At 71.3% G+C, this 56,811-nt stretch carries 53 protein-coding genes and 1 tRNA gene (1 of these 54 only partly in view); 36 read left to right on the top strand and 18 right to left on the bottom strand.

Translation table 11 applies throughout. The features are described from left to right. On the top strand, positions 1–44 hold the end of the coding sequence (locus tag ACFQO7_RS20490; RefSeq protein ID WP_376807833.1) for a cyclase family protein. Its footprint begins 724 nt before the window's first position; 44 of the gene's 768 nt are visible here — the last part of the coding sequence; its start codon lies beyond the left edge, outside the window; its stop codon occupies positions 42–44. Positions 45–69: 25 nt separating this feature from the next. Then, the gene (locus tag ACFQO7_RS20485) at positions 70–531 is read left to right on the top strand and encodes a nuclear transport factor 2 family protein (RefSeq protein ID WP_376807832.1); all 462 of its coding nucleotides are present in this window, start codon (positions 70–72) and stop codon (positions 529–531) included. A gap of 181 nt (positions 532–712) precedes the next feature. Here ACFQO7_RS20485 and ACFQO7_RS20480 read toward each other — a convergent pair whose 3' ends face one another. Next, a complete protein-coding gene (locus tag ACFQO7_RS20480) occupies positions 713–1,864 on the bottom strand; it encodes a ScyD/ScyE family protein (RefSeq protein WP_376807831.1) in 1,152 nt (383 codons plus the stop codon). A 243-nt stretch (positions 1,865–2,107) separates the two neighbouring features. Beyond that, positions 2,108–2,770 (bottom strand): membrane protein YczE, encoded by a 663-nt coding sequence (yczE, locus tag ACFQO7_RS20475; RefSeq protein WP_376807880.1) that lies wholly within the window; start codon positions 2,768–2,770, stop codon positions 2,108–2,110. 172 nt (positions 2,771–2,942) lie between these two features. On the opposite strand from yczE, the gene yczR reads away from it, so the two are divergent. Beyond that, positions 2,943–4,394: a MocR-like transcription factor YczR gene (yczR, locus tag ACFQO7_RS20470; RefSeq protein WP_376807830.1), complete on the top strand. Its 1,452-nt coding sequence runs from the start codon at positions 2,943–2,945 to the stop codon at positions 4,392–4,394. 82 nt (positions 4,395–4,476) lie between these two features. On the opposite strand, the gene ACFQO7_RS20465 is transcribed toward yczR, so the two are convergent. Together ACFQO7_RS20465 and ACFQO7_RS20460 are read right to left on the bottom strand one after the other, a co-directional pair. After that, positions 4,477–6,300, bottom strand: a complete 1,824-nt coding sequence (locus ACFQO7_RS20465; RefSeq protein ID WP_376807829.1) for an AMP-dependent synthetase/ligase — start codon at positions 6,298–6,300, stop codon at positions 4,477–4,479. Between the two features lie 128 nt (positions 6,301–6,428). Then, entirely contained in the window at positions 6,429–7,061 is a 633-nt protein-coding gene (locus ACFQO7_RS20460) for a TIGR03085 family metal-binding protein (RefSeq protein WP_360529458.1), read from the bottom strand. 190 nt (positions 7,062–7,251) lie between these two features. Here ACFQO7_RS20460 and ACFQO7_RS20455 point away from each other — a divergent pair, with 190 nt between their 5' ends. Both ACFQO7_RS20455 and ACFQO7_RS20450 read left to right on the top strand, forming a co-directional pair. After that, entirely contained in the window at positions 7,252–9,069 is a 1,818-nt protein-coding gene (locus tag ACFQO7_RS20455; RefSeq protein WP_376807879.1) for an ABC transporter ATP-binding protein, read from the top strand. Between the two features lie 22 nt (positions 9,070–9,091). Continuing rightward, complete coding sequence (locus ACFQO7_RS20450; protein WP_376807828.1) at positions 9,092–10,894, top strand: ABC transporter ATP-binding protein; 1,803 nt, start codon at positions 9,092–9,094, stop codon at positions 10,892–10,894. Between the two features lie 98 nt (positions 10,895–10,992). On the opposite strand, the gene rpsD is transcribed toward ACFQO7_RS20450, so the two are convergent. Beyond that, a complete protein-coding gene (gene rpsD, locus ACFQO7_RS20445) occupies positions 10,993–11,601 on the bottom strand; it encodes a 30S ribosomal protein S4 (RefSeq protein ID WP_376807827.1) in 609 nt (202 codons plus the stop codon). 79 nt (positions 11,602–11,680) lie between these two features. Between rpsD and ACFQO7_RS20440 the strand changes: the two genes are divergently transcribed. Further along, entirely contained in the window at positions 11,681–12,142 is a 462-nt protein-coding gene (locus ACFQO7_RS20440; RefSeq protein ID WP_376807826.1) for a hypothetical protein, read from the top strand. Between the two features lie 47 nt (positions 12,143–12,189). Here ACFQO7_RS20440 and ACFQO7_RS20435 read toward each other — a convergent pair whose 3' ends face one another. The 4 genes from ACFQO7_RS20435 to ACFQO7_RS20420 all read right to left on the bottom strand — a co-directional run bounded on the left by ACFQO7_RS20435 (position 12,190) and on the right by ACFQO7_RS20420 (position 16,017). Beyond that, positions 12,190–12,807, bottom strand: coding sequence for a TetR/AcrR family transcriptional regulator (locus tag ACFQO7_RS20435; RefSeq protein ID WP_376807825.1), 618 nt, complete (start codon positions 12,805–12,807; stop codon positions 12,190–12,192). A gap of 108 nt (positions 12,808–12,915) precedes the next feature. Beyond that, positions 12,916–13,644 carry an ABC transporter permease gene (locus ACFQO7_RS20430; RefSeq protein WP_376807824.1) on the bottom strand — a complete coding sequence of 243 codons (729 nt, stop codon included), beginning with the start codon at positions 13,642–13,644 and terminating at the stop codon, positions 12,916–12,918. Further along, the gene (locus ACFQO7_RS20425) at positions 13,641–14,399 is read right to left on the bottom strand and encodes an ABC transporter ATP-binding protein (protein WP_376807823.1); all 759 of its coding nucleotides are present in this window, start codon (positions 14,397–14,399) and stop codon (positions 13,641–13,643) included. Before ACFQO7_RS20425 ends, ACFQO7_RS20430 begins: the two co-directional genes overlap by 4 nt. A 124-nt stretch (positions 14,400–14,523) precedes the next feature. After that, entirely contained in the window at positions 14,524–16,017 is a 1,494-nt protein-coding gene (locus ACFQO7_RS20420; RefSeq protein ID WP_376807822.1) for a hypothetical protein, read from the bottom strand. Between the two features lie 280 nt (positions 16,018–16,297). Here ACFQO7_RS20420 and hisI point away from each other — a divergent pair, with 280 nt between their 5' ends. The 10 genes from hisI to ACFQO7_RS20370 all read left to right on the top strand — a co-directional run bounded on the left by hisI (position 16,298) and on the right by ACFQO7_RS20370 (position 25,437). Then, positions 16,298–16,678 carry a phosphoribosyl-AMP cyclohydrolase gene (hisI, locus tag ACFQO7_RS20415; RefSeq protein WP_376807821.1) on the top strand — a complete coding sequence of 127 codons (381 nt, stop codon included), beginning with the start codon at positions 16,298–16,300 and terminating at the stop codon, positions 16,676–16,678. Next, positions 16,675–18,225: an anthranilate synthase component I gene (locus tag ACFQO7_RS20410; protein ID WP_376807820.1), complete on the top strand. Its 1,551-nt coding sequence runs from the start codon at positions 16,675–16,677 to the stop codon at positions 18,223–18,225. Before hisI ends, ACFQO7_RS20410 begins: the two co-directional genes overlap by 4 nt. A 50-nt stretch (positions 18,226–18,275) precedes the next feature. Beyond that, the gene (locus ACFQO7_RS20405) at positions 18,276–18,563 is read left to right on the top strand and encodes a hypothetical protein (protein WP_376807819.1); all 288 of its coding nucleotides are present in this window, start codon (positions 18,276–18,278) and stop codon (positions 18,561–18,563) included. Next, the gene (locus ACFQO7_RS20400) at positions 18,547–19,344 is read left to right on the top strand and encodes a spermidine synthase (RefSeq protein ID WP_376807818.1); all 798 of its coding nucleotides are present in this window, start codon (positions 18,547–18,549) and stop codon (positions 19,342–19,344) included. The genes ACFQO7_RS20405 and ACFQO7_RS20400 overlap by 17 nt, the downstream gene beginning before the upstream one ends. Positions 19,345–19,509: 165 nt before the next feature. Beyond that, on the top strand, positions 19,510–20,367 hold the full coding sequence (trpC, locus tag ACFQO7_RS20395; RefSeq protein ID WP_360529629.1) for an indole-3-glycerol phosphate synthase TrpC: 858 nt from the start codon (positions 19,510–19,512) through the stop codon (positions 20,365–20,367). Positions 20,368–20,422: 55 nt separating this feature from the next. Continuing rightward, positions 20,423–21,640: a tryptophan synthase subunit beta gene (gene trpB, locus ACFQO7_RS20390; protein WP_376807817.1), complete on the top strand. Its 1,218-nt coding sequence runs from the start codon at positions 20,423–20,425 to the stop codon at positions 21,638–21,640. Between the two features lie 52 nt (positions 21,641–21,692). Then, entirely contained in the window at positions 21,693–22,472 is a 780-nt protein-coding gene (gene trpA, locus ACFQO7_RS20385) for a tryptophan synthase subunit alpha (protein ID WP_376807816.1), read from the top strand. Positions 22,473–22,697: 225 nt separating this feature from the next. After that, entirely contained in the window at positions 22,698–23,027 is a 330-nt protein-coding gene (locus ACFQO7_RS20380) for a hypothetical protein (protein WP_376807815.1), read from the top strand. 79 nt (positions 23,028–23,106) lie between these two features. After that, positions 23,107–24,237 (top strand): prolipoprotein diacylglyceryl transferase, encoded by a 1,131-nt coding sequence (gene lgt, locus ACFQO7_RS20375; RefSeq protein ID WP_376807814.1) that lies wholly within the window; start codon positions 23,107–23,109, stop codon positions 24,235–24,237. 3 nt (positions 24,238–24,240) lie between these two features. Then, on the top strand, positions 24,241–25,437 hold the full coding sequence (locus ACFQO7_RS20370; protein WP_376807813.1) for an FAD-dependent oxidoreductase: 1,197 nt from the start codon (positions 24,241–24,243) through the stop codon (positions 25,435–25,437). A gap of 223 nt (positions 25,438–25,660) precedes the next feature. On the opposite strand, the gene ACFQO7_RS20365 is transcribed toward ACFQO7_RS20370, so the two are convergent. Continuing rightward, a complete protein-coding gene (locus ACFQO7_RS20365) occupies positions 25,661–26,512 on the bottom strand; it encodes a mechanosensitive ion channel family protein (protein WP_376807812.1) in 852 nt (283 codons plus the stop codon). A gap of 702 nt (positions 26,513–27,214) precedes the next feature. Between ACFQO7_RS20365 and gltB the strand changes: the two genes are divergently transcribed. Further along, positions 27,215–31,828, top strand: coding sequence for a glutamate synthase large subunit (gene gltB, locus ACFQO7_RS20360; RefSeq protein WP_376807811.1), 4,614 nt, complete (start codon positions 27,215–27,217; stop codon positions 31,826–31,828). Continuing rightward, positions 31,821–33,290, top strand: a complete 1,470-nt coding sequence (locus tag ACFQO7_RS20355; protein WP_376807810.1) for a glutamate synthase subunit beta — start codon at positions 31,821–31,823, stop codon at positions 33,288–33,290. Before gltB ends, ACFQO7_RS20355 begins: the two co-directional genes overlap by 8 nt. 77 nt (positions 33,291–33,367) lie before the next feature. Here ACFQO7_RS20355 and ACFQO7_RS20350 read toward each other — a convergent pair whose 3' ends face one another. From ACFQO7_RS20350 to ACFQO7_RS20325, 6 genes are all read right to left on the bottom strand, one after another. After that, positions 33,368–33,910 carry a DUF6239 family natural product biosynthesis protein gene (locus ACFQO7_RS20350; protein WP_360529399.1) on the bottom strand — a complete coding sequence of 181 codons (543 nt, stop codon included), beginning with the start codon at positions 33,908–33,910 and terminating at the stop codon, positions 33,368–33,370. A gap of 394 nt (positions 33,911–34,304) precedes the next feature. After that, positions 34,305–34,448: a hypothetical protein gene (locus ACFQO7_RS20345; protein ID WP_361045836.1), complete on the bottom strand. Its 144-nt coding sequence runs from the start codon at positions 34,446–34,448 to the stop codon at positions 34,305–34,307. A 12-nt stretch (positions 34,449–34,460) separates the two neighbouring features. Then, a complete protein-coding gene (locus ACFQO7_RS20340) occupies positions 34,461–34,799 on the bottom strand; it encodes a helix-turn-helix domain-containing protein (RefSeq protein ID WP_360529393.1) in 339 nt (112 codons plus the stop codon). Next, positions 34,792–35,097, bottom strand: a complete 306-nt coding sequence (locus ACFQO7_RS20335) for a hypothetical protein (protein WP_376807809.1) — start codon at positions 35,095–35,097, stop codon at positions 34,792–34,794. The genes ACFQO7_RS20340 and ACFQO7_RS20335 overlap by 8 nt, the downstream gene beginning before the upstream one ends. After that, complete coding sequence (locus ACFQO7_RS20330; RefSeq protein WP_376807808.1) at positions 35,097–35,558, bottom strand: hypothetical protein; 462 nt, start codon at positions 35,556–35,558, stop codon at positions 35,097–35,099. Before ACFQO7_RS20330 ends, ACFQO7_RS20335 begins: the two co-directional genes overlap by 1 nt. Continuing rightward, the gene (locus ACFQO7_RS20325) at positions 35,555–36,184 is read right to left on the bottom strand and encodes a sigma-70 family RNA polymerase sigma factor (RefSeq protein WP_373314367.1); all 630 of its coding nucleotides are present in this window, start codon (positions 36,182–36,184) and stop codon (positions 35,555–35,557) included. The genes ACFQO7_RS20330 and ACFQO7_RS20325 overlap by 4 nt, the downstream gene beginning before the upstream one ends. 466 nt (positions 36,185–36,650) lie before the next feature. Between ACFQO7_RS20325 and ACFQO7_RS20320 the strand changes: the two genes are divergently transcribed. The 6 genes from ACFQO7_RS20320 (at position 36,651) to ACFQO7_RS20295 (ending at position 42,253) form a co-directional block, all read left to right on the top strand. Beyond that, positions 36,651–37,073 carry a helix-turn-helix domain-containing protein gene (locus ACFQO7_RS20320; RefSeq protein ID WP_376807807.1) on the top strand — a complete coding sequence of 141 codons (423 nt, stop codon included), beginning with the start codon at positions 36,651–36,653 and terminating at the stop codon, positions 37,071–37,073. 143 nt (positions 37,074–37,216) lie between these two features. Further along, positions 37,217–38,107 carry an LLM class flavin-dependent oxidoreductase gene (locus ACFQO7_RS20315; RefSeq protein WP_360529381.1) on the top strand — a complete coding sequence of 297 codons (891 nt, stop codon included), beginning with the start codon at positions 37,217–37,219 and terminating at the stop codon, positions 38,105–38,107. A gap of 130 nt (positions 38,108–38,237) precedes the next feature. Continuing rightward, complete coding sequence (gene pyk, locus ACFQO7_RS20310; RefSeq protein WP_361039632.1) at positions 38,238–39,695, top strand: pyruvate kinase; 1,458 nt, start codon at positions 38,238–38,240, stop codon at positions 39,693–39,695. A gap of 49 nt (positions 39,696–39,744) precedes the next feature. After that, complete coding sequence (locus ACFQO7_RS20305; RefSeq protein WP_360529375.1) at positions 39,745–40,623, top strand: acyl-CoA thioesterase; 879 nt, start codon at positions 39,745–39,747, stop codon at positions 40,621–40,623. 173 nt (positions 40,624–40,796) lie between these two features. Then, positions 40,797–41,234 (top strand): RrF2 family transcriptional regulator, encoded by a 438-nt coding sequence (locus tag ACFQO7_RS20300; protein WP_360529372.1) that lies wholly within the window; start codon positions 40,797–40,799, stop codon positions 41,232–41,234. A 116-nt stretch (positions 41,235–41,350) separates the two neighbouring features. Continuing rightward, complete coding sequence (locus ACFQO7_RS20295) at positions 41,351–42,253, top strand: sulfite exporter TauE/SafE family protein (protein WP_376807806.1); 903 nt, start codon at positions 41,351–41,353, stop codon at positions 42,251–42,253. A 131-nt stretch (positions 42,254–42,384) separates the two neighbouring features. Here the strand turns inward: ACFQO7_RS20295 and ACFQO7_RS20290 are convergent, their stop codons facing one another. Beyond that, positions 42,385–43,128: a transcriptional regulator gene (locus ACFQO7_RS20290; RefSeq protein ID WP_376807805.1), complete on the bottom strand. Its 744-nt coding sequence runs from the start codon at positions 43,126–43,128 to the stop codon at positions 42,385–42,387. A gap of 30 nt (positions 43,129–43,158) precedes the next feature. Continuing rightward, positions 43,159–43,245: transfer RNA gene (locus ACFQO7_RS20285), tRNA-Leu, on the bottom strand. 74 nt (positions 43,246–43,319) lie between these two features. On the opposite strand from ACFQO7_RS20285, the gene ACFQO7_RS20280 reads away from it, so the two are divergent. From ACFQO7_RS20280 to ACFQO7_RS20225, 12 genes are all read left to right on the top strand, one after another. Then, a complete protein-coding gene (locus ACFQO7_RS20280; RefSeq protein ID WP_155374664.1) occupies positions 43,320–43,931 on the top strand; it encodes an ANTAR domain-containing response regulator in 612 nt (203 codons plus the stop codon). Positions 43,932–43,996: 65 nt separating this feature from the next. Next, positions 43,997–45,166: a hypothetical protein gene (locus ACFQO7_RS20275; RefSeq protein WP_376807804.1), complete on the top strand. Its 1,170-nt coding sequence runs from the start codon at positions 43,997–43,999 to the stop codon at positions 45,164–45,166. 200 nt (positions 45,167–45,366) lie between these two features. Next, positions 45,367–46,530, top strand: coding sequence for a branched-chain amino acid ABC transporter substrate-binding protein (locus ACFQO7_RS20270; RefSeq protein WP_376807803.1), 1,164 nt, complete (start codon positions 45,367–45,369; stop codon positions 46,528–46,530). A 101-nt stretch (positions 46,531–46,631) separates the two neighbouring features. Further along, complete coding sequence (locus ACFQO7_RS20265; protein ID WP_376807802.1) at positions 46,632–47,582, top strand: branched-chain amino acid ABC transporter permease; 951 nt, start codon at positions 46,632–46,634, stop codon at positions 47,580–47,582. After that, entirely contained in the window at positions 47,579–48,781 is a 1,203-nt protein-coding gene (locus ACFQO7_RS20260; protein WP_376807801.1) for a branched-chain amino acid ABC transporter permease, read from the top strand. The genes ACFQO7_RS20265 and ACFQO7_RS20260 overlap by 4 nt, the downstream gene beginning before the upstream one ends. Beyond that, the gene (locus tag ACFQO7_RS20255; protein WP_376807800.1) at positions 48,774–49,553 is read left to right on the top strand and encodes an ABC transporter ATP-binding protein; all 780 of its coding nucleotides are present in this window, start codon (positions 48,774–48,776) and stop codon (positions 49,551–49,553) included. The genes ACFQO7_RS20260 and ACFQO7_RS20255 overlap by 8 nt, the downstream gene beginning before the upstream one ends. Continuing rightward, a complete protein-coding gene (locus tag ACFQO7_RS20250) occupies positions 49,543–50,253 on the top strand; it encodes an ABC transporter ATP-binding protein (protein ID WP_360529348.1) in 711 nt (236 codons plus the stop codon). Before ACFQO7_RS20255 ends, ACFQO7_RS20250 begins: the two co-directional genes overlap by 11 nt. A 235-nt stretch (positions 50,254–50,488) precedes the next feature. Further along, positions 50,489–51,376 carry an ABC transporter substrate-binding protein gene (locus ACFQO7_RS20245; RefSeq protein WP_376807799.1) on the top strand — a complete coding sequence of 296 codons (888 nt, stop codon included), beginning with the start codon at positions 50,489–50,491 and terminating at the stop codon, positions 51,374–51,376. A gap of 3 nt (positions 51,377–51,379) precedes the next feature. Then, positions 51,380–52,357, top strand: coding sequence for an amino acid ABC transporter permease (locus tag ACFQO7_RS20240; RefSeq protein WP_376807798.1), 978 nt, complete (start codon positions 51,380–51,382; stop codon positions 52,355–52,357). Positions 52,358–52,394: 37 nt separating this feature from the next. Further along, the gene (locus ACFQO7_RS20235) at positions 52,395–53,207 is read left to right on the top strand and encodes an amino acid ABC transporter ATP-binding protein (RefSeq protein ID WP_376807797.1); all 813 of its coding nucleotides are present in this window, start codon (positions 52,395–52,397) and stop codon (positions 53,205–53,207) included. A 154-nt stretch (positions 53,208–53,361) separates the two neighbouring features. Next, complete coding sequence (gene polA, locus ACFQO7_RS20230; protein WP_376807796.1) at positions 53,362–56,028, top strand: DNA polymerase I; 2,667 nt, start codon at positions 53,362–53,364, stop codon at positions 56,026–56,028. 97 nt (positions 56,029–56,125) lie between these two features. Beyond that, positions 56,126–56,632 (top strand): gluconokinase, encoded by a 507-nt coding sequence (locus ACFQO7_RS20225; RefSeq protein ID WP_376807795.1) that lies wholly within the window; start codon positions 56,126–56,128, stop codon positions 56,630–56,632. Positions 56,633–56,811 lie beyond the last annotated feature (179 nt).

Genomic DNA, 56,811 nt, shown 5'->3' with positions numbered 1-56,811 from the left:
AGGGTGCCGGCGCCGGCTGGACCCGCGCCGTAGCCATCCTCTGACCACTCTCACCCGAAGGAGCACACCATGGCCATGACCGCCCTCCCCGAGATCACCGACACCTCGGCGCTGTACCTCTCCGTCCAGCAGTTCTACGCCCGCCACATGCACCTGCTCGACTCCGGCCGGGCCCGCGAATGGGCCGACACCTTCGCCCCCGACGGCACCTTCACGGCCCCCGGCCTCGACGCCCCCGTCCGCGGCCGCGAAGCCCTGGCCACCGCCGTCGAACAGACCCACGCCCGCCTGGCCGCCTCCGGCGAGACCCACCGCCACTGGCACGGCATGGTCTGGGCGACCCCCGCCGCCGACGGCACCGCCCACGTGAAGTGCTACGGCATGGTCATCGCCGTCACCGCCGACGGCACGCCCCGGCTGCACCGCCACTGCCTGTGCGAGGACGTCCTGGTCCCGGCCCCCGCCGAGCCCGAGGGCTGGCTGGTCCAGTCCCGCCACGTCACTCCGGACGCCGCCCCGGCCGGCCACTGACGCGCGACGCCCGGGCCCGCGCACCCGGCGTCCGCCCCGGCTTGCCCGCCCCGGGGTGCATAGACGCTGGCCTATCACGTCGACTTCGATCGCGTCCCGCACGATGTGATAGGCCAACGTCCATGTGAGAACGGGACCGGGGCCACGCCGTGTGCGGCGTGGCCCCGGTCAGATGCGCCGGTCAGGCGGGGAGGCGGAGTTTCATGACAGCGCCGGTGGTGGCGCAGACCGAGCAGGTGGTGATGAAGGCGTTGCGGCCGCGGATGGCGATGCCGCCGGGGTGGTCCACCTTGTCGAGGACCATTTCGGGGGCCTTGCCCTCGCCGGGGATGCGCATCAGCGCGCCGACGCCGCGGCTCGGGCCGAACATCGACGTGTGCGTGAACTCCAGGGCGTACAGGGCGCCGTCGGGGCCGAAGGCGATGTCCACGACCGTGGTGAGGCCCTCGGCGTACACGGTGGGCTGCTGGCCGGGGACGACCTTGAAGATGCGGGCCGAGCCCTGGGTGAAGGGGCGGCCGGTCAGCTCGGCGACGTAGTAGGCGCCCTTGCGGTAGACCACGGCCATCGGCACCGACTGCATCGGCAGCATGGTGCCCGGGGGCATGTTGAAGTTGGGCGGCGCGGGCATCTGCCGCTCGGGGAACACCGCCAGGGTGCTCACCTGGCCCGCCGGCGTGACGAACAGCAGCGAGTTGGCGCCGGCGTCGACGACCGCGGCCCCGCCGGGCCCGAACGCCACCGACTGCGCGTTGGAGTCCAGTTCGCCGCCGTCGGGGTTGTTCGCGGCCTCGTAGCCGGCGATGTCGGCGATGCGCTGCGTGGTCAGGCGCTGGGTGTACCAGTCGCCGGACCAGTCCCGGCGCACCGACAGCAGCCGGCCCATCTCGCGGCCCGGGTCGGGCAGCCCGTCCCGGTTCGCGGGGGCCTCGCTCAGGCCCACGGTGAGCAGGGCCCGGTCGTGGCGGTTGAACGCGATGTCGTCGGGCCCGATGGCCTCGGTGCCGTCCGGCCCGGCCAGCGAGGGCAGGCCGGTCAGCACGCGGGTCAGCGTGCCGTTGCGGTCGAGGCGGGCCAGCGCGCCGGTGGCGCCCAGGCAGCCGATGCCCTGCGGCCGCGGCAGGCAGGTCGGGTTGGCGGCGCCGTCGGCGCCCCGGCCGGCCTCGGTGATGTAGAGGGTGCCGTCGCGGTCGAAGGCGAGGCCCCGCGGGTTGCTCAGCCCCGTGTAGAGGACGGTCACGTCCGGCGCGGCGGCGACGGCGGGGCCGGCCTGGGCGATGGTGGACAGGATGACGGCTGACGCGATGGCCAGCCGTTTCATGGATACGAACACGAAGTTGCCTCCGGCAGGCAGGGTCAGGTGTCCGTACCAATAAAACGTACTTTGCCGCATTTACGCTGTGTGACGCGCCCGTCACGCCATGCCAACTCGGTCCGGCCCCGTCGCTCGCCTCACCGCGCGCCCGCCCAAGATCGCCCGACTTGCCTGGCAGCTGTGCGAAAGCGTGTCCGAAATACGCACAGGTGCCAGGCAATTCCGATGATCAAGGCCGGGCGGGGCGGGGGCGGGACGCGGTCAGCAGGCGGCCGGTTCGGCAGCCGGGGCGGCGTTCGTCGGGGCGGATGCGGTGGCGGCGGGGAGCGCGGGGCGCGGGCGCACGGTGAGCATCGGCAGGAAGAACTGGGCCAGCGGGCCGATGGCCAGGGCGTACAGGACAGTGCCGAGTCCCGCCTTGCCGCCGAGCGCGAAGCCTACGGCGACCACGCCGATCTCCAGTACGGTGCGCCAGCCGCGCAGCGACCAGGTGCGGGCGGCCAGGCCGGTCATCAGCCCGTCGCGCGGTCCTGGGCCCAGATTGGCTCCGATGTAGAGGCCACTGGCGAAGCCGCAGAGCACGATGCCGCCGATCATGAAGGCCCAGCGGGCGAGCACGTGCGACGGCTCGGGCAGCACCTGGTTGGCCACGTCCACGACCAGGCCGATGACGACGATGTTGGCGATGGTGCCGATGCCGGGCCGCTGGCGCAGCGGGATCCAGCACAGCAGCACGGCCGCGCCGACGATGATCAGCACCGTGCCGACGCTGAGCCCGGTGCGCAGGGCGACGCCCTGGTGCAGGACGTCCCAGGGCTGGTTGCCGAGGTGCGCGCGCAGCATCAGGCTGATGCTCACGCCGTACCCGATCAGGCCGATGAGCAGCTGGAACAGTCGGCGGGGGAGGCGCTCGCGCAGAGGCATGGGGGCGGGGCGGCGGGTGGCGAGGGCGGCGGTCGAGACCCGGCGCTGGGTCGCTCGGAGTGGCATGTGCAGTGGCTTGCGTGCGCCTGTCATGTCTGCCAGTCTGGAGGCCAATCGATAAGCCAGAAAGGGCCAATCCGGGGGGACTGGCCTTACCGGCGGGGGAGTGGCGATGACCGTCTCTGTACGCGGAGTGCAGCTGGCCCGGCTGCTCGGGCGCTGGCACGCGCTGCCCGCCCGGCGGCGCAGCCCCGACTACGCGGCGCTGGCCTCATCCGTGCGCGGCCTGCTCGCCGACGGCCGGCTTGCGCTGGGTGTGCGCCTGCCCGCCGAGCGCGAACTCGCCGAAGCCCTGGAGATCTCCCGCACCACCGTCAGCGCGGCATACCGCGAGCTGCGCGATTCGGGCCACCTGACGAGCCGGCGCGGCGCGGGCAGCTGGACCACCCTGCCCAGCGGGCACCGGGTCGCGAGCAGCGGCCTGTGGATGGCCGACGACGAGCTGGACCTGATCGACCTGAGCTGCGCCGCGCTGGGCGCGCCGGAGCCGCTGCTGGCGGCAGCCCGCGAGGCGGTCGAGGACCTGCCGCGCTACCTGGGCGGGGCCGGTTACCATCCGAGCGGCATCACCGAGCTGCGCGAGGCCGTGGCCGACCAGTACACCGAGCGCGGCCTGCCGACCAGCCCCGAGCAGATCATGATCACGAACGGGGTGCTGCACGCGCTCGACCTGATCCTGCGGCTGCAGGTGCCGGTGGGCGCGTCCGTGCTGGTCGAGTCGCCGACCTACCCCAACGCGCTGGCCGCGTTCGCCGGCCGCCGGGCGCGGATCAGCACGCACGGTATGGACGAGGGCGGCTGGGACGCCGAGCTGCTGCTCGGCGCGCTGCGCCAGACCCGGCCCAGCCTGGCGTACCTGATCCCGGAGTTCCACAACCCGACCGGCCACGTCATGCCGGCCGCGCTGCGCGAGCAGCTCGTGGCCACCGCCCAGCGCACCGGCACCGACCTGGTCATCGACGAGTCCTTCGTGGACCTGCCGCTGGACGGCCAGCCGATGCCGCCCGCGGTGGCCTCGTTCGACCGGCACGGCCGGGTGCTCACCATCGGCGGCATGAGCAAGCCGTTCTGGGGCGGCCTGCGCGTCGGCTGGATCCGGGCCTCCGCGCCGATCGTGCAGCGGCTGGCCGCGGTCCGAGTCGGCGTGGACACCGCCGGGCCGGTGCTCGACCAGCTCGTGGCGGTGCGCCTGCTGACCCGCGCGGGCGAGGTCATCCCGCAGCGCCGGGCGCAGCTGGCCGCGCAGCGGGACGCGCTGGTCGCCGCGGTGCGGGAGCACCTGCCCAGCTGGCGGGTGACCGTGCCGTCGGGTGGGGTCACCCTGTGGGCCGAGCTGGACGGGCCGGTCTCCAGCGCGCTGGCGCGCGCGGTGGAGCCCCTGGGCGTACGCCTCGCGCCCGGTCCTCGGTTCGGCGTGGACGGCACCCTGGAACGCTTCGTCCGGCTGCCCTTCACCCAACCCGTCCCCGAACTGGTCGACGGCGTACGCCGCATCGCCGCGGCCCGCTACGACCTCGACCGCACCAGCCGTCCGCAGTGGAGCGAACCCGCGCTCATCGCCTGAGCAGCCACCGCGCAAAAACGTAGGGGCGGCTTGTGGCCGCCCCTACGTACCTCACTGCGTGGGAAAGCATGTCCTCGCCGGGTCAGATTTCGACGAGGGACCCCTCGTACATCTTCTCGATATCCGACGCGAAATTGGTCTCCACCGTGCGTCGCTTCAGCTTCATCGAGGGGGTGATCTCCCCGTGCTCGATGGTCAGATCGCGCGGCAGAATGGTGAACTTCTTGATGGTCTCCCAGCGGTTGAGCTTCGCGTTCAGCTCGTCGATGTGGCCCGCGACCATGGCCTTCGCCTCGTCCGAGCCCACGATCTCCGCGTAGGACTTTCCTTCGAGCGGTGTTCCGACGGCCCAGCCGGTGATCGCCTCGGGGTCGAGGGTCAGCAGCATCGAGCAGTAGTTGCGCGAGTTGCCGATCACGAGCACCTGCGAGGTGTACGGGCACAGCGCCTTGAACAGGCCCTCGATGTGGCTCGGCGCGATGTACTTGCCGCCCGACGTCTTGACCAGGTCCTTCTTCCGGTCCGTGATCTTCAGGAAGCCGTCGCCGTCCAGTTCGCCGATGTCGCCGGTGCGGAAGAAGCCGTCCTCGGTGAACACGGCCGCGGTCTCCGCGGGCAGGTTGTAGTAGCCCCGCATGATCGGCGCACCGCGCAGCAGGATCTCCCCGTCCTCGTCGATCCGGCACTCCAGATCGCCGAGCGGCTGGCCGACCGTGCCGATCTTCAGCGCGCCGGGCCGGTTGACGAACGCCCCCGCACAGTTCTCGGTGAGGCCGTAGCCCTCGCTGATGGGCAGGCCCGCCGCCGCGAAGAACTCGGCGATCGGCACCGACAGCGCCGCCGAGCCGGAGACCATGTAGCGGATGTTGCCGCCCAGGCGTGCGTGCAGCTTGCTGAAGACCAGCTTGTGCGCGATGCCGTACTTGCGCATCAGGCCGCTGGGGACCGGCTTGCCGGCCTGCTCGAGCGCGACGCGCTCGCGGCCCACCTTGACCGCCCAGGCGAAGATCTTCGCCTTGAGGCCGCCGTTCGCGGTGGCCCCCGTGACGACCTTGTTGTACACCTTCTCGAAGATGCGCGGCGCGCCGCACATCAGCGTCGGCTGGACCAGGCCCAGGTTGTCGACGATCTTGTCAACCCGGCCGTCCACGTACGTCGGCACGCCGACGTGGATGATGCCGCAGATCAGCGTCTTGCCGAACGAGTGCGACAGCGGCAGCCACAGGAACTGCACGTCGGTGGGCAGCAGCACGCCGACGTCGGACTGCGCCACACCCTCCCAGGTCCAGCCGCGGTGCAGCAGCTCGACGCCCTTGGGGCGGCCGGTGGTGCCCGACGTGTAGATGAGGGTGGCCAGGTCGTCCGGGCCGATGCCGGCGACCAGGTCATCGACCAGCGACGGGTTGGCGGCCAGCGCCTCGGCGCCGCGGCGCTCCAGGTCGGCGAGGGTCAGCTGGGGGAAGGCGGCGGCCGGGTCGGCCGCGCCGTCGATCAGCACGATGTGGGTGAGCGAGGGCACCGCGTCCCGGCTCATCTTGGCCGCCTGGGCCGGGTTCTCCGCGATCAGCACCTTGGACCCGGAGTCGGCGACGATGAAGCAGGCCTCCTCCGGCTCGGTGGTCGGGTAGACCGTCGTCGTCGCGGCGCTGGAGCACATCACGCCCAGGTCGGCGACGATCCAGTCGAGCCGGGTGTTGGCGAGGATCGCGACGCGGTCCTCCTTGCCGACGCCGAGCGTGGTCAGACCCGCGGCGATCGCCTTGGCGCGCTCCGCGATCTGGGCCCAGGTGTACCAGACCGGCGCGTTGTCCGCGTCCGGGCCGCCGAAGGCGCGGGCGTCGGGGGACGCCGCCACTCGCTGCAGGAACATGTCCGGAATAGACCGGTAGGGCACGTCAATGGTCATGAGTCGGGGCCGCCTCTGGTAGGCAGTAGTGACGGGGGACACGTTAACTTGGTGTTACCGAAGGGTAATGCTGCGCAGGGGCTTGGGGAACCCCTCGGGAAGATCTTTCTGCGGGTCACGGGGCCGCGTCAGATGCCCAGTCGCGCCCCGCGCAGCCGGCTCGTCAACTCGGGCGGGCCGTCCAGGCTGGCCCGCGCGTGGCCCTGCCGGCCGGTCAGGAACATCAGCAGCTCGCTCGGGGTGCCGGTGAGGTTGAGCGGCTGGGTGCCGGCCCGCCCGGTGGTCACCGTGCCGTGGCCGGGCGAGATCACCCGCACCTGCACCGGGTAGCGGCGCAGCAGCAGCGGCGCGCGCCGCCGCACCTGCCCCCACAGCGCCTCGGACAGTCCCGGCTCCAGCTTGCGCGGCGCCCAGCCGGCGGCCGCCCGCCGCACGTCCTCGTGGTGCACGAACATCTCGGTCAGGTTGATCAGCTCGTCGAGCGGCCCGAACCCGGCGGGGCTCCACCGGGGCGGGCGCCGCAGCTCGGCCAGCAGGGTGTCGAAGTCGCGCGCGGCGATCCGCTGCTGCACCGCCGCGGTGCGGCCGGCCAACCGCTTGATCAGGATGCCCGGGGCCGCGTCGAAACGACGTTCCCGCAGCAGCAGGTGCGCGAGCAGATCGCGCACGGTCCAGTCCCCGCAGAGGGTGGGGGCGTCTGGTCCGACCTCCGCCATCAGGTCGGCCAGAGCTAGCCTTTCAGCGAAGGCGTACCGGGTCATGTCGGCGATCCTACGTACCCTGGAGGCGGTGTGACGCCCGGCACAGGCCATACCCGTTCGCCTGCGCGAGCGGCTTCGGTAAGGATAGGAAGCCAAGCTAATTACTTACCGACCTGACGACGGGGACAAACGAGTGGCAGGGCAGACCGCCGGCGACGAGCCGGCCAAACCGGGGATCACGGGCCGCGACGTGCTCGCCCGCGGTGCACGGGTGATGTGGCGCGGGATCCGGGACGAGCCTCGCCTGTTCGTCATCGCCGTCGTGGGCAGCTGCCTGTTCGGCGCGCTGGTCATCGGGCAGGCCAAAGTGATCGGCTGGCTGGTCGAGGACCTCGTGGTGCCCGCCACCACCGGCGGCGAGGTCGCCGCCGACGTGCTGGTGCTCGGCCCGTCGGTGCTGATCGCGATGGGGCTGGGCAGGGTGGTGGCCATCTTCGGCCGCCGGCTCGGCGCGGGCTTCATGCAGTTCGCCCTGCAGGCCAGGTATCGCCACGCGGTGACCGGCCGCTACCTGCGGCTGCCGGTCTCCTGGCACCAGCGCCACGCCACCGGCACGCTGCTGTCCAACGCCAACTCCGACGTCGAGGCCGCCTGGTTCCCGGTAGCCCCGCTGCCGTTCGCGGTCGGCACCGTGTTCATGCTGGTCACCGCAGTGATTGTGCTGTTCGCCGTGGACTGGGCGCTGGCCCTGGTCGGGCTGGTCGTCTTCCCGGTGCTGTTCGTGATGAACGTGGTCTTCTCCCGCCGGATGGCTCCGCGCCAGGCCCACGCGCAGCACATGCGGGCCGAGGTCGCCGCGATCGCGCACGAGAGCTTCGACGGCGCGCTCGTGGTCAAGACGATGGGCCGCGAAGACCTGGAGACCCGCCGCTTCGCCCAGCGGGCCGGCGAGCTGCGCGACGCGCTGATCAGCGTCGGCCGGCTGCGCGGGCTGTTCGATCCGCTGATGGAGTCGCTGCCGTTCCTCGGCACGCTGCTGGCGCTGCTGGTCGGCGCGTGGCGGCTGGACCAGGGCGCGATCGAGCTGGAGCAGCTGGTGCAGGTGACCTTCCTGTTCACCGTGCTGGCGTTCCCGGTGCGGGCCATCGGCTGGGTGCTCGGCGACCTGCCTCGCTCGGTCGCGGGCTGGGACCGGGTCGAGCACGTGCTGGAGTCGACCGGGCAGATGCCGTACGGCACGCAGCGCCTGCCCGGGACCGGCGCGGCCGAACTGAGCTTCCGCAACGTGGACTTCGCGTACGAGCCGGCGCAGCCGGTGCTGCACGACGTGACCTTCACCCTGCCCGCCGGGCGCACCGTGGCGCTGGTCGGACCGACCGGTTCCGGCAAGTCGACCATCGCGACCCTGGCCGCTCGCCTGCTCGACCCCGACCAGGGGCAGATCGCCCTCGACGGGGCCGACGTGCGCGGACTCACCGCGGCGTCGCTGGCCGGGACCGTCGCGCTGGTGCCGCAGATCGCGTTCGTCTTCGACGACACGGTGCGCGGCAACGTCGCGCTGGACCGGCCCGGCGTCGACGACGACCGGGTGGCGCAGGCGCTGGCCACGGCGCAGGCCGACACGTTCGTCGCGCGGTTGCCCGAGCACCTGGACACTCAGCTCGGTGAGCGCGGCACGTCGTTGTCGGGCGGGCAGCGCCAGCGGCTCACGCTGGCCCGGGCGCTGGCCGGGCAGCCGCGGCTGCTCGTGCTCGACGACGCGACCAGCGCCGTCGACCCGCGAGTGGAGGCGCGCATCCTCGCCTCGCTGCGCGAGTCCGCGCACACCGCCACGATCCTGGTCGTCGCGTACCGCCGGGCGACCATCGCGCTCGCCGACGAGGTCGTCTACATCGAGTCCGGCCGCGTGGTCGCGACCGGCACGCACGAACAGCTGCTGGCCACGGTGAGCGGATACGCAGACCTGGTCACCGCGTACGAGAAGGCCGAGGAGGAGCGCGAGCGCGAGCGCGTCTACGACGACGCCGACGTGTCCGCGACCGCTGAGCAAGAGGGGGTCGCCGCGTGAGCGAGCGGAGCGAGGAGAAGGCGTGAGCGCGTCAGCTGTCACCGAGAACGGCCGGTCCGAGTCGGCCTGGGCGACCTTCCGGCGGGGGGTGTCGCTGTCGCCCGAGCTCAAGGCGGGGCTGGCCGGCACGCTCGGGCTGGCGCTGGTGGCGATGATCGGCCGGGCGGCGGTGCCGGTCGCGGTGCAGCAGGGCATCGACCGCGGGCTGGGCGTCGAGACCGGCCACCTCGACATGGGTGTGATCGCGGCCGTCGTCGCCGTCACCGCGCTGATCCTGGTGATCACCACGGCCTGCGGCTACTTCATGATGCGGCGGTTGTTCACGGTCAGCGAGACCGCGCTGGCCAACATCCGGGTGCGCACGTTCCGGCACATCCACGACCTGTCCATGCTGCACCAGCAGTCCGAGCGCCGCGGGACCATGGTGTCCCGGGTGACCAGCGACGTCGACTCGATCACGCAGTTCATCCAGTGGGGCGGCGTGATCCTCATGGTCAACGGCGGCCAGCTGGTGGTCACCACGATCGTGATGGCGTTCTATTCGTGGCAGCTCACGCTGGTGGTGCTGGCCGCGTTCCTGCCCGCGGTGATCGTCATCCGGGCGTTCCAGAAGCGGCTGTCCGGCGCGTACGCCGAGAACCGCAAGCGGATCGGCGTGATGCTCGGGGCGATTTCCGAGTCCGTGGTGGGCGCGTCGGTGATCCGGGCGTACGGCGTCTCGGCGCGCAGCGGCGCGAAGCTGTCCGAGACCATCGACGACTACCAGCACGCGCAGCGCCGAGCCCTGCGCATCAGCGTCACCAGCTTCTCCACCGGCGAGATCGCGGCCGCGCTGGCGCTGGCGTCGGTGGTGCTGGTCGGCGTCCGGCTCGGCGTCGCGGGCCAGATCACCCTCGGCGAGATGACCGCGTTCCTGTTCCTGGTGACGCTGTTCATCCAGCCGGTGCAGATCGCCACCGAGGTGCTCAACGAGGCGCAGAACGCGGTCGCGGGCTGGCGGCGGCTGCTGGACGTCATGGACCTCAAGCCGGACGTCGCCGACCCCGCCGAGCAGGGCGTGGACCTGCCGGACGGCCCGCTGGACGTCAGCTTCGAGCGGGTCAGCTTCAGCTACCCGATCGACGGCGAGCCCGGCCCGCGGGTGCTGCACGAGGTGCACCTCGACATCGTCGCGAAGACCCGGGTCGCCGTGGTCGGCGAGACCGGCAGCGGCAAGACCACGTTCGCGAAGCTGCTCACCCGCCTGATGGACCCGAGCGAAGGCCGGGTGCTGCTGTCCGGCACCCCGCTGACCGACGTGCGGTTCGGCTCGCTGCGCAGCCGCGTGGTGATGGTCCCCCAGGACGGCTTCCTGTTCGACGCGACGGTCGCCGAGAACGTGCGCTTCGCCCGCCCCGACCTCACCCAGGCTCAGCTGGAGCAGGCCTTCACCGACCTGGGCCTGCTCGACTGGGTCCAGGGCCTGGCCCACGGCCTGGACACCCCCGTCGGCGAACGAGGCGAGGCCCTCAGCGTCGGCGAACGCCAGCTCGTCGCCCTGGCCCGCGCCTACGTGGCCGACCCCGACCTCCTGGTCCTCGACGAGGCCACCAGCGCCGTCGACCCCGCCACCGAGGTCCGCCTCCAACGCACCCTCGACGCGGTCACCCGAGGCCGCACCACGGTCGCCATCGCCCACCGCCTCTCCACCGCCCAAGCCGCCGACGAGGTCATCGTCGTCGACAAGGGCGTAGTGATCCAACGAGGCCACCACGACACCCTCGTCACCGCCGAGGACTCCGTCTACGCCAAGCTCTACGCCTCCTGGCTCGAACAGACCCGCTGACCCCAGACCGCGACGATCTTGCGCGAACTGTTGGGGACCTGCCCGTCACGGGCGTGTCATACCCACGGTTCAAGCAAGATCGTCGCGGTTTCGGCGGGTCAGCGGGAGTAGAACTCGACGACGAGTTGCTCGTCGCAGATGACGGGGATCTCGGTGCGTTGCGGCTCGCGGGTGAGGGTGGCGCGCAGGTCGGTCAGGCTCACCTCGAGGTAGGGGGCCGTGGGGCCGTCGAGGTGGGCGCCGGCGGCGGCGATCTGGAACGGGGGCTTGGCGCGGCTGCGCTCGCGGACGGTGATGGTCTGCCAGGGCTTCACGCGGTACGAGGGGCGGTCCACCTTCTGGCCGTCCACGGCGATGTGGCCGTGGCCGACTGCCTGGCGGGCCTGGTAGATGGTGCGGGCGAAGCCGGCGCGCAGCACCAGGGCGTCGAGGCGGCACTCCAGGGCGATCAGCAGGGTCTCGCCGGTCTTGCCGGAGCTGCGGGCGGCCTTGTCGAACTGGTTGCGCAGCTGGGTCTCGCTGATGAAGTACTGGTGGCGCAGGCGCTGCTTCTCCAGCAGCCGGACCTGGTAGTCGGAGGGCTTCTTGCGAACCCGCCCGTGCACGCCCGGCGGGAACGGCCGGCGCTCGAAGTACTTCACGCACTTACGGGTCAGCGGGATGCCGAGTGCCCGGGACAGCTTCGCCTTGGGCCGCGCTTGGTTCACGAGGGTGCCTCCAACGTCCGAACGTCATAGGTTAGGCTCGCCTAACGAAGGTAAGCCTAACCGATGTTGGAGGACCGCCGTGCCGCACCCCGCCGAGATCGCCCGCACCCTGACCGCCGGCCGCCTGCCCGGCGTGGCCCAGGTGCCGTTCCACGCCAGCCCGTACCGGGTGCGCCACGCCACCGACCACGAAGGACGCCCGATGCTGCTGTGCCGCGAGGGCGGCCGGCTCGACAGCGCGCTGCGCCCGCGCGACGGGGAGGGCGACGACACCGCCGTCGTGCTCGCGGTGGGGGAGTCCCGCGGGGCGCGAGTCTGGGTGTCGGGCTGGGCCACCGCGCTGGAGGGCATCGAGGCCCGCGCCGCGGCCCTGGAGTTCGCCGCGGTGAACCCGGTCAGCGACCTGCTCGACGTGGACCGGGGCTTCCGGCTGTACCGGATGGACGTCGCCGAGGTGCGGCTGGAGTGCCCGGCCGGGCACCTGACCGAGATCGACGTCGAGGACTACGCGGCGGCCGAGCCCGCGGCCTCGGTGGCCTGACCGGCCCTGGCGCACCCCGGGCCGGTGGCCCCGGCCTGGGTGCCGCGTCACGGCAGGATCGCTTCGCCCTGGCCGAGGTCGCCGGTGATGTAGCGCTGCAGGTTCGGCGCGACGGCGGCGACCACCTGGTCGGCCGACAGCGAGGCCAGCGGTTCGAGCTTCATGATGTATCGCATCAGGGCCAGCCCGCTGATCTGGCTGGCGACCAGCGAGGCGCGCAGCGGGGCGTCCGCCGTGTCGAGCTTCAACTCGGTCTGCACCCGGCGCAGGATCTGCGTGGTCAGGAACTCGCGCAGCAGGCGCATGGTCCACTCGTTGCTCATCGCGGAGCGGACCAGCGACGCCCCGATCGCCCCGACCGGCGAGTCCCAGATCGTCACGAAGACGCGCGCCAGGCGTACCCCCGCCTCGTCCTTGCCCCCCGCCACGACCTGCTCGATCAGCTCCCGCGGGTCCATCGGGAACTGCATCGTGGCGACGAAGAGCTGTTCCTTGGTGCCGAAGTAGTGGTGCACCAGGGCCGGGTCGACCTCGGCCGCGGCGGCGATGGCGCGCATCGTCGCGGCGTCGAAGCCCTTCTCCGCGAAAAGCTCGCGCGCCGCGGCCAGGATGGCCTCGCGGGTGTCGGGGTTGCCCGGCCGGCGCCCGGTGCGGCTGCGCTTCATCTCGCCCTTCCTCGGTACGCGGCGCGTCCCCGGCCTGCCGAAGGCGGCCTGCCGGGGACGTCCGTGCTCGTCGGTGACGATTCTTCCGGACGGGCCGGGCGGGTGGTGTCAGGGGGTGCGGCGGCGCAGCGTGCCCGCCGCGGCGACCAGCGCCACCACCACCGCACCGGCGACGATGGCGAAGTCACGCCACATGGTGCCGGTCGGCTCGGCGTGCGCGCCGACCTCCTGCAACGCCTCGACCGCGTACGTCAGCGGCAGCACGTCGCTGATCGCCTGCAGCCAGCCCGCCATCAGCTCGCGCGGCACGAACAGCCCGCACAGCAGCAGCTGCGGCACCGCGAGCACCGGCATGAACTGCACCGCCTGGAACTCCGTCTTGGCGAACGCGCTGGCCAGCAGGCCGAGCGCCATGCCCAGCACCGCGTTGGCCACCGCGATCATCACGACGTACCCGGCCGCGCCCTGGGTGTCCAGGTCGAGCAGCAGGTACGCGAGCCCGGTCGCGAAGCCCGCCTGCACCGCCGCGGCCACCCCGAAGGCGAGGCCGTAGCCGAAGAGCAGGTCGGTCTTGCGCAGCGGGGTGGTCAGCAGCCGCTCCAGCGTGCCGGTGGTGCGCTCGCGCAGCATGGCGATGCTGGTGATCAGGAACATGATGATGAACGGGAAGATGCCCAGCATGATCAGTGCGATGTGGTCGAAGACGCCCGCCTGGCTGTCGTACATGAAGTAGAGCAGCGTCAGCAGCAGGGTCGGCACGGCCACCAGCATCGCCACGGTACGGCGGTCGTGGCGCAGCTGGCGCAGGATACGCCCGGTGGTGTGCAGCAGGATCATGACGGGACCTCGCTCGCTTCGCCGGTGGCGCGCGGGGCGGGCACGCCGCCCTGACGCCGGATCAGGGTGAGGAAGGCCTGGTCCAGGTCGTCCGTGCCGGCGGACGCCTTGACCGCGGCGGGAGTGTCGTCGGCGATCAGCAGGCCCTCGCGGATGAGCAGCAGCCGGTCGCAGCGGTTGGCCTCGTCCATCACGTGGCTGGACACCACCAGGGTCGAGCCGCGCTCGGCGAGCTCGCGGAACTGCGCCCACAGCTCGTCGCGCAGGACCGGGTCCTGCCCGACGGTCGGCTCGTCGAGGATCAGCACCTTCGGCTTGCTGACGATCGCGCAGGCCAGCGAGGCCCGGCTGCGCTGCCCGCCGGACAGGTTCCCGACCAGCTGCGACGACGCCTCGGCCAGGCCCACGTCCCGCACCGCGGCATCGGCCTCGGCCTGGCCGAGCCCGTAGAGCGCGGCGAAGTAGCGGGCGTTCTCGCGCACCGTCAGGTCGGCGTACACGCTGGGGGCCTGCGTCAGGTAGCCGATCTCCTTGCGCAGCTTCGCGTCGCCCGCCGGGCGGCCCAGCACGGTGACCGTGCCCGAGCGGACCACCTGGACGCCCACGATCGCGCGCATCAGCGTGGTCTTGCCGCTGCCGGACGGCCCGAGCAGGCCGGTCACGCTGCCTTCCGGGATCGTGCAGCTCAGGCCGTGCAGCACGGGCCTGGCTCCCCGGTGTACGACGAGGTCGGCGACCTCGATCGCGGATGTCATGGGGTCCTCCGTAGGAATTCAACGCTTGTTGAACTCAACGGTAGGTGAATTCTGCGCGCCTGGCAATGCGCCGATGTGGACCGCGATCCCGGAGGGCCGCCGAGACGGCCCTCCGGGTTCCGGCTCAGAGTGCGAGCACGCGGTCGAGGAAGTTCTTGTAACCGCGCATGGCGATCCGCATCGCCTCGGTGTCCGGGGCCGCGCCGTGGCGCGGGTCCAGGTCGCCCTGCTCCGCCAGCAGCTGCGCGGCCAGCGCCGACACCGCCTCGCTGACCAGCGCCTGCGCGTCGTTCAGCGCCGACTCGGGCTCGTCCACGAACCGGGTCTGCACCTCGCGCCACGCGTCGCGGAAGCGCTGCGCCTGCTCCGCCTCCCACACCGCGATCGGCGTCTCCGTCACGTCCCCCGGCCGCAACGCGGTCGCGGTCGGCGCCACCTGGGCCACGTCCGACTCCTCGTCGTCGTTCTCGTCGTCGTCGTCCTCGGCCGCGGCGTCGATCCCCCCGACCGGCGCCACCTCCGCCTCGTCGGCGACCTCGTCGGCGACCTCGGCGGACGCCTCCTCGACGGCCGGCTCCGCGACCTCCTCGGCCGGAACTTCGACCGGCTCCATCACGGCGTCGACGATGTCGTCGTCCTCGTCGGCTTCGGTCGCCTCGGCCACCAGGTCGGCTTCGGCTTCGGTCGCATCGTCCGCTTCGGCCTCCGCGTCCACCTCTGCGACGTCCTCAGCCTGCGCGACGTCGTCGGCCTCCGCGTCCACCTCCGCGTCCGCGTCGGCGTCCGCGTCCACCTGCGCGTCGGCTTCCGCTTCCGGCTCCTCGTCGTCGTCCGCGGCGTCCCCGGTCTCGGCCGTCTCGTCGGCTTGCGCGTCGGCCGCCTCGACCGCGTCCTCGTCGTCCTCGTCGTCAGCCTCGGCGGACTCGGCCAGGTCGGTCTCGGCGGACTTGCCGCCGTCGGCCTGCCCGTCGATCGCGGCCTCGTCCACGCCCTCCAGGGACTCGTCGGCGTCGGCCCGCGCGTCAGCCGTCGCGTCGGCGGCGGCCTCCTCGGCGGTGTCCTCGGCTTCGGCGTCGACGTCGGTCGCCGTTTCGGCGGCCTCCGCGTCGTCCGCGTCGTCCGCGTGGGCTTCGAGCCCATCGTGGCTCTCGTCGTCGGCCTGCGCCTCGGGCTCGTCGCCCTCGGCCTGGGCCTCGGGCTGGTCGTCGCCGTCCGTCTCCGCCTCGGCGTCGGTGGGCTCCGCTGCCGCGGTGTCCGCCTCGGCTTCGGGAGACTCGTCGGCGTCGGCCGTCCCGTCAGGGGTGTCGTCCGCGTCGGCTGCCGCCTGCGGAGCGTCGTCCTCGTCGGACTGCTCCTCGTCCACGTCGGCTTCCGCCTGCGGGGTCTCGTCGTCGGCTTCGGCTGCCGGCTCCTCGGGGCCGTCGGCCGTCTCGTCGGCCCTCGGGGCGAGGGTGGGCAGCTCGCTGGTCTGGGCCAGCAGCGCGGCCTGCTGGTGCGGGCTCAGCTGCAGGGTGGGCTCGAGCTCGTCGGCGGCCTCGGCCGCGGGCGCCGGCTGCTGCGCCGGTGGGATGAAGGTGGGGATGTGCGCCGGGAGCGGCGCGAAGTGGGGGTTGGTCATGCGATTCCTCGGCTCTCGCGGTGGGGGAGAGCGCCCGCGGGCGCTGCGCGCAGATGCCCGACAAGGTACCGCCGGGCTGCCCGTTCTCGCTTCCTCCCAGCGTCCAAAACTGTGACCGGGGCCACCATGATCACTCGACGTGCCTGGCAGTCGTGGGTGAGCCGGACCAAGATACGCACGAATGCCTGGCAAGTCGGACGATCATGGTGGAAGCGGACGGCGGTGAGACGTCGGCCGCACCGGCGCGGCGGCGCGGCAGGCGGTGAGGGAGAATTCGCTTGTGTCAGGGACCGAGCAGCTGGATCCGCGGATCGCCAACCGTCTGAAGCGTGATCGCGACGGGCTCGTCGCGGCCGTCGTGCGCCAGTACGACACCGGTGAGGTGCTGATGCTGGCCTGGATGGACGACGAGGCGCTGCGCCGCACGCTGTCCACCGGCCGGGCCACCTACTGGTCGCGCAGCCGCGGGGAGTACTGGGTGAAGGGCGCGACCTCCGGCCACCACCAGTTCGTGAAGTCCGTGGCGCTGGACTGCGACGGTGACGCGCTGCTGGTCAGCGTGGATCAGGTCGGCCCGGCGTGCCACACCGGCACCCGCACCTGCTTCACCGACGAGCTCCCGGTCGAGGCCGGAGCCGAGCGGAGCGAGGTGACGGCGTGAGCGCCGCGAGCAGTGGGACGGTCAGCCCCGACCTGGCCGGGTTCCGGGCGCGGGCGGCCCGTCGCCGGGTGGTGCCGGTGACGCGCCGGCTGCTGGCCGACGCGGAGACGCCGGTCGGCGTGTACCGCAAGGTGGCCGGGGGACCGGGGACCTTCCTGCTGGAGTCCGCCGAGCAGGGCGCGGGCGCGGCGGGCACGGCCTGGTCGCGCTACTCGTTCATCGGGGTGCGCAGCCTGGCGACGCTGACCGAGCGCGGCGGGCAGGCGCACTGGCTGGGCAGCCCCCCGGACGGCGTGCCGGTCAAGGGCGACCCGGTGAGCGTGCTCCGGGCCACCGTCGCCGCGCTGACCGGCCCCGACGCCGACGACGAGGGGCTGCCGCCGCTGACCGGGGGACTGGTCGGCTTCCTGTCGTACGACCTGGTGCGCCGGTTCGAGCGGCTGCCGCGACTGGCCGACGACGATCTGCACGTGCCGGAGCTGGGCCTGTTCCTGGCCACCGACCTGGTGGTGCTGGACCACTTCCTGGGCCAGGCGATCGTGGTCGCCAACGCGGTGCTGCCCGAGCACGCCGACGACGAGCAGATCGCGGCGGCCTACCACCACGCGATCGGCCGGCTCGACGCGATGACGACGGCGCTGTCCCGGCCCACGCCGCCGATGATCTCCACGGTGACCGCGGTGCGGCCCGCCGAGCTGGTGTCGCGCACCCCGTCCGGCGAGTTCGGCAAGGCGGTGGAGGTCGCCAAGGAGGCGATCCGGGCCGGCGACTGCTTCCAGATCGTGGTCTCGCAGCGCTTCGAGACACGCACCGAAGCCGACCCGCTCGACGTCTACCGGGTGCTGCGGGCCACCAACCCCAGCCCGTACATGTACCTGCTGCGCTTCGACGACTTCGACATCGTCGGGTCGTCCCCCGAGGCCCACGTGAAGATCGCCAAAGGCGACGACGGCGTACGCCGCGCGCTGCTGCACCCGATCGCGGGCACCCGGCCGCGGGGCGAGACCCCGGAGGCCGACGCGGCGCTGGCCGCGGAGCTGATCGCGGACCCGAAGGAGCGCTCCGAGCACGTCATGCTCGTCGACCTGGGCCGCAACGACCTGGGCCGGGTGTCGCGCGCGGGCACCGTCGAGGTGCCGGAGTTCGCCACCGTCGAGCGCTACAGCCACGTCATGCACATCGTCTCGACCGTGGTCGGCGAGCTGCGCGAGGGCGTCTCGCCGCTGGACGCGCTGGCCGCCACGTTCCCGGCGGGCACGCTGTCCGGCGCGCCGAAGGTGCGTGCCATGGAGATCATCGAGGAGCTGGAGCCGACCCGGCGCGGCCTGTACGGCGGCACGGTCGGCTACTTCGGCTTCGGCGGCGACCTGGACATGGCGATCGCGATCCGCACCGCGCTGCTGCGCGACGGCGTCGCGTACGTGCAGGCCGGGGCCGGGGTGGTGGCCGACTCCGATCCGGCCGCCGAGGAGCTGGAGACGCAGAACAAGGCGATGGCCGTGCTGGCCGCGATCGCCACCGCGCAGACCCTGCGGGCCGCCCGATGACCGCCGACCCGCACGCCGCGGCTCCCGTGAGTGACCGCGGGGCGGAACCGGTGGCGGCGGACGAGGGGCGGCGCGCCCGCTCCCGGCGTACCCGATGGATCGTGGTCGTGGTGCTCGCGGCCCTGGTGACGTTGTGGTTCGTGCCCGGCGGCGCGGTGTCGTGGGTGCGTCCCGCGCTGCTCGCGCTCGCCGCGGGCGTGGTCGCGGTCTGGTACTGGCGGCGCTCCGGCAGCCACGCCCGGCGCACGGCACCGGCCGCGCCGCGCGCCGAGGACACCCGCGACCTGTGGGACGCACTCGACCGGGGCGAGGACCTCACCGATGATCCGCGGGTCTGACCGGGCGCTGATCGTCCGGGTGGACACCGGCACCGCCGAGCTGATCCCCGACCCGGACCTGCCCGACGCCTGGCTGCTGAAACTCAACGGCACCGCGCAGTCGCACGTCGACCTCAACGACCCGACGCTGATCGCGTTCGACTACATCCGCCGCTTCGCCGACGTCATCGACGCGGTCGCCCCGCCCGGCGCGCTCGACGTGCTGCACCTCGGCGGCGGCGCGCTCACCCTGCCCCGCTGCCTCTCGGCGATGCGCCCCGGCAGCGGCCAGCGCGTAGTCGAACTGGACCGCGCCCTCGCCGACCTGATCACCACCCGCCTGCCACTGGACGACCCCGACATCGAGCTGGTCATCGCCGACGCCCGCGCCGCCCTGGAACAGGCCGACCCCGCCTCGGCCGACGTGATCGTCGCCGACATCTTCACCGGCAACAAGGTCCCCCCGCACGTCAGCACCGTCGAGTTCGCCCAGGCCGCACGCCGTGTCCTACGCCCCGGCGGCTGGTACCTCGCCAACATCATGGACGTGGCCCCCCTGACCACCGCCCGCCGGCAGGCCGCCACCCTACGCGAGGTCTTCACCCAGGTGGCCGTCGTCGCCGACGCCGCCCTGCTCCGGGGCAGAGGCACCGGCAACCTCCTCATGGTCGCCGGCGAGGACCCCGACGGCATCCGCAAACTCACCCGGCGCATAGCCGCCGACCCCACCCGGGCCCGCGTCGAACACGGCCCCCGCCTCGCCGACTTCATCCGCACCGCCCAGCCCAGACGCGACGGGTAACCCCCGCGATCGGCTGAGAGGCCGATCGCCGCGTCCGCCGGAGGCGGACGCCAGAAGCAGAGCATTATGCACTAGCCCAATTGGTGAGGCACGCCATACCCCGTTCACCTTGCGCGGTGGGGCAGTGCCTAGAGTCTGGCCATGGCATCCGACGAGCTGAGCAGCATGGAGCCTGGCGAGCCGGCCCCGAGCGCATCGATGCGAGACAGCGGCGGCAGCGTGCTCGACGAGATCATCGCGGGGGTCCGTGAGGACGTCGAGGCGCGCCAGAACCAGGTCTCCATGGACGAGATCAAGAAGCGCGCGGCGGCTGCCGCGCCACCCCTGGACGCGTACGCGGCGCTGCGCCGTTCCGGCGTCGGTGTGATCGCCGAGGTCAAGCGCTCGTCGCCCTCCAAGGGCGCGCTGGCGGAGATCCCGGACCCGGCGGAGCTGGCCGCGGAGTACGAGGCGGGCGGCGCCCGCGCGGTGAGCGTGCTGACCGAGGGCCGCTGGTTCGGCGGTTCGCTGGACGACCTGGCCGCGGTGCGGGCGCGCCTGCAGATTCCGGTGCTGCGCAAGGACTTCATCTGCTCGGCGTACCAGGTGCACGAGGCGCGGGCGTACGGCGCGGACCTGGTGCTGCTGATCGTGGCGGCGCTGGAGCAGAAGGTGCTGACGGGCCTGCTGGACCGCATCGAGTCGCTGGGCATGACCCCGCTGGTCGAGGTGCACACCGAGGAGGAGGCGGACCGGGCCCTGGAGGCCGGTGCCCGCGTCATCGGCGTGAACGCCCGCAACCTGCGCACACTTGAGGTGGACCGGACGGTGTTCGAGCGGATCGCACCCGGCCTGCCCAACAGCGTCCTCAAGATCGCCGAGTCGGGGGTGCGGGGTCCGCTGGACCTGATCAAGTACGCCTCGGCGGGCGCGGACGCGGTGCTCGTCGGGGAGGGCCTGGTGACCCAGAAGAGCCCGCGCGACGCGGTCGCCGAACTCGTCAACGCCGGCAACCACCCCGCAACGCCGCGGCCGACCCGCTGACGCTTCGCTGGACCGCCCCGAGCCTTCGGGGCGGCGTACGCCGAAGGAGGGGCACATGCTGCCCGACGACAGGGGCCACTTCGGCCCGTACGGCGGCCGGTTCGTCCCGGAGGCGCTGATCGCGGCGCTGGACGAGCTGGACGCGCACTACCGCAAGGCGATGGCGGACCCCGAGTTCACCGGCGAATTCGAGCGGATGCTGCGCGAGTACGCGGGCACCCCGTCCCTGCTGTACGACGCCACGCACCTGTCGGCCCACGTCGGCGACGTGCGCATCCTGCTCAAGCGCGAGGACCTCAACCACACGGGCGCGCACAAGGTGCGCAACGTGCTCGGCCAGGCCCTGCTGACCAAGCGCATGGGCAAGGGCCGGGTCATCGCCGAGACCGGCGCGGGTCAGCACGGCGTCGCCAGCGCGACCGCCGCGGCGTACCTCGACCTCGAGTGCGTGGTCTACATGGGCGAGGTCGACACCAAGCGGCAGGCCCTGAACGTGGCCCGGATGAAGATGCTCGGGGCGACGGTCATCCCGGTGACGACCGGCTCGCGCACCCTGAAGGACGCCATCAACGAGGCGCTGCGCGACTGGGTCACCAACGTCGACGACACCCACTACCTGCTGGGCACCGCGGCGGGCCCGCACCCGTTCCCGGCGATGGTGCGCGACTTCGTGCGTGGCATCGGTGTCGAGGCGCGGGCGCAGTGCCTGGCACAGACCGGCGCGCTGCCGGACGCGGTCGCGGCCTGCGTGGGCGGCGGCTCCAACGCGATCGGCATGTTCCACGCGTTCGTCCCCGACGAGGCGGTGCGGCTGTACGGCTTCGAGGCCGGCGGCGACGGTATCGAGACCGGCCGGCACGCGGCGAGCATCACCGGCGGCAGCCACGGCGTGCTGCACGGCTCCCGGTCGTACCTGCTGCAGGACGACGACGGCCAGACCATCGAGTCGCACTCGATCTCGGCGGGGCTGGACTACCCGTCGGTCGGCCCCGAGCACGCCTGGCTGCACGACCAGGGCCGGGCCCGCTACCAGCCGGTCACCGACGCCGAGGCGATGGACGCGTTCGCGCTGCTGTGCCGCACCGAGGGCATCATCCCGGCGATCGAGAGCGCGCACGCGCTGGCCGGCATGCTGCGCGAGATCCCGGCCCTGCGTCAGGAGCTGGGCCACGAGCCGACGGTGATCGTGAACCTGTCCGGCCGCGGCGACAAGGACATGCACACCGCGGGCGAGTACTTCGGCCTGTTCGACAGCGGGGAAGTGATCGGGTGAGCGCGAGGAGTGAGCGTAGCGAGCCCCGCAGTCGCGAACGAAAGGTGACACAGTGAGCGTCAGCGTCGCTTTCGAGAAGGCGCGGGCCGAGGGGCGGGCGGCCCTGGTCGGCTACCTGCCCGCCGGGTTCCCGTCGGTGGCCGAGGGCATCGCCGCGGTCAAGGCCATGATCGAGTCCGGGGTCGACCTGGTGGAGATCGGCCTGCCGTACTCCGATCCGGTTATGGACGGCCCGGTCATCCAGCGGGCCACCGAGCAGGCGCTGGCCGGGGGTGTGCGCACCCGCGACGTGCTGCACACCGTCGAGGCCGTCTCCGGCGCGGGCGTGCCCGTGCTGATCATGAGCTACTGGAACCCGATCGAGAAGTACGGCGTCGACGCGTTCGCCCGGGACCTGGCCGCCGCCGGCGGCTCCGGCCTGATCACCCCGGACCTGATCCCCGACGAGGCGCAGGAGTGGCTGGCCGCCTCCGAGGCGCACAAGCTCGACCGGATCTTCCTGGTCTCCCCGTCGTCGACGGATGAGCGCATCGCGATGACCGTGGCGCACTGCCGCGGCTTCGTGTACGCCACCGCGGTCATGGGTGTCACCGGGGCCCGCGACAGCACCTCCAGCGCCGCCCCGACCCTGGTCGCCCGGGTCAAGGCCGCCGCGGGCAACCTGCCCGTCGGCGTCGGCCTCGGCGTGCGCAGCGGCGCCCAAGCCGCCGAGGTCGGCGCGTACGCCGACGGCGTCATCGTCGGCAGCGCCCTCGTCTCGGCCCTCGCCGACGGCGGCCTCCCCGCCCTCCGCACCCTCACCCAAGACCTCCGCTCCGGCCTCACCCCCTAGGCTTTACCGGGTCGATCATGAACTTATGGCAGGGTTCGACGGTGTGTCGCCGCCATAACTTCATGATCGACCGAGTGGGTGGCGGGCGCGGCGCTGGCATGGGTGTGTTTCGATCGGCCGTGACTGAACGCGGCGACGGGCCCAGCGGCTTCCGGTAGCTGCCAGGAATGACCTGGCGGCTACCGGAAGGAGCCGCTTTGTCCCGTTCTGTCCGGACATTTCTCCATGAATCACCAGCGGACGACGCCCGCCACACTGCCTGCGCTGCGGGTGGCCGAGCTTTGCGATCTGCGATACAGCCATGCCTGCCTGCGCGACGCCCGCCGGGAGGGGCGCCGTCCACGGCCGCAGCGTCTGCGCCACCGGGTGGAGGTCCACCGTTTTGCCCGCTGGCGTCCCGGTGACGCCGACGCGGGCCGCTTCGCCCGCGAGGAGGAGCGCAAGGCCCGCCAGCGCCTGCGCCGCGCCCTCCGCATGGCCGTGCGCGACCCGCACCACCCCGACCTCGACATCCCCCCGTTCCACCACCGCAACGGCGCCCAGTGGCTCGTCTGACCGGAATCCGTCAGATCGATCATGAAGTTAGGCCGGCGACACGCCGTCGAACCCGCCCATAAGTTCATGATCAGCCGAAATGAGGGGACGGGCGGGGGTGTGGAGTTGGGGGGTGGGGGCGGTAGGGTTCTGGCTCGTGAACCTCGCCTCCATCCCGTCCCCGTCCACGGCGGTCTGGCAACTCGGACCCGTGCCGCTGCGGGCGTACGCGCTGTGCATCATCGCGGGCATCGTGCTCGCCTGCATCGTCACCGACCGGCGGATGCGCAGCCGGGGTGCCCCGCCGTGGGCCGTGCTCGACATCGCCGTGTGGGCGGTGCCGTTCGGCATCGTCGGCGCGCGCATCTACCACGTGCTCAGCTCGCCCGACGCGTACTTCGGCGCGGGCGGCGACCTGGTCAAGGCGCTCTACATCTGGGAGGGCGGCCTCGGCATCTGGGGCGGCGTCGCGGGTGGCGCGGTCGGCGCCTGGCTGGCCTGCCGCCAGCTCGGCATGTCGTTCAGCTTCGTGGCCGACACCATCGCGGTCGGGCTGCCGCTGGCGCAGGCCGTGGGCCGGCTCGGCAACTGGTTCAACAACGAGCTGTACGGCGGCAAGACCGACCTGCCGTGGGGCCTGCAGGTGCACGTCATGTCCGACACCCAGCCCGGCCAGGCCATGCTCGGCCCGGACGGCGAGCCCGAGCTGCGGGAGGGCCTCTACCACCCGACGTTCCTCTACGAGCTGCTGTGGAACCTCGGCGTCGCCGGTGTCGTGTACGCCCTCGACAAGCGCTTCAAGTTCGGCCGCGGCCGCGCCTTCGCGTTGTACGTGATGCTGTACACCCTGGGCCGCGGCTGGATCGAGGCGATGCGCACCGACACCGCCACGATGATCGGCGGCATGCGCCTCAACGTCTGGACTTCAATCATCGTCTTCCTCGGCGCGGCGGCGTTCTTCTTCCTCCGCAAGGGCCCGCAGGAGTTCCTGATCCCGAACGTCGACGCCGACGGCGAGCCCGTCAAGGGCTTCACCATCGTCACCGAGGCGCAGTACCAGGCCTTCCTGGCCGACGGCACCCGCCCCGACGCCGCCGCCCCGGGCGACGGCGGCGAGGACGGCGACAGCACGCCGAAGGCCGTGTCGGACGAGTTCGACGACCCCTCCGACAGCGCTGCTGACCAGGGCTCGGACTTGTCCGCGCAGAAGACCTCCTCGACGAAGGACTGAGCGATGCGCAGCGCGGTGGTGGTCGGTGCGGGCGTCGGCGGCCTCGCCACGGCGGGGGCGCTCGCGCGCACCGGCTGGCGGGTCACCCTGCTGGAGCGGGCGGACCGGCTGCGGGCCGACCCCGCCGCGCTGCTGCTGTGGCCCAACGCCGTCGCCGCGCTGCGCTCCCTCGGGCTCGGCGGCGGCCTGGCCGCCATCGCGACGCCCGTCCCGTCCGGCGGGCTGCGCCGGGCCGACGGGCAGTACCTCGCCCAGCCGACGCCCGGCACCGCGCAGGCCGTGGTCGTGCACGCCGAGGACCTGCACGACACGTTCATCGCGGGGCTCGGCGACCAGATCGAGATCCGCACCGGCATCACCGTGCGCAGCATGCACGCCCGTCCCGGGGACCGGCCGGCGGTCGGCGACGGCCGGCACACCTGGGAGGCCGACGTCATCGTCGCCGCAGACGGGGCCGACAGCACGCTGCGGGCTCGGCTCGCGCCGCAGTCGATCGCGGTCAGCTCCGGCTATGCCGCCTGGCGCGCGGTCATCCCCTGGTATCGCGCCCCGAAGCTGCCTGACGACCTGGTGCTGGCCGGGGAGACGCTGGGCGGCGGCTACCGCTTCCTGGCCGCCTCGCTCGGTGACCGGGGCAGTTCCGGCGCGTCCAGCCGGGGCGGCATCTACTGGACCGCCACCGTCGCCGGCGCGGCCCGCCCGGAGTCGAAGGCCACCCAGCTGACGCTGCTCAAGCGCTGGTTCGCCGGCTGGCACGCCCCGATCGCGGACCTGCTGGCCGCGACCGAGCCCGACGACCTGGTGCAGCAGGACGGCCGCCAGCTGCGCCCGCTACCCAACGAACTGGCCTTCCCGATCGGCACCGGCGGCTTCGCGCTCGTCGGCGACGCCGCCCACGCCATGCCGCACCACCTCGCCCAGGGGGCCGGGCTGGCCCTGGAGGACGCGGCCACGCTGCGCTCCCTGTTGCACCCGGCGATCCCCGGGCCGGGCTGCAACGCCGCGCTCGCCGCGTACTCGGCCGCCCGCCGCTCCCGCGCCGCCCAGGTGGTCCGCCAGACCCAGCGTGTCGGCGCGGTGCTCGCCCCGCGCGGCAACCTGGTCACCCGCGCCCGCGACCGCGCCTTCGGCGCGCTGGCCCCCCGTGTCCTGGACCGCGCCGCCACGGTCGCCGCCGACTGGCAGCCCCCGGCCGCCTGACCCTCCGCAGCCTGCCCTCGGGCCCGCCGCGCGGTGCCGCGCCGCGCGGTGCCGCGCCGCGTTGATCATGAACCTATGGCACGGCTCACCGGCGTGTCGTGCCCACAACTTCATGATCACCCGACGGCGCGACAGCAGGCCGGAATCGATCATGAGGTTAGGTCGAAGACACGCCGTCGAACCGTGCCATAAGTTCATGATCAACGCGTGGAAGTCTGAACGCTCAGAGTTCGGGGCCTTGCATGTCCTTGCGGAGGGCGGTGGCCTTCTCGGTGAGTTTGTCGGCCGCTTCCTTGGCCGACGGCTTGACGTCGGAGGGCTTCTCGCCGGGGTACTTGGGCTGGACCATGGTGTCGCCGCGGTCTTTGGACAGGGCGGCGGTCTCGGCGGCGCGCTGTTCGGCGGCGCGGGTCTTGAGGTGTTCGGAGACTCGGGTGCCCTCTTCCTCGACCTTGTTCAGGGCGCGTTCCCAGCGCTCCCGCATGGGGGCGATGAGGCCGCCGCCGACGCCGACGATGAGGATGCCGGCGATGGTGGCGAGGATGGCGACCAGCACCGGCATGGTGATGGTGGTGGCGACGCCGATCTGGTTGAGCGCGGCGATCACGCCGAACGCGATGATCGCGACCTGGGCGATGCGCCCGACGGCGCGGCCGTACGAGAAGTGCGACAGCGCGTTGGTGATCACGTCGAAGACGGCGTTGGCGATGGCGACCGCGACCACCAGGATCACGCAGGCCACGATGAGCCGCGGCAGCCAGCTGATCACGGTGTCGATGAGGTTGCTGATCGGGTTGGGCCCGAACACGCTGAACGCCAGCTGGAACGTGAACAGCAGCAGCGCGTAGTAGACGAGTTTGCCCACCAGGCCGCTGGGTGTGTACCTGCCGGTCCACCGGTCCATGCCCGTGCGCTGCGCGAGGTGGTTGAACCTGGCTCGGGCCAGGCCCTTGTCGACCAGGCTGCCGATCGCCTTGGCGATGATCCAGCCGACGACCAGGATGGCGGCGCAGGCGAGCACCTTGAGGGCGATGTACGCCAGCGCGCTGAGCAGGACCTGCACAGTGGGATTCACGGTCGTCCACCTTCCGCCATAGCGGAGCCGGTGACGCCCGTCGGCGCGCCCGTCGACCGGCGAGGGCCGTGCCCCGCGTGAGCGGCCCGCGGCAGCGGACCTTCAGCCGCAGACTAAGGCCGGTAACACTGAATATGGGCCGAATGTCGAAACTGCCGTCGGCGGCTGACGTCGGCGGGCCGCCGCCGCGCACCCGAGGTCCCCGGATCACGGCCCCGGCAGCGATCGTCGATGGAGTCGTGGCCGGCCGTCGACGCGTCGTGGGGCGGGCAGCGCGCGGCGGGGGCATTCCCGAGGCGGGCCGTTAACCTCCGCGACGCGCCCGACACGCGGGGGAAATGTGCCCGCCACGGGCTTGAACGCGCGACGGGCAGCGGCCTGGCGCACTCGCGTATGCCTGCTAACTGGGAAGTAGCTTCCCAGTATCTGGACGTGTGATCAATCTGTGTCTGGTGGACACCCAGGGCGTTTAACGTAGACTCAACACTCACAGACTCGTCCCCATGCTCGTGCGACAGCGCGAGAGAGTCCGTGTACCGCTGAACCTGCGGGTTCATTCAAGGGCCGACGTCGTCCCGCTCGGATAGGCACCGCTAAACGAACCCGGCATAGCCCCCGCGCCATCGCTGTCGCGGCATCCAGGCATCCCACCCCGTTCGTGGCCGATACCGATGTTCATTCCCCGTGACGACAGGAGGCCCGGTGGCATCGCCGTACCCGCACCCCCTGCAGCCTGGCATGACGGCCGCTCCGGCCGCGACGCAGCCTGGTATGACCACCGCGCCCGCCGCCGTCGGTCTCTACGACCCGGCCTTCGAGCACGACTCCTGCGGCGTGGCCTTCGTGGCCGACGTGCACGGCCGCCGCAGCCATGACGTGGTGGCCCGCGGCCTGTCCGCGCTGTGCCGCCTGGACCACCGCGGCGCGCGCGGCGCCGAGACCACCACGGGCGACGGCGCGGGCATCCTCATCCAGGTCCCCGACGCCTTCCTGCGCGAGGTGGTCGACTTCCCGCTGCCGCCCGCCGGCCAGTACGTGACGGGCCTGGTCTTCCTGCCCGTCAACGGCGCCGACGAGGCCCGCGCGCTGACCGTGCTGGAGAAGTACGCCCTGGTGGAGGGCGCGCAGATCCTCGGCTGGCGCGACGTGCCGGTGGACGCCGAGGGGCTGGGCGCGACCGCCGACGCCGCACGCCCGCGCATCCGGCAGGTGTTCCTGTCCGCGCACAGCATCTCCGGCCCCCGCTACGGCGAGCCGCTGAGCGGCCTGGAGCTGGAGCGCGTGGCCTACTGCGTGCGCAAGCAGACCGAGCGGGAGAGCCGCGAGCGCGACGTGCCGCTGTACTTCCCGTCGCTGTCCGGCCGCACGATCACCTACAAGGGCATGCTCACGCCCGACCAGCTGGCGTCGTTCTTCCCGGACCTGTCGGACGAGCGCGTGGACAGCGCGATCGCGCTGGTGCACTCGCGGTTCTCCACGAACACGTTCCCGAGCTGGCCGCTGGCCCACCCGTACCGGTTCATCGCGCACAACGGCGAGATCAACACGATCCGGGGCAACAAGAACTGGATGCAGGCCCGTGAGGCGCTGCTGGCCAGCCCGCTGCTGCCGGGCAACCTGCGCCGGCTGTTCCCGATCTGCACGCCGGAGGCGTCGGACTCGGCGAACTTCGACGAGGTTCTGGAGCTGCTGCACCTGACCGGGCGCAGCCTGCCGCACGCGGTGCTGATGATGATCCCGGAGGCGTGGGAGAACGACCCGGTGATGGACCCCGCGAAGCGGGCGTTCTACCAGTTCCACGCCAGCCTGATGGAGCCGTGGGACGGCCCCGCCAGCGTCGCGTTCACCGACGGCACCGTCGTCGGTGCGGTGCTCGACCGCAACGGACTGCGCCCGGGGCGCTGGTGGCGCACCGAGGACGGCCTGGTCGTGCTGGGCAGCGAGGCGGGCATGCTCGACCTCGACCCGGCGACCGTGGTGGCCAAGGGCCGGCTGGAGCCGGGCCGGATGTTCCTGGTCGACACCGCGCAGGGCCGCGTCATCTCCGACGAGGAGATCAAGGGCGAGCTCGCCGCGGAGCAGCCGTACGCCGACTGGCTGCACAGCGGGCTGATGCACCTGGAAGGCCTGCCCGAGCGCGAGCACATCGTCTACACCCACGACTCGGTGCAGCGCCGCCAGCAGACCTTCGGCTACTCCGAGGAGGAGCTGAAGATCCTGCTCGCGCCGATGGCGCGGGCCGGGGCGGAGCCGCTGGGCTCGATGGGCACCGACACCCCGATCTCGCCGCTGTCGAGCCGGCCGCGGCTGCTCTACGACTACTTCCACCAGATCTTCGCGCAGGTCACCAACCCGCCGCTGGACGCGATCCGGGAGGAGATGGTCACCAGCCTCGCGTCGACCATCGGCCCGGAGGGCAACCTGCTCGACCCGGGTCCGACCAGCTGCCGGCAGATCGTGCTGCCGTACCCGGTCATCGACAACGACGAGCTGGCCAAGATCCTCTCGATCGACGAGGACGGCGACCTGCCCGGCTTCAAGGCGGTGCGGGTCTCCGGCCTGTACCCGCTGCGCGACGGCGCGAACGGCCTGCGGGCCCGGCTGACCGAGATCCGCCGGCACGTGTCCGAGGCGATCGAGGACGGCGTGCGCATCCTGGTGCTGTCGGACCGCGACTCCACCGCCGACCTGGCCCCGATCCCGTCGCTGCTGCTCACCGCCGCGGTGCACCAGCACCTGGTGCGGGAGCAGACGCGCACCCAGGTGGCGCTGGTCGTCGAGTCCGGCGACTGCCGCGAGGTGCACCACGCGGCGGTGCTGGTCGGCTTCGGCGCGGCCGCGATCAACCCGTACCTGGCCTTCGAGAGCGTCGAGGACCTGATCACCACCGGCATCCTGCCGAACATCACGCCCGACAAGGCCGTGCGCAACGTCGTCAAGGCGCTGGGCAAGGGCATCCAGAAGATCATGTCGAAGATGGGCATCTCGACGGTGTCGTCGTACTGCGGCGCGCAGGTGTTCGAGGCGGTCGGCCTGTCCTCGGAGCTGGTGGAGCGCTACTTCACCGGCACGCCCAGCCGCATCCAGGGCATCGGCCTGGCCGAGATCCACGCCGAGGTCGCGGCGCGGCACGCGGTGGCGTACCCGACGAACCCGGCGGAGCAGTCGCACCGGCGGCTGGAGGTCGGCGGCGAGTACCAGTGGCGCCGCGAGGGCGAGGTGCACCTGTTCAACCCGGAGACGGTGTTCCTGCTCCAGCACGCCACCCGGTCGGGTCAGTACGACGTGTTCCAGCGCTACACCGAGAAGGTCGACGGCCTGGCGGCCGCGGCGGGCTCGCTGCGCGGGCTGTTCCGGTTCAAGGACGCCACGCCGATCCCGATCGAGGAGGTCGAGCCCGCGACGGAGATCGTCAAGCGGTTCGCCACCGGCGCGATGTCGTACGGCTCCATCTCGGCCGAGGCGCACGAGACCCTGGCGATCGCGATGAACCGCATCGGCGGCAAGTCCAACACCGGTGAGGGCGGCGAGGACGTCGAGCGCCTGTACGACCCGGCCCGCCGCTCGGCGGTCAAGCAGGTGGCCTCCGGCCGCTTCGGCGTGACCACGGAATACCTCGTGCACGCCGACGACATCCAGATCAAGATGGCGCAGGGCGCGAAGCCCGGCGAGGGCGGCCAGCTGCCCGGCAACAAGGTGTGGCCGTGGATCGCCAAGACCCGGCACGCCACGCCGGGCGTCGGCCTGATCTCGCCGCCGCCGCACCACGACATCTACTCGATCGAGGACCTGGCGCAGCTGGTGTTCGACGTCAAGTGCGTCAACCCCGGCGCGCGGGTGCACGTCAAGCTGGTCAGCGAGGTCGGCGTCGGCACGGTCGCGGCGGGTGTCGCGAAGCTGAAGGCCGACGTCATCCTGATCTCGGGCCACGACGGCGGCACCGGCGCGTCCCCGCTGAACTCGCTCAAGCACGCGGGCACCCCGTGGGAGCTGGGACTGGCCGAGACGCAGCAGACGCTGCTGCTCAACGGGCTGCGCGACCGGGTCACGGTGCAGGTCGACGGCCAGCTCAAGACCGGCCGCGACGTGATCGTGGCGGCGCTGCTGGGCGCGGAGGAGTTCGGCTTCGCCACCGCCCCGCTGATCGTCGAGGGCTGCATCATGATGCGGGTCTGCCACCTGGACACCTGCCCGGTCGGCATCGCCACCCAGAACCCGGTGCTGCGCGAGCGCTTCACCGGCAAGCCGGAGTTCGTGGAGAACTTCTTCTGGTTCCTTGCCGAGCAGGTGCGCGAGCAGCTGGCGGCGCTGGGCCTGCGCAGCATCGACGAGGCCGTGGGCCGCGCCGACCTGCTCGACCTGGCCCCGGCCACCGAGCACTGGAAGGCGCACGGGCTGGACCTGTCGCCGGTGCTGGCCCTGCCGAGCTCGCCGTACGGCGATGCGCCCCGCAAGGTGCGCGAGCAGGACCACGGGCTGGACAAGTCGCTGGACAACACGCTGCTGCGGCACGCCGAGCCGGCGCTGCTGACCGGCGCCTCGGTGCGGTTCGACGTGGCGGTGCGCAACGAGCACCGCAGCGTCGGCGCGATGCTGGGCGGTGAGGTCGTGCGGCGCGCGGGAGGGGCGGGCCTGCCCGACGGCACCATCGACGTGACCCTGCACGGCACGGCCGGGCAGTCGTTCGGCGCGTTCGTGCCGCGCGGTGTCACGCTGCGGCTGCTCGGCGACGCCAACGACTACGCGGGCAAGGGCCTGTCCGGCGGGCGGCTGATCGTGCGCCCGGACGCGCGCAGCCAGTTCGCCGCCGAGGACCACATCATCGCCGGCAACACCCTGCTGTACGGGGCCACCTCGGGTGAGGTGTACCTGCGCGGCAGGGTCGGCCAGCGCTTCGCGGTGCGCAACTCGGGCGCGACCGCGGTGGTCGAGGGCGTGGGCGACCACGGCTGCGAGTACATGACCGGCGGCACCGTGGTGGTGCTCGGCCCGACCGGGCGTAACTTCGCCGCGGGCATGTCCGGCGGCGCGGCGTTCGTGCTCGACCTGGACCCGCTGCTGGTCAACCGGGAGCTGGTCGACCTCGGCCCGGTCGGCGAGGTGGAGGCCGAGGGCCTGCTCGAGATCGTCGAGCGGCACTTCCAGGAGACGGGGTCGGCGGTGGCGGAGAAGCTGCTGGCCGACTGGGCGGGCAGCGTGGAACGCTTCACCGCCGTGATCCCGCGCGACTACAAGCGCGTGATCGAAGCCATGCGGGCCGCCGAGGCTGCCGGCCGCGACATCGACGCCGCGGTCATGGAGGTGGCACGTGCCTGACCCCAATGGTTTCCTGCGTTTCGGCCGGCGGATGCCGGCCCGCCGGCCGGTGCCGGTGCGCATCATGGACTGGCGCGAGGTGTACCCCTCCGCCGACGACGAGCTGATCCGCGAGCAGGCGGGCCGCTGCATGGACTGCGGCATCCCGTTCTGCCACGAGGGCTGCCCGCTCGGGAACCGGATCCCGGACTGGAACGACCTCGTGCGCACCGGCAACTGGAACGCCGCGATCCAGTCGCTGCACAGCACGAACAACTTCCCGGAGTTCACCGGGCGGCTGTGCCCGGCGCCCTGCGAGGCGTCGTGCGTGCTCGCCATCGGCGATGACGCCGTGACGATCAAGCAGGTCGAAGTCGAGATCATCAACCGGGCGTACGAGAACGGCCGGGTCCGCCCGCAGCCGGCCGCCGCCCCGTCGGGCAAGACGGTGGCCGTGGTCGGCTCCGGCCCGGCCGGCCTGGCCGCGGCGCAGCAGCTGGCCCGCGCCGGGCACACGGTCACCGTGTACGAGCGCGACGACGCCATCGGCGGCCTGCTGCGCTACGGCATCCCGGACTTCAAGCTGGAGAAGCAGCACATCGACGCCCGCGTCGAGCAGCTGCTGGCCGAGGGCGTCGCCTTCCGCACCGGTGTGAACGTCGGCGTGGACGTGTCCGCGGCGCAGCTGCGGGCCGAGCACGACGCGGTGCTGCTGGCCACCGGCGCGCTGGCCGGGCGTGAGACCGACACCCCGGGCCGCGAGCTGTCCGGCATCCACCAGGCGATGGCACACCTGACCCAGGCCAACGTGGCCGTGGCGGGCGGCCCGCAGCCGGAGATCACCGCCGCGGGCAAGCACGTGATCATCATCGGCGGCGGAGACACCGGCGCGGACTGCCTGGGTGTGGCCCACCGGCAGGGCGCGGCGTCGGTGACCCAGCTCGACCGGTATCCGCAGCCCCCGGACGCCCGTGACGAGCAGCGCGACCCGTGGCCGACCTGGCCGTGGATCCTGCGCAACTACGCTGCGCACGAGGAGGGCGGCGACCGGGTCTTCTCCGTCGCCGTGCAGCGCTTCGTGGGCGACGAGCAGGGCCGCGTCCGCGCGATCGTGCTGGTGGACGTGATCGTCGAGCGGGTGAACGGCCGCGGCGTGGTCACCGAGGTGCCCGGCACCGAGCGGGAGATCCCGGCCGACCTGGTGCTGCTGGCCATCGGCTTCGAGGGCACCGACGCCACCGGGGCCCTGGAGCAGCTCGGCCTGGCCCGCAGCCCGCGGGGCACCGTCGAGTGCGGCCCGGACTGGCAGACCCCCGCCGACGGCGTCTTCGTCGCCGGCGACGCCCACAAGGGCGCGTCCCTGATCGTCTGGGCGATCGCCGAGGGCCGCAGCGCCGCCGCCGCCATCCACCGCTACCTCGGCGGCGAAGGCAGCCTCCCCGCTCCCGTGGCCCCCTCCTCCCGCCCCCTCATCCCCGCCTGACCAAAGCAAAGGAAGGGCACCTTCACAACGCTCCGCGTTGTAGAAGGTGCCCTTCTTATCGCTTCGGGACGGTGACCTCAGCGGTTCGCCGGGCCTCGGGTCTTCGGGTCGCCGCGGCGCACCGGCAGGACCGTCACGTTGTCGGCCTGCATCCGCGTCACCACCTCGAACAGCTCCTCCTGGTCCTCGCGCAGCAGCTCCACCATGGCGCTGAGCTTGCCGAGGTCTTCACGCACGTGCAGTTGTGGAGACTCGCCGGGGCTTGCCCGCCCGGCTGTCTCCTCCAGGGTCTTGCTGAACTGGGCGAGCTGCTGGACTATGTCGCTCAATGCCGTGATCACGATGCGCATGTGCTCGCCGCGCTGGTGGTCGCGGGCCAGCTGTCGGGTCTCCGCCTCGTGCAGGCGGTTGACGAGGTGCTGATTGGACAGCGCCACCGCGCCGGCGAGCATGAGCACCACGCCGATCGCCGTCGCGGCTATCACCCTGGCCAGCACGCTCGTCTCTTGACTTACTCCCTGGCCGGCCGGCCATACGACGAGATATGCGGCCAGTACCAGGACCAGAGCGAGGCCGACAATGGAGAGCCAGAACGCCCCGCTCTTGACTTTGACAATCACCTGTCTTCCCTTCCGGGACCACTGGGCGTCCGGGCGTACGCGCCGAATGAACGAATACTCAGCGTGCCTCCAGTGACGTCGCTGCGCTAGTAACACAGAGCGAATTCACGGACGACGCCGAATTGTGGACTGCAGGTCAACGCGCCATCATCCGGACGTACTGACTCCGGGCGCTGGGGACATCACCGATTCAAAGAAGACGCATGTTGCAATTCGCACGTGCACGGTACGTCTAAAAATGCTGATATAGCAACTCTTGAGTGGATCACCTGCACGTCACCATGAGTGATGGCATGAGTGGACATCGACGCACATTAACGAGCTGTTGCATCGAATCGGGCAGTTGCCTTCAAAGATAGGCTACACAGAGTAGTACTCGATCACTCTGTGCTGATCAATGAACCAGGGCGAGCATGGTCGTGAACACTCCGAAGGAGACGAACACCCCCAGCCCGAAGATCACGCCCTCGGCGAACAGCAGCAGCAGAGACGGCAGCCTGGTGCCGCCGTGCCTGCGGCGATAGAGCTCCGAAGCCATCGAACCACTCCTTCAGCGTGGCACCCAGCCGTGCTTGACCAGCAGAGCGGCGACGTCCTCGCGCAGGTACCGGCGGTGACCGCCGGCGGTGCGGGTGACGCGCAGCAGGCCGCGGTCGGCCCAGCGCTTGACGGTCTTGCGGTCCACCGGCAGCAGTGCCAGCACCTCGGCCGGGGTCATCATGTCGCGGCGGCCGGCACGCACGCCGGCTCCGTCGCGCAGCCCCGCGGCGTAGACGGCGGCGAGCGCCGTCACCAGCCGCGGGGTCAGCTCGTCGTTGCCGCAGGCGCGCACCGCCACCTCGCGCACGTGCGCGGGCAGCCGCGGGACGGGCGTGGGCGAGTCAGACACCGGCGTGCTCCCTCGTGCCCGGCTCGGCGAGTCCACGGGAGTCGGCCGTCCAGACGGGCCACCACCACTCGTCGCCGCCGATGAGGTCGCGCACCGCCGCCAGCTCGGCGTGCAGCGCGACCGCCTCACCGCGGTAGCGGTCGCGCTCCCGGCAGGCCCGCCGCGCCAGCTCCTCGGCGCGCCGGGCCAGCACGGCCTCGGCCACCAGCGCCGAGCGCAGCGCGCTCACCTCCACCCCGGCCCGCATGGCCTCCCGGTCGCACAGCCGGGCCAGCCACCGCCGCCACGCCCTTCGCATCACGGGTAAGCCTGCCGGGTCGACGGGACCTGCGGGTACGCCCCGGTCGCGGTGTGCTTGCCCCGGTAGTCCACGGCCGGGTACGGCGGCACCGCGTCGAGGTACGCGGTGACCTCGGGGTCGGCCTCCGGCCGGCGTACCGGCGCGGCCTGCCCGACCGCGGTCGCCCGGCTCGCCGGTGCGGGGTCGCCGGCCGGTCCGGTGGGTCGCCACCGGGATCCATCCGGCCGGCGCCGGTTCAGTGCGCGGCCCCAGAACGCCACGATCGCGCGCCGCCGCGCGGGCTGCGGACCGTCCTCGGGGCCCCACCACTGCCCCTCGGCGTCGTCCACCCGGTCCAGGATCAGCTTCGCCTCCTCGACCAGCGACAGCCGGTCGCGCATCAGGAACAGCGTCGCGGAGAAGCTCACCGCGGCCACCGCCGCCGTGTACAGCGAGAGGAAGGTGGTGGACAGGGTCATGACCTGCCCTCCTCGAAGCCGTCGGGCAGCAGCCGGCCGAGCATGCGCACCGCGCGGCACTGCAGCGCCTTGACCGCGCCCTCGCTCTTGCCCATCGACTGCGCGGTCTCCGCGGTGGACAGTCCCACCAGGAAACGCAGCGCGATACAGCGCTGCTGGGAGGGGTTGAGCTTCTTGACCGCCGCGAGCAGCGCGAGGTTGTTCACGTGGTCCATGGCGACCCGGTCCGGAGCGCCGTCGAGGCTGAACTCCTCCTGGTCGAAGTCGAGGACCTCGCCGCTGACCTCGAAGCGGTAGCGGCCGGACTTGTAGTAGTCGGCCACGATGTGGCGCGCGATGGTGATCAGCCAGGCCGCGAAGTCCCGGCCCTGCCAGCGCACGCTGCCGATGCGCTTGAGGGCGCGCAGGAAGGTGTCGGACGTCAGGTCCTCGGCGGTGGGGCTGTGCCGGACCCGGAAGTAGATGAAGCGGAAGACCGCGGGGGCGTACTGCGCGTAGATCTTCCCGAACGCCTCGGTGTCGCCCTGCTGCGCTCGTTCGACCAGGTTCCATACGTACGACTGCTCCTCGGGCACCGATCCGGCGAGGGTGGTGCGGGCTTCCGTCGTGACAGCGGTCGGGCTCATCCGCGCGACACCCGGCCCTTGCATGTCATGAGCACGTAGGTTGCTCCTCTTCTGGCGGGGGGATCTTCGATCGAAAGGCCCGCCGGACCGGGGTTCACGGTCCGGCGGGCCCGGGGTGTGGCCGCCCAGTGCCTTGGGCGGCCACACCGCGAGGGGGAGCAGCGGCGTACCGCTGCGGCGCCGGCCGGCCGATCCCGAGACGATGACGCGGTCCGGGCGCGGACCACGTTGTTTGCGGGCGACGCACCGTCATCTGGATCTGTCGGTCTGGCGCTGGACGTCACGATAACCGTCGTCCATACACGACGCAAGTAACGACGTTTGGAAACGACGTTTACCCTCTAATGGGTGACCGTGGACCGGTCACAACCCTTACTTCACCGAGGCCATCACCGAAAGACACGTCACTTGTCAACGACGCGTGGGGGATGGAAACGTTTCGGATGAGCCCGGTAGCCTGTTAGGTATGGGCGACGTATCAGCGGCAGCACCGGACCGGGCGCAGCCGGACACCGAATGGGGTCGGTATCTGCGTCGGATGACCCGCCGGCCCGGCTGGTCGGTGGCGAAACTCGCGCGCGACTCGGGCATCGCCCGTCAGACGATCTTCGACTGGATCCGCGACGGCGGCGACTCGGTGACCGTCGGCTCGGTGCGCCGCGTCGCCGAGGCGCTCGGCGACGACGTCGTCAACGCCCTGACGGCGGCGGCCAACGTGGCACACCACGACGCCGACGAGGAGCTGACCCCGATCCTGCAGTCCGACCTCGACCCCCAGGCCAAGGCCGAACTCGTCGAATACCTCACCGGCCTGCGCGAGGCCCAGCGCCACGCCCGCCGCACCGAGATCACCGCCATGCTCAACCGCCCCAGGCGGGCAGCGGCGTAACGCGGTTCGGCCGCCGACCGCACCCGCCAGGAGCGGAAGTCCGCGCAGCGGGCGAGCGACCGGCGGGTAAGGGAGGCTTCCAAGGCCGAACCGCCGCGTTCGCGAAGGCGGACGCCAGCAGCTCCGCTGATAACCTCGGTGCAATGCGAGTCTCGGCGTTGATCCTGCCTGTGTACCCCTGGCGCGAAGGCCGCCACGTCTGGCGGGAGGCCGAGGACCTCGGGTTCCACGCCGCCTATACGTACGACCACCTGTCGTGGCGCACGTTCCGCGACGGGCCCTGGTTCGGCGCGGTGCCGACGCTCACCGCCGCGGCGGGGGTCACCGCGCGGCTGCGGCTGGGCACCATGGTCACCTCGCCCAACTTCCGGCACCCGGTCACGCTGGCCAAGGACGTGATGACCCTCGACGACGTCTCGGACGGGCGGGTCACGGTCGGCATCGGCGCGGGCGGCATCGGGTTCGACGCCTCGGTGCTCGGCCAGGCGCCCTGGTCGACGGCGGAGCGCACCGAGCGCTTCGAGGAGTTCGTGCCGCTGCTCGACCGGCTGCTCACCGACGGTGACACCACCCACCACGGCAAGCACTACTCGGCGTACGAGGCCCGCATGCTGCCCGGCTGCGTGCAGCGGCCCCGGGCGCCGCTCGCGATCGCGGCCACCGGCCCGCGGGGACTGGCGCTGGCGGCCCGGCACGGCCAGGCGTGGATCACCACCGGCCCGGCCCGCAAGGGCGACGAGACCGACCCTGAGCTGCTGCCGGGCATCATCGCCGGCCAGCTCGACGGGCTGGGCCGAGCGTGCGCCGCGGAGGGCCGGGACCCGGCGGAACTGTCGCATATCCTGCTCACCGGTTTCACCCGGGAACAGCCGCTGGCGTCGGTGCAGGCGTTCGTCGACTTCGCGGGCCGCTACGCCGAGCTGGGCATCGACGAGATCGTGGTGCACCGGCCCGTTCCGGGCACCTGTTTCGACCCTGGCCAGGGCGTTTACGAGAAACTGCCGGCCGCGGTGGCGGCAGCCTTCGGCGGCTGACCTGCCGCGACGAACGTCCCGTTTCCGCCGACTGAGGGATCGTTCAGTCTCGCGCGTGTATCCGGGATTTGTCGAGACAGTGACGCCCCGTTGCAACCTAGGTCACATCAGAGGACTAGGCTTGCCCGTCGTGACACGCCGCGCAAAGATCGTCTGTACTCTCGGCCCTGCCACCTGGTCCCCCGAGCGCCTCCGCGGGCTCGTCGAGGCCGGGATGGACGTCGCCCGCATGAACTTCAGCCACGGCTCCCACGCCGACCACGAGCAGGCCTACCTGCGGGTCCGTGAGGTGTCGGCCGCCACTGGCAAGGCTGTGGCCACGCTGGCCGACCTGCAGGGTCCGAAGATCAGACTTGGCAAGTTCGCGGACGGCCCCCACGAGTGGCGTACCGGTGACAGTGTTGTCATCACCAGCGACGACATCCTCGGTACGGCCGACCGGGTCTCCTGCACCTATCGGAAGCTGCCGGCCGAGGTCAAGGTCGGCGACCGCCTGCTCATCGACGACGGCAAGGTCGCCGTCGAGGTGACCGGCGTCAACGGACCGGACATCCGCTGCCTCGTCATCGAGGGCGGGCCGGTCTCCAACAACAAGGGCGTCTCGCTGCCGAACGTGGCCGTGTCGGTGCCCGCCATGTCCGAGAAGGACGCCGAGGACCTGCGCTTCGCGCTCGCGCTGGGGGTCGACCTCATCGCGCTGTCGTTCGTGCGCTCGCCCGAGGACATCAAGCTGGTCCACGCGATCATGCACGAGGTGGGCGTCGTCCGCCCGGTCATCGCGAAGATCGAGAAGCCCGAGGCGGTCGACAACCTCGAGGCCATCGTGGACGCGTTCGACGGCCTCATGGTCGCCCGCGGCGACCTCGGCGTCGAGCTCCCCCTCGACCAGGTCCCCCTGGTGCAGAAGCGGGCCGTCCAGCTCGGCCGCGAGTACGCCAAGCCGGTCATCGTGGCCACGCAGATGCTCGACTCCATGATCGAGAACTCGCGGCCCACCCGCGCCGAGGCCTCCGACGTCGCCAACGCCGTGCTCGACGGCGCCGACGCGGTGATGCTCTCGGGCGAGACCAGCGTCGGCAAGTACCCGGTGCTGACCGTCAGCACCATGGCGAAGATCATCACGACGACCGAGGCCGGTCAGATCTCCGTGCCGCGGCTGCAGCACGACCCGCGGACCCGCGGCGGCGCGCTCACCGTCGCGGCCTCCCAGATCGCCCGCGCCGTCGGCGCCAAGGCCCTGGTCGCGTTCACCGTCACCGGCGACACCGTGCACCGGCTCGCCCGGCTGCACTGCGAACTGCCGCTGCTGGCCTTCACCCCCGAACCCGCGGTCCGCGACCAGCTCGCGCTCGCCTGGGGCGTGGAGACCTTCCTGATGCCGTTCGTGCACCACACCGACGACATGTTCCGCCAGGTCGACGAGCGCCTGCTCAGCCTCGGCCGAGCCAACGTCGGCGACTACGTGGTGGTCGTGGCGGGCAGCCCGCCCGGCACCCCCGGCTCCACCAACACCCTGCGCGTGCACCAGCTCGGCTCGCTGGCGATGCCGCAGACCCTGGCCCAGGCCACGCAGCCGACCCAGGGCTAGGGTGGGCGCGACGCCGAACGAACGTTCGGCCCGCGCGAACGGAAGTGACATGACGGACCCCATCACCGGTCAGGCCGCCGTCGACAGCCTGGTCGAGCTGCTGGACCTGGCCCCGGTCGACGATCTCGTCTTCCGGGGCCAGAATCCGCCGATCGGGCCCCCGCGCGTCTACGGCGGCCAGGTCGCCGCGCAGGCCCTGGTCGCCGGCGGCCGCACCGTGGACCCGTCGCGCCACGTGCACTCCCTGCACGGCTACTTCGTCCGCGCCGGCAACATGGCCGAGCCGATCGACTACCACGTCGAGAAGATCCGCGACGGACGCTCCTTCTCCGTACGCCGCTCCGTGGCGATGCAGCGCGGCAAGCCCATCTTCCTGATGTCGGCCTCGTTCCAGGTGCGTGAGGAAGGGCTGGACCACCACGACCCCGCGCCGGTCGACGTGCCCGGCCCCGACGAGCTGCCCACCATGGCCGACCGCCTCTCGCCGTACCCGGAACGCCTCGGCATCTGGAAGATCCTGCCCCGCCCCATGGACGTGCGCTACGTCGACGAGCCCGGCTGGGTGCGCCCCGGCAAGCGATCCGCCAACACCCTGCAGCGGGTCTGGATGCGCCTGGACGGCAAGCTCCCCGACGACCCCCTGCTGCACGCCTGCGCCCTCACCTACCTGTCCGACCTGACCCTGCTCGACGCGGTCCTGTCGGTCCACGGCGAGGTCTGGGGCCCCGGCGGCGTCATCGGCGCCAGCCTCGACCACGCCCTCTGGTTTCACCGCCCCTTCCGCGCCGACGAGTGGTTCCTCTACGACTGCGCCAGCCCTTCGGCCTCCGGCTCCCGCGGCCTCGCCACCGGCCGCATGTTCACCCGCGACGGCCGCCACATCGCCACCGCCGCCCAGGAAGGCCTCCTCCGCCCCGTCGGCGCCTGACCCCCGTGCCCGCGCTCGAAGCGACGATCTTGCGTGAACCGCGGGTACGACACGCCTGAAACGGGCGAAAGGGCGACAGTTCGCGCAAGATCGTCGTGATCATGGGTGGGGTGGGTCACGAGGGGCGGGGTCGTTCGGGTGGGGGAGTGATCCGTTCGGGCGATAATCGGGTCATGCGACTGTCCGCTCGTGTCGATTACGCGCTCCGTGCGGTGATCGAGCTCGCCTCGGCCGGGGACGGCCCGGTCACCTCGGAGCGCATCGCCCGCGCGCAGGAGATCCCGCCGAAGTTCTGCGAGAGCATCCTGCTGCAGCTGCGGCGGGGCGGCATCGTGTTCGCCCAGCGCGGGCCCGACGGCGGATACTGGCTGGCCCGGCCCGCCGAGCAGATCTCGCTGGTCGAGGTCGTCGAGGTGATCGACGGGCCGCTCGGCTCACCCCGGGCCGCGCAGCCCGACGCCCCGCTGGGCGCGGCGCATGCGCTGCAGCAGGTGTGGACTGCGGTGGAGGAGTCCGAGCGGGCGATCCTGACCCAGGTCACCATCGCGCACGTCATCGCCGGCGCGCTGCCGGAGCCGGTCGCCGCCCACCTGCCGCTCGCCGCGTCCTGACGGATACCTGACAGCGTCGTTCACCAATACTTAACAACCGGCTCTTGCCTTACCCACTACTCCTATTAAACTGATCGGAAATACCAAGAAGCTGGGATCAGTAGGAGGCAACGGCCGTGCGAAAACTGCTGGTCATGGCATTGGTGGGACTCGCCGCCCAGCTCGTCGACGGAGCACTGGGCATGGCGTACGGCGTCACCTCCAGCACCCTGCTCCTCATCGCCGGCATCGCCCCGGCCACCGCGTCCGCCTCCGTGCACCTCGCCGAGGTCGGCACCACCCTCGCCTCCGGCATCTCGCACTGGCGCTTCGGCAACGTCGACTGGCGCGTCGTCCGCAACATCGCCCTGCCCGGCGCCGTCGGCGCCTTCGCCGGAGCCACCGTGCTCAGCAGCATCTCCACCGAATCCGCCATCCCGTGGACCGCCGGCATCCTCTTCGCGCTCGGCGTCTACCTGCTGATCCGGTTCGCCCGCCCGCTGCGGCCCACCCGGCCCCGCGCGCTGCCGCGCCGCTTCCTCGCTCCGCTCGGCCTGTTCGCCGGCTTCATCGACGCCACCGGCGGGGGAGGATGGGGCCCCGTCGCGACGCCGACCCTGCTGGCCTCCGGCAGCATGGAGCCCCGCAAGGTGATCGGCTCCGTCGGCACGTCCGAGTTCCTCGTCGCCGGGGCCGCCAGCATCGGCTTCCTGCTCGGGCTCGGCTCCGAAGGCTTCGTGCTGCCGACCGTCGCCGCGCTGCTGGTCGGTGGCGTGATCGCCGCGCCGATCGCCGCCTGGCTGGTCCGGCATGTGCCCGCGCAGCTGCTCGGGGCGTTCGTCGGCGGGCTCATCGTGCTCGTCAACACGCGCAGCCTGCTGCGAGTGTTCAAGGTCGAACCCGAGTTCGGGCCGTACGCGTACCCGCTGGTGGTCGTGCTCTGGGCGGTGGCGGTCAGCTTCGCGGTGGGCGCCTGGCGGCGTACCCGCGCGGCGCAGGCCACCGTCAGCGCCGAGCCGGAGCTCGTGCCCGCCGCCTGACATCGCACGGTCCACAGCCCTCGGCCGTCCGCAGTCGAGGGCTGTGGACTGGATTCCTAGGATGGTCTACGGGGAGTGCTCGCCGTCCCGCATGACGGGTGCGGGCTTCCCGGCGGCGGTCGAAGCAGTGGTCAGGACTTCGGGCCGACGTGTCGGTCGAGCAGGGCCACGGCGTCGCGGCGGGCCACCGACAGGGAGTTGCGGCGGTTGAGCCGCCAGGCCACGCCGAGCAGGTCCAGCGCCCAGCCGCACAGGGCGAGGATGTCGGCGGACTCGTTGGCGAACAGGTAACGCGGATACTCGTAGGTCCGGCCGGCCTTGACGATCCGGTTGATCGTCCGGCAACCGTCGGAGTGGAACAGCCCTTGGACGAACGCTGCGGGGTGGTCGAGGACGATCGCCCGCTGCCAGGGCTCGAGGTCGATCTTGCGGTCGTGTTTCTTGCCAGGGCCGGCTTGCGGGAAGAGGCATGGCCAGTGTTTCGAGTAGCTCTGTAGGTTCACGCATCCTTTTTGTCGGATGCGCTGGACCCGATTCGCCAGTGTGGCGAGCATCGCTCTTTCTACCTGGTCCAAGATGTCGGTGTAGGCGGCGGTGCAGGAGATCCGCAGCACCGGGACCTTCGCGGCGGTGACCAGATGGCCGTCGCCGAGATAGCTGCCCAGCAGGTATGCGTACTGCAACTGATCGGTGGGTGCGGTTGCGCGGCAACGGAAGCAGCGGTCTTCGGTGAAGCGGCTGTCCGGCGCGCCCTCGTTGCGGCACCACCTGTGCACCGTCGGGTAAGGCAGGTCGAGGTGCACCGCGATCGAACTGATCGACGATCCGTTGCGATGTTCGAGCTGCGCCTGACGGCGAATGGCGAGGGGGTGCACAGCCGCGATTATCGAACGCCTGTACGACAGTGGTGCCGGGAACGGGATTCGAACCCGCATGCCCTTTCGGGCAATCGCTTTTGAGGCGATCGCGTCAGCCTGTTGCGCCATCCCGGCGAGCTTGCGTCACTGTACCCGACTAGGCTGCCGAGTAGGCAAACGGCATTCGTGGTGTGGGGGTTGTGGTTCCGGTGACCGAGAAGCAGGCTGGTGTCGCGCGTAAGCGTGTGCTGATCGCGGAGGATGAGGCGCTGATCAGGCTGGACCTGGCCGAGATGCTCGGCGAGGAGGGCTACGACGTGGTCGGCGAGGCCGGTGACGGCGAGACCGCGGTGAAGCTGGCCGAGGAGCTGCACCCCGACCTCTGCATCCTGGACATCAAGATGCCGATCATGGATGGTCTGGCGGCCGCGGAGCGCATCGCCGGCGCGCGCATCGCCCCGGTGATCATCCTGACCGCGTTCAGCCAGCGTGACCTGGTCGAGCGGGCCCGTGCCGCAGGTGCGATGGCCTACCTGGTCAAGCCGTTCCAGCAGAGTGACCTGGTGCCGGCGATCGAGATCGCGCTGTCCCGGTTCGCCGAGGTGGCGGCCCTGGAGGCCGAGGTCGCCGGGCTGAACGACCGGCTGGAGACCCGCAAGGCCGTGGAGCGGGCCAAGGGCGCGCTGATGACGCAGTACGGCATGAACGAGCCGCAGGCGTTCAAGTGGATCCAGCGCACCGCGATGGACCACCGCCTGACGATGCGCGAGGTGGCCGAGCGGATCATCGTCGAGGCCGCGGCCGCGGAGTCCGCCGAGTAGCAGGCCGGGGCGCACGCCGCGGTCGAGGGCCTGCGCGGTCGCGGCGGCGCGCTTACGATCGGGCGATGCAGTCCGGTCGTGGCATGGTCGCGGTGGCTCTCCTGGTCGCTCTGGTCGGCGGGTGCACACCCGCCGCGCCGCCCCCGGTGCCTGAGATCGTGCTGCATCCGCAGTGGCGGGAACTGGCGCTGCCCGCGCCGCCGGGTCCGACGGGCCGCCTGGTGCTGCGGGACGCGACGGTCTGCGGCGACCGCTGGTATCTGGCAGGCGCGGTCGCCGACTCGGAGGGGATGACTCGGCCGGTGGCGTGGACCAGCACCGATGGCGAGAACTGGCGATCGCTCACGTTTCTCGGGACCACCTATTACGGCAAGCGGGCCGTGATCTACGCGCTGGGCTGCCGTGGCGACCGGATCGCCATGCTGGGTGCGCGCAGCGGGGGAGGGCACGGCAACCCCCGGGTCACCCAGTGGTACGGCGGCCCGGACGGCCGGCTGCACGAGGTGATCGCCGGATTCCAGCTGTACGGGGGCCCGGACGCGGTGAACGTGTCCCGGCTCGCGGGTGGCCCGCGGGGCTGGGCGATCGCGGGGAACCGGCTGGCGGGGGCGGCGGTGTGGCTGTCGCCGGACGCGACGGAGTTCGGCCTCCGCGAGGGCGTGCCGGAGCTGGCGCGCGACGCCCGCGGCGAGACGATGGCGTACGACGTGACGGCGGTGCCCGGCGGCTGGCTGATGGTGGGGGCGCTGAGCCCCGCGGACCGCCTCGACCGCGACGCGCTGGCGTGGACCTCGCCGGACGGCGAGCGCTGGACGCGCCTGCCCGCGCCGGTGTCGCCGGATTACGAGCAGTTCGACCGGGTGGCCGTGGTGGCGGGCACGCCGTACGCGGTGGGGTTGCGCGGGGCGCGGTTCGGGGCGTGGCGGCTGGCCGACGGTGCGTGGGCGGATGCCGGCGTGTTCGGTTCGACGAGGCCGGGGCCGGTGGCGTGGGTGGCCGGGCTGGCGGTGACGGACGGGGGCCTGCTGGCGGCCGTCTCGGATGGCGAGATGTACCGGTTGTGGCTCATGTCACCCGATCAGGGCTGGGTGGCGGTGGCCGCGCCGGGTCCGCTGCCGGCGATCGGGGTGACCGCGGCGGGTGTCGCCGGGTCGGGCCGGCGGGTTCTGGCGTTGGGTGACGACGGTTCCGGGGCACACGTGTGGATCATGGACCTGCCGCCGAAGCATGCATGATACTCGCAGGTCACCGGGGGGTACGCCCGAATGGCGCTGCTCACGTAACGGTTGGGTCAACCCTTAGGCGAGGTCTTACCGATCCGGGTGTGAGTGGGATAACGTCCCTGGCCAGATCGTGGTTCACGATCTGTTCCGGTCCTGCTGCCCGCACAGTCGCGGCGACGGGTCCGGATCTCGGATGGAGGAGGGTTCTAGCCTTGAGGCAACGACTCGCGCGGGTGCTCGGAGGCGTCGCCATTCTGGCGCTCGTCGCCGGTGGCGCCGCCGCATGCAAGAAGGAAGAGCCGACGACGCCTGGTGGCTCGACGGTCTCTGGTCTGAAGATCGGTTTCTTCGGCGCCCTCACCGGTGACGCCGCTGGTCTCGTGACCCCGGGCAAGAACGGCGCGGAGCTCGCGATCGCCGAGTACAACGCCGCCAACCCGGGCGCGAACGTCACCCTGGTGCCGTTCGACTCGCAGGGCTCCGGCGACAAGGCCGCCCCGCTGGCCACCGCCGCCGTCGCGGACGAGAAGATCATCGGTGTCGTCGGCCCGGCGTTCTCGGGTGAGTCCGAGGTCGCCAACCCGATCTTCGACAAGGCCGGTCTGCCGATCATCACCCAGTCGGCCACCCGGCCGAGCCTGAGCGGCAAGGGCTGGAAGATCTTCCACCGCGGCGTGGGCAACGACCTGTCGCAGGGCCCGGCCATCGGCCGCTACCTGAAGGACGTCGCCAAGGCGGAGAAGGTCTACCTCGTCGACGACCAGTCCGCGTACGGCACCGGCCTGCGCGACGAGGTCGAGAAGATCCTCGGCGCCGCCGTCGTCGGCAAGAACAAGGTCACCGAGAAGCAGGTCGAGTTCGGCCCGGTCGTGACGGCCGTCAAGAACAGCGGCGCGACCGCCGTCTTCTACGGTGGTTACACCCCGGAGGCGGCCCCGTTCCTGAAGCAGCTGCGTGCCGGCGGCTTCAAGGGCACCTTCATCGGTGGCGACGGCCTCTACGACGCCAACATGCTGAGCGTGACCGGCAAGGCTGACGTCGAGGGCGCGGTCGTGACCTGCCCGTGTGGCCCGGCCACCGCGGCCAAGGGCAACTTCGTTGCCGACTTCAAGGCCAAGTTCGGCACCGACCCGGGCGTGTACGCCGACGTCGCGTACGACCTGACGAAGATCTTCCTCGAGGGCTTCAAGGCCGGCAAGACCACGCGCGCCGACATGCAGGCGTTCCTGGGCACCTACAACGGGGTCGGCACCGCCACCGGTGTGACCTACAAGTGGGAGGCCAACGGCGAGCTGGACCCGGCGCAGGTCTCGATCTGGGCGTTCGTCGCCAAGGATGGCGCGTGGGCGAACCCGCAGCAGCTCCCGAAGAGCTGATCATTCCCGATCGGCAAGTGTTTCGCAGTTGATACCCGGTGCGGCCGGAGGTTCCCCCTTCCGGCCGCACCCGGCTTTTCAGAACCCTTTCGGGAGCCCCCGTGAATTTCGATGACCTGATCCAGGGTTTCCCTGATCTGACCACCACCGGATTGGCCCAAGGGTCGATCTACGCGCTGGTGGCGCTCGGATACACCCTGGTCTACGGCGTCCTGCGCCTGATCAACTTCGCTCACTCCGAGGTCTTCATGTTCGGCACCTTCGCCGCGCTGTGGACCTGGGGACTGATGGGCTACGACAGCAACTCGACCCGCCCGGACCTGGGCACCGCCCTGTTGCTGATCCTCGTCTCACTGGTGGTCGCCTCACTGTTCTCCGGCGGTGTGGCGATGGTGGTCGAGGCGGTGGCCTACCGGCCACTGCGTAAGCGCAACGCCCCACCCCTCGTCTTCCTGATCAGCGCCATCGGCGCCTCGTTCGTGCTGGCCGAGCTGATGGGCGCTTTCACCGAGCGCCGCCAGCAGGGCATTCCCGGTCTGCTGCCGGGTGAGCCCCTGTTCTCCGCCGGTGGCTGGACCGTCTACCCGCTGCAGCTGATGACCTTCGTCGTCGCGCTCGCCGTGATGTTCGGCCTCGACTGGTTCGTGTCCAAGACCCGCTTCGGCCGCGGTATCCGCGCCGTCGCGCAGGACGCCGACACCGCCGCCCTGATGGGCGTGAACAAGGGCCGCGTCATCGCGCTCGTGTTCCTGCTCGGCGGCCTGCTGGCCGGCGTCGCCGCGGTGTTCTACAGCATGAAGCAGGGCAACACGCGGTTCAACGTGGGCTTCCTGATCGGTCTGAAGGCGTTCTCCGCCGCGGTGCTCGGCGGTATCGGCAACCTGCGCGGTGCGCTGGTCGGCGGTCTGCTGCTGGGCCTCGTGGAGTCCTATGGCGCGGCGCTGTTCGGCTCGAACTGGACCAACGTCATCGCGTTCGTGGTGCTGCTCGTCCTGCTGATGTTCCGCCCCACCGGTCTGCTGGGAGAATCGCTGGGGAGGGCCCGCGCATGACGACCGAGACTGTCAAGAAGCAGCGCTGGAAGCTGAACCTGCGGGACCGCTTCCAGGATCTGCCCGCGCCGGCGCGGATCGCCGCGATGGTGGTCTTCGTGGTGCTGCTGTACCTGCTGCCGACGAAGGCGTTCTACGAGAACCTGGGCTTCCCGATCCCGATGGGCAGCGGCTACCTGCCGTTCTACACCACCGGCTCGGACATGGCCGGCGTGCTGTTCCAGTGCGGTTACTACATCCTGCTGGCGCTGGGCCTGAACGTGGTGCTCGGTTATGCCGGTCTGCTCGACCTGGGCTTCTTCGGCTTCTTCGCCGTCGGCGCCTACACGGTGGCGCTGCTGACGTCGCCGGAGAGCAAGCTGATCACGGAGTACAACTGGCTGGAGAGCCCGTGGCCGTGGCTGGTGACGGTGCCGATCGCGATCGCGCTGGCGATGCTGTCGGGTGTGCTGCTGGGCTGGCCGACGCTGCGGTTGCGCGGTGACTACCTGGCGATCGTGACGCTGGGCTTCGCCGAGATCATCCGGATCGTGGCGAAGAACCAGGACTGGATCCTCAACGGCGACCGGGGCATCCCGAGCGTCGGGCACCCGCCGGGCACCTGGCCCGACGGCGAGCCGATCTTCGAGCTGGACTTCGCGCCGTACTACTGGCTCGTGCTGACGGTGATCATCGCGGTCATCTTCCTGATCCGGAACCTGGCCAACAGCCGGGTGGGCCGGGCGTGGGTGGCCATCCGCGAGGACGAGGACGCGGCCGAGCTGATGGGCGTGCCGACGTTCAAGTTCAAGCTGTGGGCGTTCGCGATCGGTGCGGCGATCGGCGGCCTGTCCGGTTCGCTGTGGGCGGGTCAGGCGAACTTCGTCAACTCGGCGACGTTCAGCCTGGAGAACTCGATCCTGGTGCTGGCGGCGGTGCTGCTGGGCGGCGCGGGCAGCATCGGCGGCGCGATCCTGGGCGGCTTCATCGTCATCTACCTGCCGGAGTGGCTGCGCTCGGTCGGTGACGTGTTCGGCTGGCCGACGCAGATCACGGTGGGCGGCATCCATATCGACGTCAGCCCGACGTCGCTGCGGTTCGTCATCTTCGGCGCGCTGCTCATCGTCGTGATGATCTACCGCCCCCAGGGCCTGTGGCCCAACCGCCGCCGCGCGGCGGAGCTCAAGGACCGGCAGAAGGAGGTGGCCCCCGTTGAGTGAGCGTAAAGCTCTGCTGGAGGTCGACAACGTCACGCTGCGCTTCGGTGGCGTGGTGGCGCTGAACCAGGTCGACTTCACCCTCTACGAGGGTGAGATCCTGGGCCTGATCGGCCCGAACGGCGCCGGCAAGACCACCTGCTTCAACGCGATGACGGGCGTCTACCTGCCGACCGAGGGCCAGATCCGGTTCAAGGGCGAGCAGGTCAGCGGCAAGAAGCGCAACAAGATCACGAAGATGGGCATGGCCCGGACGTTCCAGAACATCCGTCTCTTCCCGGAGATGACGGCGCTGGAGAACGTCCTGGTGGGCGCGGACGCGCACAACACCACCAGCGTGCCGACGGCGCTGCTGCGGCTGCCCAAGCACTGGCGCGAGGAGCGCCAGAGCAAGGCGCGGGCGCTGGAGCTGCTCGAATTCGTGGGCATCACGGGTCGCAGCGACGACCTGGCGCGCAACCTGTCCTACGGTGACCAGCGGCGGCTGGAGATCGCCCGCGCGCTGGCCACCAACCCCGCGCTGCTGTGCCTGGACGAGCCGGCCGCCGGCTTCAACCCGGCGGAGAAGGTGGCGCTGCTCGAGCTGATCAAGAAGATCCGCGACTCGGGCGTGACCGTGCTGCTCATCGAGCACGACATGCGGCTGGTCATGGGTGTGACGGACCGGATCGTCGTGCTCGAGTTCGGCAGGAAGATCGCTGAGGGTACTCCCGAGGAAGTGCGGGACAACCCGAAGGTGGTCGCGGCGTACCTGGGAGTTCCCGATGCTGCTTGAGATCGATGACATCACGCTGCACTACGGGCGGATCCAGGCGCTGCACGGCATCAGCCTGCACGTCAACGAGGGCGAGGTCGTCGCGCTGATCGGCGCCAACGGCGCCGGCAAGTCGACGATCATGCGGGCCATCTCGGGCCTGCGCGCGGTCTCGCGGGGCGCGATCCGCTTCAACGGCGAGGACATCAGCAAGGTTCGGGCGGACCTGCGGGTGGCCCGCGGCATCTGCCAGGCACCGGAGGGCCGGGGCGTGTTCCCGGGTATGACGGTGCAGGAGAACCTGGAGATGGGCGCGTACATCCGGCGCGACCACGCGGAGATCGCGAAGGACATGGAGCGGGTCTTCGGCCTGTTCCCGCGCCTATTGGAGCGGCGTAAGCAGGCCGGTGGCACGCTGTCCGGCGGTGAGCAGCAGATGCTCGCCGTGGGCCGCGCGCTGATGGCCCGCCCGAAGCTGCTCCTGCTCGACGAGCCGTCGATGGGCCTCGCCCCGATGATCATCCAGCAGATCTTCACGATCATCACGGAGATCAACCAGCAGGGCACCACGGTGCTGCTGGTCGAGCAGAACGCCCAGCAGGCCCTCTCCCGGGCCCACCGGGCCTACGTCCTGGAGACCGGCAACATCGTCAAGGAAGGCACGGGCGCGGACCTGCTCCACGACCCGGCCGTCAAGGCCGCCTACCTCGGCGTCGCCTGACCCCGCTTCACCCCGGCGGCCCCGGCCGCGGACCCCACCAGGTCCGCGACCGGGGCCGCCCCCTTTGCGGGCGATCTTGCTAGAACTGTGGGTGCGACACGGGCGAAAGCCGCGAAAGGGCAACAGTTCGCGCAAAATAGTCGCGATCTTCGTGAACGGCGGCGTTGGTGAGGGTTTGGGGCAGTAGTGCACGTACTTTGCGTTACCGTGAATCATCACACGGTGCGCAAAGGGGATGGATGTGCTCAAGAGGCTGATTCCGGTCGGGGCGTTCGCGATCGCGCTGGCCGCGGGCGGGTGTGGCGGCGGTGGTGAGCCGGCCGGGTCCCCGAGTGCCGCGCCGAGCGTGTCGGTGAATCCGACCCTGGCGGCGATGGTGCCCGACGCGATCAAGTCCGACGGGAAGATCCTGGTAGGCGTCGACGCGACGTACGCACCGAACGAGTTCCTCGCCCCCGACGGCTCCACCGTGGTCGGCTTCGACGTCGACCTGTTCAAGGCCGTCGCGCAGACCCTCGGGCTGACCGCCGAGTTCCAGCCGGCCACCTTCGGCGACATCATCCCGGGCGTCGGATCCGGCAAGTACGAGGTCGGCGTCTCCTCGTTCACGGTCAACGACGAGCGCAAGAAGCAGGCGCAGATGGTGACCTACTTCAGCGCCGGCACCCAGTGGGCGACCAAGACCGGCAACCCGGCCGGGATCAACCCGGACGACCCGTGCGGCAAGCGCATCGCGGTGCAGAAGGACACGGTCCAGTTCGAGGACATCACCAAACGCTCCGAGGCGTGCGTCGCCGCGGGCAAGCCCGCCGTGACCATCCAGCCGTACGCGGGCCAGGACCAGGTCGCCAGCTCGGTGGTGTCCGGCAAGGACGACGCCATGCTCGCCGACTCGCCGGTCGCGGCGTACGCCGTCAAGCAGTCCAACGGCCAGCTCGAACTGCTCGGCGGCATCTACGACTCGGCCCCGTACGGCTACGTGGTCAGCAACAACCAGGCCGAGTTCGCCAAGGCGCTGCAGGGCGCGGTCGACGAGCTGATCAAGAACGGGACGTACGAGAAGATCCTCGGCAACTGGGGCGTGCAGGCGGGCGCCGTGCCCAGCGCGCAGATCAACCCGTAAGCCATGACCGCCCCGGACACGTCGGCGAGCCCGGTGCCGCGGGAGGCCGAACCGATCAAGGCCGTTCCGGTCCGGCACCCGGGGCGGTGGGTCGCGATCGCCGTGATCGCGGTGCTGGCGGCGATGTTCGTGCACCTGCTGGTCACGAACAAGGCCTTCAACTGGCCGTTCATGTTCCAGAACATGTTCACGCCGCCGGTGATCCAGGGCCTGTTCGGCACCGTCGCGATCACGATCCTGGCGATGATCATCGGTGTGCTGCTGGGCATCGTGGTCGCGGTCGCGCGGCTGTCGGACAACCCGATCCTGCGCGGCGTGTCCTGGGTGTACACCTGGTTCTTCCGCGCCGTGCCCCGGTACGTGCTGCTCATCGTCATGGGCAACCTGGGCATCCTCTGGCCCCGGCTGGAGTTCGGCATCCCGTTCGACACCTATCTCGGCCAGCTGTTCGGCATCGAGAACGCGCACTGGCGGCCGTTCGGCATCGAGACCCGCGAGCTGCTCGTCGGCTTCTGGGTCGGTGTGCTGGGCCTGGCGCTGTCGGAGGCGGCGTACATGGCCGAGATCGTGCGGGCCGGCATGCTGTCGGTCGACCCGGGGCAGGACGAGGCCGCCACGGCGCTGGGCATGAGCCGCGGCCAGGCGCTGCGGCGCATCGTGCTGCCGCAGGCGATGCGTGTGATCATCCCGCCGACCGGCAACGAGACGATCGCGATGCTGAAGGACACCTCGCTGCTCATCGCGGTGCCGGTCATCCGCGAGCTGTTCTTCCAGCTGTCCGCGATCGGCAACCGGACCTTCCAGGTGTTCCCGATGCTCGTCGCGGCGATCATCTGGTACCTGTTCCTGGTCAGCATCCTGCTGGTGGGGCAATACTTCCTGGAGAAGCGCTTCTCGCGCGGGTACGGCCGCACGGCGAAGGCGAAGATGAAGCTCGAAGGCCTGGCCGCCGAGCACGGGGCGAACCCGGAGGTGCCGTGAGCCATATCCGAGCAGTCGAGCACAGCGAGGCCGCGGCATGACGTCGGAGCAGCCCGCCCGCCACCGCGCGCCCGAGGAGCCTGCCGGTGCCGAGCCGATGGTGCGTACGGAGAACGTGCACAAGTCGTTCGGGAGCGTCAAGGTGCTGCGCGGGATCGACGTGACGGTGCCGCGCGGCAACGTGTGCGTGGTGCTGGGCCCGTCCGGTTCGGGCAAGTCGACGTTCCTGCGCTGCATCAACCACCTGGAGAAGATCGACGCCGGGCGGATCTGGGTCGACGGCAGGCTCGTCGGCTACCAGCAGAAGGGCGACAAGCTGCACGAGCTGCACGACAAGGCCGTCGCCGCGCAGCGCCGCGAGATCGGCATGGTGTTCCAGCGGTTCAACCTGTTCCCGCACATGTGCGCGCTGGAGAACGTGATCGAGGCCCCGACGATGGTCAAGGGGCAGGGCAAGGCCGACGCGCGCCGCCGCGGCATGGAACTGCTCGACCGGGTCGGCCTGGCCGACAAGGCCCTGAACTACCCGTCGCAGCTGTCCGGCGGCCAGCAGCAGCGCGTCGCCATCGCCCGCGCCCTGGCCATGGACCCGAAGCTGATGCTGTTCGACGAGCCCACCAGCGCCCTGGACCCCGAGCTGGTCGGCGACGTCCTCGACGCGATGAAGGACCTGGCCCGCTCCGGCATGACCATGGTCGTGGTCACCCACGAGATCGGCTTCGCCCGCGAGGTCGGCGACCAGCTCATCTTCATGGACGGCGGCGTCGTCGTCGAATCCGGCGCCCCCCGCGAGGTGCTGTCCAACCCCCAACACCCCCGCACCCGCGACTTCCTCAGCAAGGTCCTGTGACCCTCCCGCGCGCGTTGATCATGAACCTATGGCACGGTTCGACGGCGTGTCGTGGCCACAACTTCATGATCAATGCGTGCGGGGCGCCGGGTCGCGGCGGGTGGGCGCGGCGGCGCGAGGGGAGGGCGTCGGGGGGAGGGCATAAGCTCTTCGGGTGACTGAGACGCTGCTGCTGCTTGATGGGCATTCGCTGGCTTACCGGGCGTTCTTCGCGCTGCCCGTGGAGAACTTCGCGACCTCGACGGGGCAGCCCACCAACGCCGTGTACGGCTTCACCTCGATGCTGATCAACGTGCTGCGCGACGAGAAGCCCACGCACATCGCCGTCGCGTTCGACGTGTCCCGCCAGTCCTTCCGCACCGAGCAGTACGCGGAGTACAAGGCCGGCCGCTCGGAGACCCCGACCGACTTCAAGGGCCAGGTCAGCCTCGTCCAGGAGGTGCTGGACGCGCTGCAGGTCAAGCATGTGCAGCTGGCCGGTTACGAGGCCGACGACATCATCGCCACGCTCGCCCGGCAGGGCCGCGAGGCCGGCATGCGGGTGCTGATCTGCACCGGTGACCGCGACGCGTTCCAGCTGGTCACCAAGGACGTCACGGTGCTGTACCCGCGCAAGGGCGTGTCCGACCTGGCCCGCATGGACCCGGCGGCGGTGCTGGAGAAGTACGGCGTCGGCCCGGAGCGCTACCGCGACCTGGCCGCGCTGGTCGGCGAGTCCAGCGACAACCTGCCCGGCGTGCCGGGCGTGGGCCCGAAGACCGCCGCCAAGTGGATCAACCAGTACGACGGCCTCGACGGCGTCATCGCCCGGGTCGACGAGATCAAGGGCAAGGCGGGCGAGAGCCTGCGCGAGCACCTGGCCGGCGTGATGCGCAACCACCAGATCAACGAGCTGCGCGACGACCTCGACCTGCCGCTGGACGTCCCGTCCTCGCACTGGACCACCTGGGACCGCGAGGCCGTGCACCAGGTCTTCGACACGCTGCAGTTCCGGGTGCTGCGCGAGCGGCTGTACCAGTACCTCGACACCGCCGAGCCGGAGGCCGACGCGGGCTTCGAGATCGACGGCACGGTGCTCACCGAGCCCGGCGCGCTGGCCGCGTGGCTCGCCGAGCAGGCGACCGGGCCGGTAGGGCTCGCGGTCAGCGGCACGTTCGGCCGGGGCACCGGCACGCTGACCGGGCTGGCGCTGGCCGCCGACCACGCCGCGGTCTGGGTCGACCCGACCGACCTGGAGGCAGCCGACGACGCGGCACTGGCGGCCTGGCTGGCCGACCCGGCCCGGCCCAAGGTGCTGCACGACGCGAAGCCGGCGCTGCTGGCCCTGCAGGCGCGCGGCTGGCAGCTGAACGGGCTGACCCACGACACCGCGCTCGCGGCCTACCTGGCCCGTCCCGACCAGCGCTCCTACGACCTGGCCGACCTGGCGGTGCGCTACCTGCACCGGGAGCTGCGGGCGGAGGCCAACGACAGCGGCCAGCTGGCGCTGGACTTCGGCGACGGCACCCCCGACCGCGCCGCCGAGGAGGCGCTGATGCTGCGCGCCCGCGCGACCCTCGACCTGGTCGACGCGCTGGGCGGCGAGCTGGACCGCGGCGACGGCGACCGGCTGCTGGCCGACGTCGAGCTGCCGCTGGTGCCGGTGCTGGCCGCGATGGAGCGGATCGGCATCGCCGCCGACACCGACTACCTGACCGAGCTGGAGGCCCAGTTCGCGGGCGAGGTGAAGGCGGCGGCGCAGGCCGCGTACGGCGACGTGGGCCGCGAGTTCAACCTCGGCTCGCCCAAGCAGCTGCAGGAGATCCTGTTCGGCGAGCTGAACCTGCCCAAGACCAAGAAGATCAAGACGGGGTACACCACCGACGCCGACGCGTTGCAGTGGCTGTTCGCGCAGACCGGGCACCCGGTGCTGGAGCACCTGCTGCGCCACCGCGACGTGGCGAAGCTCAAGTCGACCGTGGACGGCCTGCTCAAGTCGGTCAGCGACGACGGCCGCATCCACACCACGTTCTTCCAGACCGTGGCGGCCACCGGCCGGCTGTCCAGCACCGACCCTAACCTGCAGAACGTGCCGATCCGCACCGAGGAGGGCCGACGCATCCGCCGCGCCTTCGTGGTCGGCCCCGGCTACGAGTCGCTGCTGACGGCCGACTACAGCCAGATCGAGATGCGCATCATGGCGCACCTGTCGCAGGACGCGGGCCTGATCGAGGCCTTCGCCTCCGGTGAGGACCTGCACACCACGGTCGCGTCGAAGGTCTTCGCGACCGACGAGGTCACCGCCGAGCAGCGGCGCAGGATCAAGGCCATGTCGTACGGGCTGGCGTACGGCCTGTCGGCGTACGGGCTCTCGCAGCAGCTGGGCATCTCCACCGCGGAGGCGACCGGGCTGATGGAGGACTACTTCGCCCGCTTCGGCGGCGTGCGCGACTACCTGCACGCGGTCGTCGACCAGGCCCGCAAGGACGGCTACACGGCCACCATCCTGGGCCGCCGCCGCTACCTGCCCGACCTGGTCAGCGACAACCGGCAGCGGCGCGAGATGGCCGAGCGCATGGCGCTCAACGCCCCGATCCAGGGTTCGGCGGCCGACGTCATCAAGCTGGCGATGCTCCGGGTCGACAAGGCGCTGCGGGCCGAGGGCCTGGCCTCGCGGATGCTGCTGCAGGTCCACGACGAGCTGGTGTTCGAGGTCGCCGCGGGCGAGCGGGCCTCGCTGGAGGCGCTGGTCCGCCGGGAGATGGGCGGCGCGGTCGACTTGTCCGTGCCGCTGGAGGTCTCCGTGGGCGCGGGCCACGACTGGAACGAGGCCGATCACTGATCGTCCCGGTTCGCGGGGCCGGGCTGACCGGCCCCGCCACCTGGGACGGCGGCGATGCGAGGTTCGTGGCGTGGCGTGCTGAGCTAGGGTCACGATCGTGAGCGCTTCGACCGTACTCGTCATGGGAGTCTCCGGCAGCGGCAAGACGACCGTCGGCACGCAGCTGGCCAAGCGCCTCGGCGCCGTCTTCGCCGACGGCGACGACCTGCACCCGCAGGCCAACGTGATGAAGATGTCCGCCGGCATCCCGCTGACCGACGAGGACCGCGCGCCGTGGCTGCGGCTGTGTGCCGAATGGTTGGCCCGGCAGCAGGACGAGGGCGTGCCCGCGGTGCTGGCCTGCTCCGCGCTCAAACGCTCCTACCGCGACCTGCTGCGCGAAGCCGCCCCCGGCCTGGCCGTGGTGTACCTGGACGGCTCGCGCGAACTGCTGGCGTCGCGGCTGTCGCACCGCCCCGGGCACTTCTTCAACCCGCGCCTGCTCGACTCGCAACTCGCCGACCTCGAACCCCCGGGCGCGGACGAGGGCGCGATCGTCGTACCGATCACCCTGACCCCCGAGGAGATCCTCGACCAGGCCAGGGCGGCCCTGTCCCGAGCCTGACCCGCCCGCCTCCCGAAGCCGCCCCGCGCCGTCGGCCCCCCGCGTTGATCATGAAGTTGTGGACACGACACGCCGTCGAACCGTGCCACAAGTTCATGATCAACGCGGCGAGGGGCCGGGTTGCGGGGTTAGTCCCTTCGCCTGAATGGCGGCCCGTTCACGGGTGAAAACCGTGCGTG

Origin of the sequence: Catellatospora aurea, from assembly GCF_042663325.1 — a bacterium.
Taxonomy (GTDB): domain Bacteria; phylum Actinomycetota; class Actinomycetes; order Mycobacteriales; family Micromonosporaceae; genus Catellatospora; species Catellatospora aurea.
This window is presented reverse-complemented; position numbering and strand designations above follow the sequence as displayed.

What these genes read in the sequence shown, in the direction of transcription:
- ACFQO7_RS20485 (WP_376807832.1), top strand. Translation starts at nt 70, where the DNA reads ATGGCCATGACCGCCCTCCCCGAGATCACCGACACCTCGGCGCTGTAC.
- yczE (WP_376807880.1), bottom strand. Translation starts at nt 2,770, where the DNA reads ATGCCTCTGCGCGAGCGCCTCCCCCGCCGACTGTTCCAGCTGCTCATC.
- yczR (WP_376807830.1), top strand. Translation starts at nt 2,943, where the DNA reads ATGACCGTCTCTGTACGCGGAGTGCAGCTGGCCCGGCTGCTCGGGCGC.
- ACFQO7_RS20465 (WP_376807829.1), bottom strand. Translation starts at nt 6,300, where the DNA reads ATGACCATTGACGTGCCCTACCGGTCTATTCCGGACATGTTCCTGCAG.
- ACFQO7_RS20460 (WP_360529458.1), bottom strand. Translation starts at nt 7,061, where the DNA reads ATGACCCGGTACGCCTTCGCTGAAAGGCTAGCTCTGGCCGACCTGATG.
- ACFQO7_RS20435 (WP_376807825.1), bottom strand. Translation starts at nt 12,807, where the DNA reads ATGAAGCGCAGCCGCACCGGGCGCCGGCCGGGCAACCCCGACACCCGC.
- ACFQO7_RS20430 (WP_376807824.1), bottom strand. Translation starts at nt 13,644, where the DNA reads ATGATCCTGCTGCACACCACCGGGCGTATCCTGCGCCAGCTGCGCCAC.
- ACFQO7_RS20425 (WP_376807823.1), bottom strand. Translation starts at nt 14,399, where the DNA reads ATGACATCCGCGATCGAGGTCGCCGACCTCGTCGTACACCGGGGAGCC.
- ACFQO7_RS20420 (WP_376807822.1), bottom strand. Translation starts at nt 16,017, where the DNA reads ATGACCAACCCCCACTTCGCGCCGCTCCCGGCGCACATCCCCACCTTC.
- ACFQO7_RS20400 (WP_376807818.1), top strand. Translation starts at nt 18,547, where the DNA reads ATGATCCGCGGGTCTGACCGGGCGCTGATCGTCCGGGTGGACACCGGC.
- trpC (WP_360529629.1), top strand. Translation starts at nt 19,510, where the DNA reads ATGGAGCCTGGCGAGCCGGCCCCGAGCGCATCGATGCGAGACAGCGGC.
- trpB (WP_376807817.1), top strand. Translation starts at nt 20,423, where the DNA reads ATGCTGCCCGACGACAGGGGCCACTTCGGCCCGTACGGCGGCCGGTTC.
- ACFQO7_RS20380 (WP_376807815.1), top strand. Translation starts at nt 22,698, where the DNA reads ATGAATCACCAGCGGACGACGCCCGCCACACTGCCTGCGCTGCGGGTG.
- lgt (WP_376807814.1), top strand. Translation starts at nt 23,107, where the DNA reads ATGAGGGGACGGGCGGGGGTGTGGAGTTGGGGGGTGGGGGCGGTAGGG.
- ACFQO7_RS20370 (WP_376807813.1), top strand. Translation starts at nt 24,241, where the DNA reads ATGCGCAGCGCGGTGGTGGTCGGTGCGGGCGTCGGCGGCCTCGCCACG.
- ACFQO7_RS20345 (WP_361045836.1), bottom strand. Translation starts at nt 34,448, where the DNA reads ATGGCTTCGGAGCTCTATCGCCGCAGGCACGGCGGCACCAGGCTGCCG.
- ACFQO7_RS20335 (WP_376807809.1), bottom strand. Translation starts at nt 35,097, where the DNA reads ATGCGAAGGGCGTGGCGGCGGTGGCTGGCCCGGCTGTGCGACCGGGAG.
- ACFQO7_RS20330 (WP_376807808.1), bottom strand. Translation starts at nt 35,558, where the DNA reads ATGACCCTGTCCACCACCTTCCTCTCGCTGTACACGGCGGCGGTGGCC.
- ACFQO7_RS20325 (WP_373314367.1), bottom strand. Translation starts at nt 36,184, where the DNA reads ATGAGCCCGACCGCTGTCACGACGGAAGCCCGCACCACCCTCGCCGGA.
- ACFQO7_RS20320 (WP_376807807.1), top strand. Translation starts at nt 36,651, where the DNA reads ATGGGCGACGTATCAGCGGCAGCACCGGACCGGGCGCAGCCGGACACC.
- ACFQO7_RS20315 (WP_360529381.1), top strand. Translation starts at nt 37,217, where the DNA reads ATGCGAGTCTCGGCGTTGATCCTGCCTGTGTACCCCTGGCGCGAAGGC.
- ACFQO7_RS20305 (WP_360529375.1), top strand. Translation starts at nt 39,745, where the DNA reads ATGACGGACCCCATCACCGGTCAGGCCGCCGTCGACAGCCTGGTCGAG.
- ACFQO7_RS20300 (WP_360529372.1), top strand. Translation starts at nt 40,797, where the DNA reads ATGCGACTGTCCGCTCGTGTCGATTACGCGCTCCGTGCGGTGATCGAG.
- ACFQO7_RS20275 (WP_376807804.1), top strand. Translation starts at nt 43,997, where the DNA reads ATGCAGTCCGGTCGTGGCATGGTCGCGGTGGCTCTCCTGGTCGCTCTG.
- ACFQO7_RS20260 (WP_376807801.1), top strand. Translation starts at nt 47,579, where the DNA reads ATGACGACCGAGACTGTCAAGAAGCAGCGCTGGAAGCTGAACCTGCGG.
- ACFQO7_RS20250 (WP_360529348.1), top strand. Translation starts at nt 49,543, where the DNA reads ATGCTGCTTGAGATCGATGACATCACGCTGCACTACGGGCGGATCCAG.
- ACFQO7_RS20245 (WP_376807799.1), top strand. Translation starts at nt 50,489, where the DNA reads ATGGATGTGCTCAAGAGGCTGATTCCGGTCGGGGCGTTCGCGATCGCG.
- ACFQO7_RS20240 (WP_376807798.1), top strand. Translation starts at nt 51,380, where the DNA reads ATGACCGCCCCGGACACGTCGGCGAGCCCGGTGCCGCGGGAGGCCGAA.
- ACFQO7_RS20235 (WP_376807797.1), top strand. Translation starts at nt 52,395, where the DNA reads ATGACGTCGGAGCAGCCCGCCCGCCACCGCGCGCCCGAGGAGCCTGCC.